The following is a 40414-nucleotide window of genomic DNA, read 5'->3' on the forward strand; positions in this document are numbered from 1 at the left end:
CCGGTGGACCCACGCCGACCTGCGACCGCGGAGGCTGCGGAGAGTGCGGGGTGCCTGGCGGAGCAGCCGTTCAGTGGCTGGGACCGCGCCCGCCGCCACGTCCCTTGTCTTCCCGCCCGGGGTCGTCGAACTCGACCCGCTCCTTGCGGACGTCGGCCGAGACTTCCTTCTGCTCGGTCACCTTCTCCGTCTCCATCCGCACGCGCTCCACGGGGACGGCCTCCTTACGGACGACCGCCTCCTCGGCGTGCAGGATGACCTCGGCCTCGGCGTTCCCCATCGGGGAGCGGCCGATGGTGCGGTCGCCCGGCTTGATGGGCTCGCGCACGATACGGACCTCTTCGTGGGTGACCGGCACAGTGGTCGTGACGTTCTCGGTCACCACGACCTTCCGGAGCCGTGCCCGGCCGGACTCGTGCTCCTCGGTGCCGACCCGGAGCCGCTCCTCCGAGCGCACCATTTCGTCCTCGCCGCGACCGGTGGCGGGAGTGGGCGCGGCCTTGGCGGTGTCGGGCCGGCCGGTGGTGCCCGCCGGGGCCGTGGCGTCGGTCCTGCCCTGGGCACCATTGCCGCTCGTCGTGTCACGGCCCATCGTGCTGTCCTTGGCGGCCTTGCCGGGCGCCGGGCTCATGCCCGGTGCCCCGCTGCGCCCGGAGGGGCGGGTGAGGCCGTAGTGGTCGTACAGTTCCTGCTCCTGGCCGACGTCGAGGTGCTCGTCGGCGTCCATGCGGGGGGCGTCCTTGACCAGTTCCTTGGCGTGCGGGACCTGGAGGCCGTTCGCGTCGCGGGTGGCGCCCGCCAGCGGCACGAAGGACTCCTTCATCCCGAACATGCCGGTCTTGACTGTCACCCACTCGGCGCGGCCCGTCTCGTTGTCCAGGTACGCCTGCTCGACAGTGCCTATCTTCTCCCCGGCTGCGTCGTAGGCGGTCAGACCCGTGAGTTCACCCACGTGGTGGAAGACATCGTCGGCTGCCATCAGTGATCACTCCTTGGCGGCGAGCCGGCGGGGTCCGGTATCCCCGCGCGTCGGCGGACTCGCGTATCTCCATGCGGCACCTGCTGACGGCGGGCGGCAACCAGGGGAAACGCCCCTTTGACCCGTCCGGGGGACAAAGGGGCGCCGCACGCGCACTGCTGGGCTCCAGGCAAATCGGTGGCCGGATTCAGCCATTCGGGTGACCCCTCGTACGGAGCGCTGGCCCGTCCTCACGCGTTGTGCATGTACGACGACGGAAAGGAGCCTCCCACGATGCCGGCTGAGCCGATCACACCGACGACACCGATACCCGTACCGACAGTGGCAACGACCGTGGCAGCGACCGTGGCAGCGACAGCGCCGGACCGGTCAGCCGTCGGCCGCCGCCGTCCACACGGCGGTGTCAGGGGCGATCAGGTCCCCCGCCAGGCTGTCGCTGGCGAGCAGCACGGCGCCGTCCGGCAGTGGCAGGGACGTGTCGGAGAGGTTGATCCGGCATTCGAACCGGCCCTTGCGGAAGGCCAGTTCGCCGTCGCGGGCGGGCAGCCAGCCGAACGACTCGTCGCCGCGGAAGCGGGTGCGTACGGACAGAGCCGTGCGGTACAGCTCCAGGAAGGAGTCGGGCCGCCCCGCCTGGACGTCCACCGCGTGATCGCCCCAGCCGTCCGGCTGCGGGAGCCAGCTGCCGCCCGGCCCGAAGCCGTGACTGCTGCCGGAGCGGGTCCACGGCAGTGGAATGCGGCAGCCGTCGCGGCCCTTGGTGGTGCGTCCGGTCCGCTCCCACATGGGGTCGCGCAGCGCGTCGAGGGGCAGGTCGGAGACTTCGGGAAGGCCGAGTTCCTCACCCTGGTAGAGGTAGGCGCTGCCGGGCAGGGCGAGGGTCAGGAGCGCCGCGGCCCTGGCCCGCCGGTGCCCGAGGGCGTCGTCCGGCGCGGGGTCGGTGCCGCCGCCGGAGAGCCAGGCGCGGTAGTCGATGCCCTGGGGAAGGGCGTAGCGGGTCCGGTGGCGTACGACGTCGTGGTTGGAGAGCACCCAGGTGGGCAGGGTGCCGACCGCGCGGGCCCCGGTGAGGGAGGTGTCGATGACCTTCCGGAACTCCTCGGCGTCCCAGGGACAGCGCAGATGGAAGAAGTTGAACGCCTGGTGGAGCTCGTCGGGCCGGGTGTAGAGAGGCAGCCGGGCCGCGCTGACCCCCGCCTCGGCCACGGTGATCCGGGGAGGCGCGTAGGAGTCGATGATCTTGCGCCAGGTCCGGTATATGTCATGGACCTCGTCGCGGTCCCAGAAGGGGTGGTCCTCACCCTCGGGCGGGGAGTTGAGGGAGGCGGAGTCGCGTCCGCCGGTGTCCCGCAGGGGTTCCACGAGGTCCTTGCGCAGGCCGTGGGCCACGTCGATACGGAAGCCGTCGGCCCCGAGGTCGAGCCAGAAGCGCAGGATCCCCTCGAAGTCGGCGAGGACGTCCGAGTTCTCCCAGTTCAGATCGGGCTGCTCGGCGGAGAAGATGTGCATGTACCACTGGCCGTCCGGGACCCGTGTCCAGGCGCCGCCGCCGAATTTCGACTTCCAGTCGGCGGGCGGCAGGCTGCCGTCCGGGCCCCGCCCCTCGCGGAAGATGAAGCGGTCCCTGGCCGGTGAGCCGGGCGGTGAGGCGAGTGCTTCCACGAACCAGGGGTGCTGGTCGGAGCAGTGGTTGGGCACGACGTCGACGATGATCTTGAGGCCCAGGCCGTGGGCGCGCCGCACGAGGCCGCGGAAGTCGTCGAGGGTGCCGTGGCGGGGGTCGACGCCCCGGTAGTCGGAGACGTCGTAGCCGGCGTCGGTCCAGGGCGAGGGGTAGAAGGGCGTGAGCCACAGGGCGTCGACGCCGAGGCCGGCGAGGTGGTCGAGCCGGTCCGTGATCCCGCGCAGATCGCCGATCCCGTCGCCGTCCGCGTCGGCGAAGCTCGGGACGTACACCTGGTAGACGACGGCCTCGCGCCACCAGTCGGGGGCGGGCCGTGCCAGCTGGCCGCGGGTGGTGTCGAGGGTGTTCGGGATCACGGGTGCCTCTCGTACTGAACTTCGGACCGGTCGTGCGTGTTACGTGGGTGTTTCGCGCGACGCTTGGTGCGACACACGAAGGACACCCTTTCACCGCCCGGCCCGGGCTGAAGGTCACCCGTTCAGATGGTTATGGAAGGGATGTCTGAGGGACACACAGGGAGGTCCGAGGCGGGTGGGGGTACGGGGCGCGAGGTACGGGGCGCGCGGCGCGGGCGGTGAAAGCCGATCGCGCGGGTAGCGGATGACAGACGAAGTCGTCTCGCACCGGAGGAGAAAACCCATGACGTCCTCACTGATCGAAGCCGTCGACATCAAGGCACCCGTGGCCGTGAGCTGGTCGCTGTGGCAGGACGTCGAGCGCTGGCCTTCCTTCCTCAGCCACGTCAAGCACGTGGAACGCATCGACGACTCCCTGTTCGCCTGGCAGGTCTCCCTGCCGGGCGCGGACAAGAGCTTCGTGGCGGAGCTCACGGAGGTCGTCCCCGAGGACCGCATCGCCTGGCGGACCTCGGAGGGGGTGCACCACGCCGGGGTGGTCACCTTCCACCGGCTCAGCGACACGGAGAGCCGGGTGACGCTCCAGATCGAGTACGACCCGCAGGGCTTCGTGGAGCGTCTGGGCGCGCTCACCAATCTGGACTCGACGCTGGCCAACTACGACCTCGGTGAATTCCAGCGGATGGCCGAGCACGAGGCGGCGCTGCTCGACCCGTCGCCACACCGCCGCTGACCGCTCGGGCGGCGGCCGTCGGGTGTCCGGGCCCCGGCGGTCGCGCCGACGTCCGGGCGGCGGCGAACTCGCGCTGGACGACGCACCGTTCGCCCGACGCGGCGGCTGCGGGACGCCGGTGGCCGCCGAGGACGTTCGCCGCGCCTCCGCGCGTCGACCGGTCGAACCGCCGGGTCAGTCCGCCACGGGGGCCGGCGCCTGGTCCGGGGTGGTGGCGGCGGCCTGTCCCGCGTGGGTGTAGAAGACGGACTTGTTCTGCTTGCTGCGGTGGGCCTCGGACTTGGCGACGAGCTGCTCCAGCGCGTTCCGCACCACATTGACGTTGGAGTTGCGCCGCGGGTGGTCCGCGATCAGCTCGGCGGAGATCTCCGCGGCCGAGCGCGGCTCGCCGTGCGCGGCCAGCAGCGTGCCGAGCAAGTGGGCGAGGCTGGGCTGCCTCTCGGCCGCTCCGGCCTTCACGGAGGTCTTCGCGGGCACCTTCGCGGGCGTCTTCGCGGGAGCCTTCGCCCCTGACTTGGCCCCCGACTTGGCAGGGGCCTTCTCGGCGGCCTTGCCCGGCGTCCGCGTCCCGCCGGACCCGGCCGCTGCCTTCGCGGAGCGCTTCGCCGTCCGCGCCCCGGGCACCTTCGCGCTCCGCGCGGCGTCGGGCCCGGCCCCGTTGGCGAACACCCGCTGCACGCCGAGGAGCAGAGCGTGGTCCCGCTCCAGGGTCGCCAATTGGGCCTGGAACGCGTCGATCTCGGCGCGGAGACGTTTCTGCTCCGCCTCGTTGCGCTCCAGATCACCGGCGACCTGGACCTCGTACTGCGACTGGACGCTCGTGAACTCGGTGACGGCACTGCCGGACATGAATGGCTCGCTTCCTATGGATGGCATCTGCGTGGCATCCCCCGGTTGTTCGCGATGGTACTTCCGCCGGCGGGCCCGTCCCACAGCCGACCATCAGGTAACACCTTGCTGAACCATGCGTGGTTGCTGGGTGGGCCCGGGGGGCAAGTGCACCTTGAGCGGCGATCTCGTCGCGACAGTCGAACGAGAGTGAGGGCCGGGATGGGTGACATGTGGGTATTCGCGGTCGAGTCGGGCCATGTGCCGGGTATGGACCTCACCGGATACAGCGTCCATGCGACCGACGGAACGGTGGGCAGCGTGGACAGACAGTCCGAGGGCTCACCGTTCGAGCACCTGGTGGTGGACACCGGGATGTGGGTCTTCGGAAAGAGTCTTGTCATTCCCGCCGGGCTGGTCACTTCGATCGATCCGGCCGGGCGGGTGATTCGGGTCGGCTGTACGAAGTCGACCGTCAAGGGCGCTCCGGTGTTCGAGCGCGATCACGACACGCGCGACCCGGCCTACCTGGGCGGCCTGAGCACTTATTACACCTCTTTGGTTACCACTTCCTGATACCCCGTTACGCACCAGCGCCCCCGGCAGGACGCTGCCGGGGGCGCTGGTGGACACGTGGTGTCCCTGGGACGAGGTGTCCTAGGCGGGGACGATGTTCTCCGCCTGGGGGCCCTTCTGACCCTGCGTGACGTCGAACGTCACCTTCTGGCCCTCCTGGAGCTCACGGAAGCCCTGGGTGGCGATGTTGGAGTAGTGGGCGAAGACGTCGGGGCCTCCACCGTCCTGCTCAATGAAACCGAAGCCTTTTTCCGAGTTGAACCACTTGACGGTACCGCTGGCCATGTGTCCTCCAAAGGACTCATAACGGTCCCCGCACCGTGCGGGAACCGGAGGTGATCGCCCTGGTCCTCAGAGACGTTGAACAGCCGAATCGCCCGCGACTGTGATCACGGGCGACAAAGTACTTCGGAACCACGACAGCTAGAACTGACGCTACACGTCTCCTCGCTTCCAGACCACAGAAACGATCAAGCGTGACGCCCGACAACACCCGCACAGTGCAGTGATCGCGCGCCGCGCGCCGCGTTATGTCCCCCGGGAGAGGGAAGCGTCCACGAATGTCCCCTGCCCGCGTCGCGTGTCGGAACTGTCGGTAGGCTGCGTGGTGATGTTCACCCCACAGGGCCCCACCCTTCGCGAACTGACCGTGCAGGCGCTCTCGTCGACCGAGCGCGGCTACGACCTGCTCGCCCCGAAGTTCGATCTGACCCCTTTCCGCACCCCGGACAGCGTCCTGGACGCCGTGGCCGACGCTCTCGGAGCGCTCGGGCCCTTCCGTGCGGGACTCGACATCTGCTGCGGCACCGGGGCCGGCGTGGACGTGCTGCGGGAGGTGTGCGTCGAGCGGGTCACCGGGGTCGACTTCAGCGCCGGCATGCTCGCCACCGCCAGGGCCGCCCAGCTGCCCAAGGAGAGGGCGCACGAGGCCGGTTCCGACGGGGACCGTACGGGCGGGGACCGTACGGGCGGGGACCGTACGGGCGGGCCCGTCGTCGACTTCGTACGGGCCGACGCCCGCGCCCTTCCCTTCCGCGCCGCCTTCGACGTGGCCGTGAGCTTCGGCGCGTTCGGCCACTTCCTGCCCTCCGAGCGGCCAGCACTCTTCACCAGGGTCCGTGAAGTCCTGCGGCCCGGCGGTGCTTTCGTCTTCCCGGTGCCCGCGCCGCCGCGCGTCGGCTCGCGGCTGTACTGGACGCTCTGGGGCTTCGACGCGGCGATGCGGGCGCGCAACGCCGTGTGGCGGCCGCCCTTCGTCATGTACTACCGCACCTTCGGGCTCACCAGCGTGGTGGACGAGTTGACCCGTACGGGCTTCGAGGTGGATCTTGTCGCGCTCGACGGGCTGGGACGGCTGCCGGACGGAAGTCCGCGCTGTCGCATGGTGGTCGCGCGCCGGCCGTGAGGCGCCGGGCGGCGGCGTCCGGTGGAGGCCGGTGGAGGCCGGCGGAGGCCCGGCGCCGGTCAGGCCGTCCGTCCGGGTGCATCCGTACGGTGCCAGGCCCAGCCCAGCATGACGACGGACGCGAGCGCGGCGAAGGCGCACCAGGTCGAGACGAACTCCAGTCGCCAGATCACCGCGCAGACCACGGCTCCGACCGTGACCAGGACGCCGAGCAGCCGCACCGTCCGGTCGCCGGAGAGCAGCAGCGCCCCGATGGTCGCGAGGAGATAGCCGACCACGACGATCTCCGGCTGCGGCAGGTGGACGGCGTATCCGATGGTGTGGCCGCGGATCTCGGCCGTGACGTCCCGGGTGGCGAGGTAGTACGAGAGCGCGCCGGCGGTGACGACACCGGCGGCGACCGGCACGACGAGCCGGCGGCGGGACCCGGGCGGTGAGGCCAGCAGGACGGCCAGGGGGATCCAGAGCGCCAGCAGGGGCATCGCGATGACGGCCCAGGCCGTGGTGGCGGGCCCCTCACCGCCGCCCGCGTCCCAGACGAGGGCCTCGACGATCTGGTGGGCGCCGAGGAGCACGGGCAGCGCGGCGAGCGGCACATCGTGGACACGGCGTACGCGAGCGACGCAGACCACTCCGATCGCGCTGATACAGATACCGGCGGTGAGGTCGGCGGTCGCGCTCCAGCACATCGCGTCATCCAGGGACCGAAAGGGACGGTGATGATGTGATCACCGCATAGCGATCCTGATCGTACGATTTCGAGGAGCGTCCGAGCGGGTGACACGACGGCGGCTCGCGCTTCGGGGTTCGGGGGTTCGGGGTTCGGCGTGACAGGTGAGGTCGACAGACGCACGGAGGGCCGACGGCAGTCCGTCGGCCCTCCGTGGTGAAGAGGTGAAGCTGTCGCCGTTGTCAGATCCGGCCTCCGGTCAGCCGGGAGAGGGGTCCCCTCGGCTTGGCCGTCCGGCGCCCGAGGGCGAAGGCGCCCCCGGCCAGGCCGACGACACCGGCGGCGGCTCCCGCCGACACGGCCTTCCGGTGCTTGACGACGGTCCACGCGGTGGTGGCCCTGGTGGCCGCCTTGCCCGCCGTCGACACGACGGCCTGCCGGCCGCTCGCCCAGCCGGCGGTGGCGGCACGCTTTGTCGCCTCGCCGGCCGATCGCACACCCGCTTCGGCGGACTTCTCGGCCGCCCGCGCGGAGGATTTGGCCTTCGAGGCCGCGAGCGCCGAGTTCGTCCTGGCACGGTCCACGGCGTCTCCGGTGGTCCGGAGCCCCTTGGAGGTGGCCGACTCGATGCTCGAACCGACCTTCGCCGCCGTGCCGTTCGCGTTCCTGTTCGCTGCGCTGTCCTCATTCATGAGGTTCGTGTTGCCGCTCGACGTGCCCTGAAACACGGGGCCTCGGCCCGGCCCCGGGGTGTCAGGGCGAGACCCGCCTCAGATGGATCGCCGTACTGGCCCAGTCGCCCGCCGGCAGCTCCAGGGGCAGTCCGTGCTCCGTCAGTACGGTGGCGTGGTGCGACACCCCGGTCGCCACGTCCCGGTAGACCGCCGCCGGGTCGAGTGCGGCGAGGCGGACGGGCAGCTCGGGCCTTCCCCGGCGCGGCGCCCGCTGCCAGGCGAGCACCAGGGTCTCCGCCCGGTCGGGCGACGTGTACTGCACGACCGTGGGCCCGTCGTCCACGGGCGCCCGCAGCCGGTGCTGGACACCGTGCTGCACCAGATGACGGACCTGCTTGTACGCGCCCACGAACCCGGCCGCCTCGGCGAGTTCCTCGTCCGACCAGTGGGTGAGGTCACCGCCGACGGCCAGTATCCCGGCCGTCGCGACATGGAAGCGGAAGGCCAACGGCACGGTCCGCGCGGTGAGTTCGTTGGGCACGTCGGTCACCCAGGCGGCCATGGTCGACGCCGGGTAGAGCTGGCTGTAGCCGTGCTGGATGCCGATCCGGTCGGCCGCGTCGGTGTTGTCGGACGGCCACGCCTGATCCGTACGGGACAGGATGCCGAGGTCGACGCGCCCGCCGCCGCCGCTGCACGCCTCGATGCGCAGCCGGGGGTGGTCGGCGCGCAGCCGGTCGACGACGCGGTAGAGGTTGTGCACGTACGCGCTCCACAGCCGGTCGTCACCGTCGGGGCCGTCTCCGGGGCCGACCTCGCTGAAGGACCGGTTCATGTCCCACTTGAGGAAGTCGATGCCGTTGTCGGCGACGAGCGCGGTGAGCCACCCGTACGCCCAGTCGGCGACGTCGTCCCGGGCGAAGTTGAGGACGAGCTGGTTGCGCAGTTCGGTGCGCGTGCGGTGCGGGAAGTGCAGGATCCAGTCGGGGTGCGCGCGGTAGAGGTCGCTGTCGGCGTTGACCATCTCCGGTTCGACCCAGAGGCCGAAGAGCATGCCGAGCCGGTGCACCTCGTCGGCCAGTGGTGCGAGGCCCTTCGGGAAGCGGTCGGGTGACGGCGTCCAGTCGCCCAGTCCGGCCCGGTCGCTGCGCCGGGCGCCGAACCAGCCGTCGTCCATCACGTACAGCTCGGCCCCCAGTTCGGCGGCCCGCGCCGCGAGGGTCAGCTGACGGTTCTCGTCTATGTCGAAGCCGGTGGCTTCCCAGGAGTTGTAGAGCACGGGGCGGATCTCGTCGGGGTGCGGCAGGACGTGCGCGCGGATGTACGTGTGCCAGGCCCGGCTCGCCGCGCCGAAGCCGCCCTCGGTGTACAGCCCGGCGAAGCGGGGTGTGGTGTGTGTCCGGCCGGGGCCCAGGCGCAGGGTCGTGGAGTCGTGCCCCGCGCCGCCGGTGAAGCCGGCTCGGCCGTCGGAGGTGCGCTGGGCGGTGATGCGCCAGCTGCCGCTCCAGGCGAGCGCGGCGCTCCACACCTGGCCGTGGTCCTCGCTCGCGGTGCCGTCGTCCAGCATGACCCACGGGTTGAGGTGGTGGCTGGATATGCCTCGTCTGCTGGTCAGTACGGTCTCGCCGAACGGCAGTGTCTCGCGTCGGAGTTGGGTCTCGGCGGCCCACTGTCCCGTGACATGGCCGAGCCGGTAGTCGGCGCGCGGCGGCAGGGTCCAGGCCGCCGAGTCGGCGCGCAGCACGACGATGTCGGTGTCGGTGCCGGTGTTGCGCAGGGTCGTCCAGCGTTCGACCACGTCGCTGTCGTCGTACACGCGGTAGTGCAGACCGATGCCGAGCGGGTAGTGCCGGTCGCGGAAGTCGAGGTCCAACTCGGTGGCCCCGTCGGGGGTTTCGCGGATGTGGTGGCCGACGGGCTCCCATTCGACGGCGCGGGTGCCGTCGGCGAACCGGACCTGGAGCGAGGGCACGCCGTAGCGGGCGCCGCCGTCGACGGGCAGTTCCTCGCCGACCGGCGGACGGCCCTCGAAGCTGCTGATCTCACGGTCCGCCGGGTGGGCCCGCGCGGCGACCTCCGCCGCCTCGTCGAGGGTCAGCCTGCCGCCCCACGCCACATGACAGGGCGCTCCGCTGCTGTCGATCCGCACCGCGTAGGAGGTGTTCGGGGTGTTGATCAGCCACAGGGCGGCGTCCGGTGCGCAGGAGATCTGGGGCATGGAGATCCTTACGTTCAGGGGCAGCACTGTGACGGCAGGTAGCCAATCCCGACCTTTGATCCGCTGTCAAGTGCCGTGCTTCAATAAACTTTTCCCTGGAGAGGAGATGATCAACTTCTACTTCGCAGGGTTCCTGCTTTTTTTATTGACAGAGGAAATTAACTCACCTACGTTTCCGGCCATGTCAACGACCGACCAGGTGGAGGCGTTTCCGGCGGCCACCCCCGCCGCCTCCTTGGTCTTCACCACCGTGCTCTCCCAGGGCCCGCTGTCCCGTGTGGAGCTGTCCCGGCGCACCGGCCTCTCGTCGGCCGCCGTGACCAAGGCCGTACGCCCGCTGATGGCGGCCGGCTACTTCGTCGAGGCCGCCGACGACAGCGCGCCGCCGGCCGTCGGACGGCCCGCCAACCCGGTCCGGGTGGACGGCGGCAGGGCCCTGTTCATCGGTGTGAAGGTGACGGCCGACGAGGTGATCGCGGTCCTCGCGGACCTGTGCTGCCGGATCCGGCTGGCCCGCCACGTACCGCTCACCGATCGTGAGCCGGGTGCCGTGATCGCCGTGATCGCCGAGCTGACGGCCGAGTTGCGGACGGAGGCCGAGGGCTTCGGGGTCCAGGTGCAGGGTCTCGCGGTCGCCGTGTCCGGTGATGTGGACCGGGCGGCCGGAGCCGTCCGCTACTCGCCGTTCCTCGACTGGCGGGACATCGCCCTCGCCGAACTCACGGCGGCGGCGACCGGGCTGCCGACCACGGTGGACAACGACGTGCGGGCGCTGACGGTCGCCGAGCAGTGGTTCGGCGCCGGGGTGGGACTCTCCAACTTCGCCCTGGTCACCGTCGGCGCCGGTATCGGCTGCGGACTCGTCGTCAACGGGAGCGTGGTCTCCGGGGCGCACGGGGTGGCCGGGGAGATCGGGCATCTGTCCATCGACCCGCGAGGGCCGCTGTGCCACTGCGGCAACCTCGGCTGTGTCGAGGCGATCGCCTCGGACTCGGCCATCGTGCGCCGTATCCAGCGCGACACGGGCGAGCCGCTGGCCGGACCGGCACAGGCGCTCGAACTGGCCCACGGTGGCAGCCCGGTGGCCCGTGAGGCGTACGCGGACGCGGGCGCGGCGATCGGCCGGGCGATCGGCACCGTGGTGAATCTGCTCGGCCCCGAGCGCGTGATCATCTCGGGCGAAGGACTCGCGGCGTACGACCTGTTCGCCGCCCAGATCAAGGAAGCGTTCTCCGCGACCGCTTTCAGTACCGCCGATCAGTGCGACGTGGTCACACGTCCGCTGCCGTTCGAGGAGTGGGCGCGCGGGGCCGCGGCCACCGCGATTCAGACCTTCATCGGGTCCGACACCTTCCAGGAGAAGCGATGACTCAGCAGAGCCGCATACCCGCAGCCGGTGGTCCGAGACGACGCAGCGTCGTCAACGGACTGATGGGAGTGGGAGCGGTCGCTCTCGCCGGGCCCACCCTGGCGGCGTGCGGCGGCGGCCCTCCCGCCGCCGACCCGAAGACCGTGACGTTCGGTTCCAACGGCGCCGACGCCACGCCCAAGAAGGCGTACGCGGCGGTGACCAAGGCCTTCACCCAGGAATCCGAGCTGAAGGTCAAGACCAACACGGTCGACCACGACACCTTCCAGAAGAGCATCTCCAGCTATCTGCAGGGCACCCCCGACGACACGTTCACCTGGTTCGCCGGCTACCGGATGCAGTACTTCGCGGAGAAGAAGCTGGCCAGTCCGGTCGACGAGGTGTGGGAGACCATCGGCTCCGGGTTCAGCGAGGCCGCGAAGCAGCTCTCCAAGGGCGCGGACGGCAAGTACTACTTCGTACCGCTGTACAACTACCCGTGGGCCGTCTTCTACCGCAAGAGCGTCTTCCAGGAGCGCGGCTACACGGCGCCGACCACATGGGCGCAGTTCGTCGCCCTGGCGAAGAAGATGAAGAAGGACGGGCTCTCGCCCATCGCGTCCGGTTACGGCGGCGGCGACAGCTGGTCCATCCTCGGTGCCTTCGACTATCTGAATCTGCGCGCCAACGGCTACGACTTCCACATGGAGTTGATGCGCGGCGATGTCGCGTGGAGCGACCGGCGCATGAGCACCGTGCTCGACCTGTGGCGTGAACTCGCCCCGTACTACCAGTCGGGCGCCGGCGGGCGCTCGTGGCAGGACGCGGCCCAGTCGCTGCTCGACAAGAAGTCCGGCATGGCCGTCATCGGCCTCTTCCTCGGCCAGCAGATCACCGACACGGCGCTGCGCGAGGACATCGACTTCTTCCCGTTCCCCGAGATCGACCCGGCGCACGGCATGGACACGGTCGAGGCGCCGACCGACGGATTCATGCTCAGCCGCAAGCCCAAGAACGCCGAAGGCGCCCGGAAGTTCCTCGAATTCCTGGGCAGCCCCGAGGCGGAGGGCATCTACATGGGCGTCGACCCGAGCAACGTCGCCGTCCACAGCAAGGCCGACACCAGCAAGTACAACGCGCTGCAGAAGAAGTCGGCCGAGCTGATCGGCGCCGCCAAGCACATCACCCAGTTCGGCGACCGGGACAGCGACCCGGGGTTCATCTCCACCGTCGTGCTGCCCGGTCTGACGCAGTGGCTCGGCCACCCGGACGACGGGGCGGCCACGCTGAAGAAGATCGAGTCGCAGCGCTCGCGCTTCTTCTCCGGCTGAGCCGGTCCCGACGCCGGAGACCCGCTCCCGCGAAGCCCGAGACCCGTCACACCCGAGCCGCCGCCCCGTCGACCCGCCTGAGGGACGCCCACCCCTATGACTTCCACACTCGAAGCACCGGAGGAACCGGTCACGCCGGCCCCGCCCGCCGTACCGGCCCGCCGGCGCAGGCCGCGCCGGCTCGGCCTGCGCGACCGGCTGTTCCTCGGCGTCATCGTCGGTATACCCCTGCTGGCCCTGCTGGTCTTCGTCTGGCTGCCCGCGCTCGCCTCGTTCGCGCTCTCCTTCACCAGTTGGGACGGCATCTCGCTGTCCGACATCGACTGGATCGGCTGGGACAACTACCGCGAGATCTTCACCAATTACCCGCCGTTCTGGCCGGCGGTCCAGCACAACGTCATCTGGCTGCTGTTCACCGCGCTGCTGCCCACGCCGTTCGGGATCTTCCTCGCGTACCAGCTCGACCGGAAGATCCGCTTCACCCGGATCTACCAGACCGCGATCTTCCTGCCCATGGTGCTGTCCCTCGCGGTGGTCGGGCTGATCTGGGAGATCATCTACAACCCGGACAACGGTCTGCTGAACGGCATCATCGGTGCCGCGTCGCCCGGTACCCACATCGACTGGCTCGGCGATCCCGACCTCAATCTGTGGGCCGTGCTCGTCGCGTCCGCGTGGCGGCACACCGGCTACATCATGATCCTCTATCTGGCCGGGCTCAAAGGCTTCGACCCCGCGCTCAAGGAGGCCGCCGCGCTCGACGGCGCCAACGGCCGGCAGACGTTCCTGCGCGTGGTCTTCCCCGCGCTGAAGCCGGTCAACATCGTCATCCTCGTCGTCACGGCGATGGAGTCGCTGCGCGCCTTCGACATCGTGTACGTCCTCGGCGGCGGCATCGGCAGCAAGCCCGGCATGGAGCTGCTCTCGCTCCTGATCACCGACAACATCGTCGGCGAGACCAGCCACATCGGCTACGGCTCGGCCATCGCGGTGATCATGCTGCTGGTCTCGCTGACCGCCATCTGCACCTTCCTCGTACAGAACTTCCGCAAGGACAAGGAGGAGGCGTGACCGCGACAGCCACACCTCCGGCCGCCCGGCGACGGGCCCCGCAGGACACACCTCCCGGCAAGCGCTCACGCCCACGCCGCCAGATCGGCCGTCATCTCTTCCTGGCCGGTATCTCCCTGCTGTGGCTGGTCCCGCTGCTGTGGGCGATGTACACCTCGCTGCGGCCGTACGAGGACACGGCCCAGAACGGGTATCTGTCCTGGCCCCGCAGTCTGAGCCTGGACAACTTCACCGACGCCTGGGCGCAGTCGGGTCTCGCGCACTTCTTCTGGAACTCGGTGCTCGTCACCGTGCCCGCCGTGCTCGGCACCCTGTTCTTCTCGGCCGCGGTCGCCTTCTACGTGTCGCGCTTCGACTTCCGCTGGAACATCGCACTGCTGATGCTGTTCACCGCGGGCAATCTGCTCCCCGCCCAGGTGCTCATCACCCCGCTGTACCGGCTGTATCTCCAGTGGAACCTGCCCGGTTGGATGAGCGACTCGTTCCTGCTCTACAACTCCTACTGGGGCATCATCGTCATCCATATCGCCTACCAGTGCGGCTTCTGCACCTTCGTGCTGAGCAACTACATGAAGACGATCCCCAAGGAGATCACCGAGGCCGCGCTCGTGGACGGCGCGCCCGTGTGGCGGCAGTTCTTCCAGATCGTGCTGCCGCTGTGCCGGCCGGCGTTCGCCGCGCTCGCGACACTGGAGTCGATCTGGATCTACAACGACTTCTTCTGGCCGCTCGTGCTGATCGAGACCGGTGACAAGCGTCCCGTCACCTCCGCGCTCGCCAGCCTGGAGGGGCAGTACTTCACCAATCCCAACCTCATCGCGGCCGGTGCGCTGATGACCGCGATTCCCACGCTGATCGTGTACTTCGCGCTCCAGCGCCAGTTCATCAGCGGTCTGACGATCGGCGCGGGCAAGTAGCCCGTACCCGCTCCCGGCGCGGGCGAGCAGCCCGTGTCCGGCCCGTACCACCCCCGCACCTCCCCTTCAGAGAAAGCAGGAGGCTCCCTCCCATGCGCCCACCCGCTCGCAACGTCGCGAGAACCCTGCGCGCCGCGCTCGTCCTCGCCGTCACCGCCGGCCTGGCGGTCGCCGTACCGACCACCGCCCAGGCCCAACTCCCCGACCGGGTAACCGATCAGTCGATCGATCAGGCAGCCGCACCGGCGACCTCGGCGCGGAGCGCCGTCGCCGAGAAGCCGTACATGGGCTGGAGCAGCTGGAGCCTCCAGACCACGTCGTACCCGGGGGTGAACCCCAACGGCAGCTACAGCTATCTCACCGAAGCCAATGTGAACAAGCAGACGGACGCGCTGGCCTCCAAGCTCAAGAAGTACGGCTACGAGTACGTCAACATCGACGCCGGCTGGTGGCGCGGCTGGGACTGGACCCCGGAGTTCGACGAGTACGGGCGGCAGAAGACCAACACGGAGCGCTTCCCCAGCGGCATGAAGGCGGTCGCCGACCGGATTCACGGCAAGGGTCTCAAGGCCGGTATCTACCTTCCCGTGGGCCTGGAGAAGGAGGGGTACGGCGAGGGCAAGCTGAAGATCTGGAACACCGACGACTGCACCACCGGCGACATCGTCCACAGCGATCTGCGGACGACGAACGGCTGGGACAGCTCGTACAAGATCGACTTCTCGAAGCCGTGCGCGCAGAAGTACGTCGACTCGCAGGCCCAGCTCATCGCCGACTGGGGCTACGACTTCCTGAAGCTCGACGGTGTGGGCCCCGGCTCCTTCAAGAGCGGCGACAACTACGACAACCGCACGGACGTCGCCGCCTGGCAGAAGGCCATCAAGAACACCGGGCGGGCCATCCACCTGGAGATCTCGTGGTCGCTCGACATCAACTACGCCAAGGACTGGCAGGCCACGTCCAACGGCTGGCGCGTCGACACGGACGTCGAGTGCTACTGCAACACCCTGGTGTCGTGGGAGAACTCGGTCGAGGACCGGTGGCGTGACACGCCCGGCTGGACCCGCTACGCCGGGCCCGGCGGCTGGAACGACCTGGACGCGATCAATGTCGGCAACGCCGCGATGAGCGGTCTGACCAAGGCCGAGCGGCAGAGCTACATGACGCTGTGGGCGGTCGCCAAGTCGCCGCTGTACAGCGGCGACGACCTCACCAAGATCGACGACTACGGCCTGTCGCTGATGACCAACCGTGACGTGCTGAAGATCAACCAGCAGCCGGGGAAGCCCGCCAAGCCCGTCACCTCGGTCGGCGACGAGCAGGTCTGGGCGTCCGAGAACCCCGACGGCGGCTACACCGTGGCCCTGTTCAACCAGGGTGACTCGGCATCGCCGGTGACCGCCGACTGGGCGGCCCTCGGCTTCACCGGCCAGGCGTCGGTACGCGACGTGTGGAACCGCGAGAGCCTCGGCCGGCACAAGGACGGCATCACCCAGGCCGTACCGGCGCACGGCTCGCGGCTGTTCACCGTCACCCCGCAGGGGCCGGACCTGCGGACGACCGCGTACGAGGCGGAGTCCCCGGACAACGTCCTGACCGGCTCGGCGTCCGTCGCCGACTGCGACGAGTGCTCGGGCACGAAGAAGGTCGGCAACCTCTACGTCGGCGGCAAGGTCCAGTTCACGGACGTCGTCGTCGAGAAGGCCGGCCGCTATCTGGTCAAGGTCGCCTACAACTCGGGCGACCCGCGATCGATCGGTGTCTCGGCCAATGGCAAGACGCCGGTCCCGACGGCCTTCCCGGCCACCGGCGGCTGGCAGGCGGTCGACTCGATCAGCGTGCCGGTCACGCTGAAGGCGGGCAGCAACACCATCGCCTTCGACAGCGGCGACGGCTACTCGCCTGACATCGACAAGATCGACGTACCGCGCGTCTGATCCCGGCGCCTCACGAGTACGGCCGGGGGCGTGCCCTCACCGGCGCGCCCCCGGCCTGTCTCTCCCCGTACCTCCTGTTCCGCAGGTCCGCAGGAATGGAGTTGTCCCGTGAACGATCAGCACCCGCACCCCCCTGCCCCGTCCGAGACCGGCCCGACCCGGCGTCGCGCGCTCACGCTCGCCGCCGGCGCCGCCACACTCACCGCGCTCGGCGCACTGCCCGCCTTCGCCGCCTCCGCGCCGCCGAAGCGCCCGGCCGTCTCCCCCATGCTCGCCGAGGGCGAGGGGTCGACCACCCGGATGTGGTACCGCGCACCGGCCGGGAGGACGACGATGCTCGAACGGGCCCTGCCGGTCGGCAACGGCCGGCTCGGCGCGCTCGTCGGCAACGACCCCGGGCAGGAACTCCTCTTCGTCTCCGACGCCACGATGTGGACCGGCGGAATCAACGACAAGCTGGAGGCGGACGGCCAATTCCCCTACGGCCGGGCCGACTTCGGCAGCTTCACCCAGCTTGCTCATGTGACGGTCGACATCCCGGACCACGATCTCGGCTCGGTCAACGACTTCCGCCGCGAACTCGACATCGACCAGGGCCTGGTCACCTCCCGCTATGTCCGGTCGGGCGTCAGCTACGAGCGCCGCGTCTTCGCCAGCCACCCGGACGACGCGATCGTCGTCCACTTCACCCAGCGCGGCGGCGGCCACTACACGGGCACGATCTCCCTCGACGGCACCCATGACGAGAAGACATCGGCGGACGCGAAGAAGGACAGCCTGTTCTTCGGCGCGGAGTTCGCCAACGGACTGCGGTACGGCGCGGCCGTCACCGCGCACAGCCGGAGCGGTTCGGTCACCACGAGCGGCTCGCGGATCGTCTTCACCCGGTGCGCCGACCTGACCGTCGTCATCAGCGGTGGATCGAACTACGCCCCCGACCACACCACCGGCTACCGCGCCCCCGGCCTCGATCCGGTCGCCCTCGCCCGGACCAAGGTCCAGGACGCCGTACGCCACTCCCCCACCACACTGCTGCACACCCATGTCGCCGACTACCGGGACCAGTTCGACGGGATGAGCATCTCGCTGGGGCCCTCCACGGGCGAGCAGCGCGCGCTCGACACCTGGGAGCGGCTGAAGCACCGTACGCAGCAGGACGTGCCCGATCCCGAACTTGAGGCGCTGTACCTCCAGTTCGGCCGCTATCTGATGATCAGCAGCTCGCGGGACGGTCTGCCGGTCGCCCTCCAGGGTCCGTGGCTGGACGGCAACGACCCCGACTGGATGGGCGACTACCACACCGACATCAACATCCAGATGAACTACTGGATGGCCGACCGCACCGCGCTCTCGCGCAACTTCGACGCGTTCACCGACTACTGCCTCGCGCAGCTGCCGGTCTGGTCGGAGCTGACCCAGGCGCACTTCAACGATCCGCGCAACCGGTTCCGCAACTCCTCCGGAAAGATCGCCGGCTGGACCGTGGCGTACTCGACGAACATCTACGGCGGACTCGGCTGGTGGTGGCACCCGCCGGGCAACGCCTGGCTGTGCAACACGCTGTGGGAGCACTACCAGTACACGCAGGACCGGGAGTTCGTGAAGAAGATCTACGCGATGCTCAAGGGCGCCTGCGAGTTCTGGGAGGCCCGGCTGGTGACCATGACGGTCACGGACGCTTCGAGCGGTGAGAAGCGCGAAGTCCTCGTCGCGGACAACGACTGGTCGCCGGAGCACGGCCCGCAGGACGCGAAGGGCATCACCTACGCGCAGGAGGTGGTCCGCGACCTGTTCATCAACTTCCGCGAGGCAGCCGAACTCCTCGGCAGGGACGCCGCGTTCGCCAAGACCGTGGCCGGGCTGCAGGAACGGCTGTACCTGCCCGAGGTCAGCCCGAAGACCGGCTGGCTCCAGGAGTGGATGTCGCCCGACAACCTCGGCGAGACGACGCACCGTCATCTCTCGCCGCTGATCAGCCTGTTCCCCGGCGACCGGATCCGCCCAGGCGACTCACCCGCGGAACTGGTGAAGGGCGCCACCGAACTCCTCACCGCCCGCGGGATGGAGAGCTTCGGCTGGGCCAACTCGTGGCGCGCCCTGTGCTGGGCGCGGCTGAAGCACGCGGACAACGCGTACGAGCTGGTCGTCAACAATCTGCGGCCGTCCGTCGACGGCAGCAACGGCACCGCGATGAACCTCTTCGACATCTACGAGGTCGAGAAGGGCCGCGGGATCTTCCAGATCGAGTCCAACTTCGGTACTCCCGCCGCGATGATCGAGATGCTGCTCTACTCGCGGCCCGGCCATATCGAGCTGCTTCCGGCGCTGCCCGCCGCCTGGGCCCGGTCCGGTTCGGTCACCGGCATCGGCGCGCGCGGCGGTTTCGTCGTCGATCTGAGCTGGCGTGACGGGAAGGTCCGCGAGGCGAAGATCCGCAGTGTCGGCGGGCGCAGGACGAAGGTCACGGCCGGCGGCGTCTCGCACGACGTGGACGTGCGCTCCGGGAGAACCGTCACGCTGCGGAACTTCGGATGAGCGGGGCCGTACGCCGCGGACTGGTCTGTGTCCTGGCCCTCGCCGCGACCTTCCTCGTGCCCGCGTACGCTCCGCCCGCCACGGCCGACACGGGCGGCACGGGCGCGTCGGCCGCCACGGCCGCCGCCTCGGCCGTTCCTCCCCCGCCCGCGAAGTCCGTCGTCACCTGGGCGTCGAGCGCGGACCGGATGGGCGAGGCGGCCGGCGACCGGAGTTACCGGCTGGTCGTACGGACGAGCGTGGGCGGCACGGACCTGCGTGTCCGGGTCTCCAACGCGTTCGGGGACCGGCCCCTGGTCATCGGCAGCGCGTACGCCGGGCTCCGCGAGAGCGGCGCCCGGCTGCGCCCCGGCAGCAACAGGAAGCTCGCCTTCGACGGGTCCGCGTCCGTCACCCTGGCGCCGGGCGAGATCCGCTACAGCGACCCGCTGCCCGGCAGGATCGCGCCGATGAGCGATCTGGCCGTCAGTCTGTACGTTCGCGACACTGGCGGGCCCGCCACCGGGCACGGGATGGCTCTCGCGACGTCGTACGCCACCAGCGGGAACCACGCCGCGGAGGAGCGGGACAGCGCGTACACGGAGCGGCTGGGGTCGTGGTTCTACCTCGACGCGGTCACCGTGGACGCGGACCGCGGCGCCGGCGCCGTCGTGACGCTCGGGGACTCCATCACGGACGGCTGGCAGTCCAGTACGGACAAGAACCTGCGCTGGCCGGACTTTCTGGCCCGCCGGCTGCACGCTTCCTCCGGCAGCACCGTGAAGGGCGTGGCGAACGCGGGGATCTCGGGCAACCAGGTCCTGGCGGACGGCGCGGCGCAGAGCGCGCTCAAGCGGCTCGACCGCGACGTGCTGTCGCTGCCGGGTGTGCGGACGGTCGTGCTGTTCGAGGGCGTCAACGACATCAAGTCCCATTCCGGGGTCACGGCGGCGTCCCTGACGGCGGGTTACCGCGAGATCATCGACCGGTCGCACGCGGCCGGACTGTGTGTCGTCGGTGCCACCGTCATGCCGTTCAAGGGCTGGTCGGAGTGGGACGCCGAGGGTGAGGCCGTACGCACCGAGGTGAACGAGTGGATCCGCACCGGCGGGGCGGTCGACGCGGTCGTGGACTTCGACAAGGTCGTGCGCAGCCCGTACGACGCCGAGCGGATCCTGCCCACGTTCGACAACGGCGACCATCTGCATCCCAACGACAAGGGCATGCAGGCGATGGCCGACGCGGTCGCTCTGAAGTCCCTGGAATGCGACCGCTGACGGCCACTCAGTCGGTGAGGTCGTTCGCGAGGAGGTCCATCAGGAGTCCGTCGTGCCAGGTCCCGTCGGGACCGCGCTCGTAGTCCCGCATGATCCCGACGGGCCGGAAGCCGGCCTTGCCGTAGCACCTGATCGCCGCGGCGTTGTCGGCGGCCGGATCGATCACGACACGGTGGTGACCGAGGTCCTCGATGAGGTGCCTGGCCAGGGTCCGTACGGCGTCGGTCCCCACTCCGCGGCCGTGCGCCGCGGGGTCGACGTAGATGTCGATGTTCGCGTGCCGGTAGTCGGGGTCCTCCTCGGCGCCCCACTGGACGGCGCCGACGGTGGCGCCGTCCACCTCGATCACCAGTGAGGTGAGACCGGGTTCGTCGAGATCCTCGGTCACGGCCGCGAGCAGGTCGTCACCACCGCGCCACGTCGCGTAGACCTCGGGCGTGGCGCGAATGGTGGCGAGTGCGGGGATGTCGTCGGGGACGGCAGGGCGCAGGAGCACGAGAGCGCCCTTCAGTGTCTTCTCCATGGGAGCACGCTAATAGATCAGTGGTTCGAACTTCGCGGATCCAGGTAGTGACGTTCGGTTCAGAACGCGCCCAGGTCCGACGACACCCAACGCTGGGGCCGCATCCGGAAGACGACCTGCTCGCCGTGGTCGCCGCTCGCCATGGCGACGTAGCCGTCGACCTTGTCGGCGGGCAGATAGCGGGACGCCAGCTCCACGATGTGGTCCCGGGTGCCGGGGATCCGCTCCGTCACCGGGCCCTCGACGGAGACGTACCGCACCGTGGGGGCCGTCCGCTCGACCAGCAGCGTGAACCGGCCCGCCGCCTCGATCAGCTTGTCCTTGCGGGAGTCTGCGCCCGTCAGGATCCAGATGTCGCCGCCCGGCGCGTACTGGTACCAGACGGGGACGACGAGCGGCGCCCGGTCCGCCGAGCCGGAGTCGATGGCGATGGCCGCGACGTGCGGCTCGGCGAGAAACTGCTGGCGTTCTTCAACGTTCAGGGCCATGGGATGTCTCCTTCGCACCAAGTACGGGGGGTCTGTCCCACCCATGCCTACCAGCGGTGGTGGACTTCCGCACGGATCCGGCGGTCGTACAGCTCGCGCACGGCGTCCAGCGTGGTCTCCGAGAGCGGTGCGAGAGAGGCCGCGGCGGCGTTGGCCCGTGCCTGCTCGACGGAGCGGGCGCCCGGGATGACGGTGCTGACGCCGGGCTGCTGGATGATCCAGCGCAGCGCGGTCTGGGCCGGTGTGGCGCCTTCGGGGGCAAGGCCGGAGAACTCGGCGGCGGCCGCGAGCCCCGTGGCGTAGTCGATGCCGGAGAACGTCTCGCCCTGGTCGAACGCCTCGCCGTGCCGGTTGTAGCTGCGGTGGTCGTCGGCGGCGAAGACCGTGTCCTTCGTGTACTTGCCGGACAGCAGACCGGAGGCGAGCGGGACGCGCGCGACGATGCCGACCCCCGCCTCCCGGGCGGCGGGCAGCACCTCTTCGAGCGGCTTGAGCCGGAAGGGGTTGAGGATTATCTGTACGGAGGCGACGCCGGGCCTGGCGATGGCGGTCAGCGCCTCGGCGCACGTCTCGACGCTCACCGCGTAGGCCGCTGTCCGCTTCTCGGCGACCAGGGTGTCGAGCGCGTCGAAGACGGCGTCGGAGGAGTAGACGGCGGGCGGCGGGCAGTGCAGCTGGACCAGGTCCAGCGTGTCCACGCCGAGGTTGGCGCGTGAACGGTCGTTCCAGGCGCGGAAGTTGTCCAGGCTGTAGTTTTCGGGGCGCTGCTCGGCCCGGCGCCCCATCTTCGTCGCGACGAACACGTCGGCGTCCGGGCGGTTCTTCAGGAACCTGCCGATGAGCTGTTCGCTGCGGCCGTCGCCGTACACGTCCGCCGTGTCGAAGAACGTCACACCCGCTTCGAGCGCCGCGTCGAGGACGGCGAAGGCGTCGGCCTCGACGACATCACCCCAGTCGGCCCCCAGCTGCCATGTGCCCAGTCCGACGACGGACGCCTCTCGGCCCGTCCTGCCCAGTACGCGCTTCTCCATACGGGTGATGCTACGTCCGCCCGCCCGGCCCGATTCGGCGGGGCGGCCGGGGCCGCGCGGGCGAGGTCGGACATCCCCGCCAGGTGGTGCGGGGCGGGGCGCGGTCGCTACGGCGCCGTGCCCACCGAGAACACCGCGCCCGACGGGTCCGTGACCGCGGCCATCCGCGCGTACGGGGTGTCCTCGGGCTCGGTGGCCGAGCCGCCGGACTCCGTGGCGCGCGCGGCCACGGCATCGGCGTCGGCCACGGCGAACAGCGTGCCCCAGGCGGACGTGGCTACGTCGGTGCTGCCGATGATCCCGCCGATCTCGTGCCCGTCGGGACGGCGCAGGAAGGTGAAGTCGAGGTCCGGGACCTCGTCGTTGCCGTCCAGCGTGAAGCCGAACAGCGCCGTGTAGAAGGCGCGGGCCGGCTCGGGGTCGGGGGTGATCAGGTCGTTGCGGACCAGTGAGTCGGGCTCGTTCACGATCTCGCTGCCGAGCCGGGCGCGGCCCTGCCACAGACCGAACCGGGCGCCGACCGCGTCGAGGGCGACGGCCGTACGGGCGTGGTCTGCCAGGTCCGCCGGCACCTCGATCAGCCGGCCGCCCGCCTCGGTGACGCGCCGGGCGGTGTCGTCGCAGTCGTCGGTGGCGAAGTACATGGTCCACACGGCGGTGCTCCGGTCCGGGTCCGGGACGATCCCGGCGACGGGCCGGCCGCGCAGCAGACAGATCGTGCCGCCGGCGTCGCCGGTCGGGTACGGCTCGTACTCCCAGCCGAACAGCGCCTGGTAGAAGGGGAGCGCGCCCTCGCGGTCGGGGGTCCTCAGCTCGATCCAGGTGGGGGTGCCTTCGGGCTGGCTGCCGCTGAGAACGCTCATGGTGGGCTCCTTCGTGGGGCGTCGTGGCGAAGGCCCCAACGTAGGTGGCGTCTAGGACAGAAGATGTCCTAGAAACACCTGTGGATGAGCGGCGTCCACACGATCGGGCGCTCCATCATTCGGTCATGACACGCTCATCGGGGCGCCGCCCCCTCGGCCGGACGGTTCTCGCCGTCGTCGCCACCGTCGGTGCCGCGTGCACCCTCACCGGCTGCGTACCGGCCCCGCACGACACGGAGTCCGACGACGGGCGTACGGCCCGGACCGTGCGGCCCGCCCGGACCGCCGTGCTGCTGGGCGACACCGTGCTCGTCAACCATCCCGACGGTCACGACGAGGCGATGCTGGCCCTGGCCGTGACGGCCGTCGTCGACGAGGCGTCCAGGGTCGCGGGCGGTCGCGCCGGCACCGACGCCAAGGGCGGCGCGGATGCGGGTCCGGGTGTGGAGCGAGGCGCGCGTGCCGCCGCCGGCCGGAAGTGGGTCGCCGTTCTCGCCGAGGTGAGCAACGCGGGGGCGCGGCCGTACGGGCACGACGTGGCGCACAGCTTCACCGCCGTGGACACCCTCGGCCGGCGGCATGTACCGCTGCCCGCGTCCACCGATCTCACGGTGGGCCCCGTCATGACCTGGCCCGTGCCGCTCACCGCCGGCCGGTCGGCGCGTGGCTGGCTGGTCTTCGACCTGCCGGCGGAGGCGGTCCTGACCACGCTGGAGTTCGGCCGCACCCGGACGTCGGCGGCCTCGGCGGACTGGGCCCTGTGAGCGGAGCCGTACGGCGGCACGCCGCCGCGCCCCCAACCGGCTACTCGGCCGTCAGCCCTTCGAAGTACCCCTTCTGCGCCGGGTAGTAGTCCTCGAACACGGGCTGCGGAGTGCCGTCCAGAGAGGCGCGGAGCTTGTCCAGGTAGTACTCCCAGCCCGCGCCGATCTCGCCGAGGCCCGCTTCGGTGTCGCGGTGCTGGATGAACCGGAGTTCCGTACCGCCCGCTTCGGCCGCCGCCGCGGACGTCCCCGACAGCTTCAGTTCCAGATTCCAGCTGCCCTCCTCGTCGACCGTCGAGACGACGAGCCGGTGCGGCGTCTCGCACGCCTCGACACGCAACTCGATCCACGGCTCCTGCTCCTCGAAGACCATCCGCACACGCGCCGTGCCGCCGGGGCACCGTCCCCCTCCCACGGGCCGAACCACAGGGCGGTGCGCGCCGACTCGGTGACGGCCGCCCACACCTCTTCGACCGGGAGGGCGAATCCGCGGGTGAGGACGAGGTCGACTCCTTCGGGTGTACGCGACAGCCTGCCGGTCGGGGCCGGGATCGGGGCCATGGGGATCTCCTCCTGTGGACGGCCGGGCGGCCGGACCGCCGGACAGGTTCCGGTCTACCACCCGGCACTGACAGTGACCGCGCGCCCGCCCCGCCACACCCCACCTCGCCAGGGGAACGGAAGCACGAACGGGACGACCGGAACATCACGGGAACATTCGACGAGGACGAGCCGTTGTGATCAGTGTGGGTGTGGACGGAACAGTGTCCCCGGGCCCCATCAAGAAATGCCCACAGGGAAGATCGTTCGGCTGAAGCCCTGTGGAGCCCATCGCCGCGAGGCGACCGCCGCCCGCACCCCGCCTCAACGGCCCCGACCGGTCTCCCCCGTCCGGTCGGGGCTCCTTTGCTGTCCAGGGCCGGAGCCGATGTCTACTGTTCAGGCATGACAGCCGAGGGGGACACGCAGCGGCCGGGCGCTTTCGCCGCCGCGACCGGCGACGGCCCGGCGTCCTCCGTACCGCCGGAGGTGCGTGCCGCCGAGGTCCGGGTCGCCTTCGGCGGTCTGACGCAGATACGCCGTCTCACCAACACCACCGCTCCCGATCCCGCCGCCGTTCCGGCCGACTGGGAGCGCAACCAACCCGTCCGTGCCGTCGCCCTTGCCCTGGAGGCCGCGGGAGTCCCGCCCTCGGCGGTCGACGGCGAGGGGCGGCGTACGGCCACGGGGTTCCGTGTCGCCGCGGGCGAACGCCCGGGGACGGTACGGGTGGAGTGGCTCGGCCCGCACGGCAGCGGCGCGGCGCAGGAGGAGGAGCGCCGACTCACCGCGTGCGCCGCCGTCCTGACTCCCCTGGGCTGGGAGGCTCTGCTCTACCGCGGCGCCCGTCGCCGGCGCTTCCTGGAAGTGGAACCGGCGCGCTGAGCCGGATCTCCGGGCTGCCCCCGGACTCGCCTCGCACTGTCTTCGTCATCTTGCGCGGCGTGAGGCCGAGCGCGCCCAAGCGCGCCCAAGCGGTTACGCGCAGTTCACGGGACGGAAATCCGACGCACTCCCCACGCCATACGTAATCCGACGGTAAATTGTTCAACGCTCGACCCTGTTTCATTCGAAGCCGCAGGTCAGACACCGATCCGGAAATCGAATACTGTCATCTGGAAGACGCGCTTAACACCTGCCTCCCGGCTCCTTACCGTGGTCCGCACATTGACTCACAAGGCGACACGGGAGCCGGAATGCCAAGTAATGCTCTTTCCCGTCGTGCAATTCTGCAACGCGGCGCGGTGGCGGGCGGTGCCCTCTCACTGGGACCGCTGCTGGGCGGCGCGACCGAGGCTCTGGCGCAGTCCCCCGGGGGGACGGCGGCAGCGGCCGACAAGGCCAAGAAGGACGTCTACGGACGGATCGGCGTTCGGCCGCTGATCAACGGGCGTGGCACGTACACCATCATCAGCGGTTCGCTGATGCTGCCCGAGGTGCGGGAAGCGATAGACGCGGCGGCAAGACAGTTCGTGCATCTGGACGAACTCGCCGAGGCGGTCGGCAAGCGGCTGGCGAAGATCACCAAGGCGGAGCACGGACTGATCGCCTCCGGTTGTCATGCTGCGCTCACGCACGCCACCACCGCGTGCGTCGCGGGCGGAAACCCCGACCTGCATGTGCGGCTGCCGGATCTGACGGGCTTCCGGAAGACCGAGGTGATCATCCCGGCCCACTCGCGCAACGTGTACGAGAACGCGGTCAGCGCGGTCGGGGTGAAGGTCGTCGAGGTCTCGACGCCCGACGAGCTGAAGAACGCCATCGGCCCGCAGACCGCGCTGATCTACATCATGGCGGGCCCGAGGGTCGACGAGAGCGAACTCCCCACGGACGTCGTCGCCGGCATCGCCGGGCCCAAGGGCGTGCCGGTGCTGGTCGACGCCGCCGCCGAGATCCTGACCATCCCCAACGTGCACCTGGAGCGCGGCGCCGACCTCGTCGCGTACAGCGGAGGCAAGGCCATCCGCGGCCCGCAGTCGGCCGGCCTGCTGCTCGGCCGGGAGGATCTCGTACGCGCCGCGTGGGTCAGCAGCGCGCCCCACCACGGCATCGGCCGCGGCTACAAGGTCGGCAAGGAAGAGGCCATGGGGATGCTGGCCGCGGTCGAGATGTGGGTCCAGCGCGACCACGACGCCGAGTTCGCGCGCTGGGAGTCCTGGCTGAAGACCATCTCCCGCCGGGTCTCCGCGATCGGCAGTGTGAAGACGGAGGTCACCCAACCGGACAGCCTGTCGAACCGCACCCCGTCGCTGACGATCACCTGGAACGAGAAGAAGCTCGGCGTGTCGGGCCAGACCGTGGCCGACACGCTGTACGAGGCGAAGCAGCGCATCGCGATCAACGCGGCCGGCGGCGACGACCCTGAGCGGTCGGGTGTGTCGGTCACGCCGTACATGCTCCAGCCCGGCGAGGAGAAGATCATCGCCGACGCGCTGGTCCGGATACTCACCGATCCGCCCGCGCCGCCCGCTCCCCCGCGTCCGCCTTCGGTCGACGTGACCGGGAAGTGGACGCTCGAAATCGAGTACCTGGCGGGCAGTTCGACCGCGCACCGGCTGGAACTCGCGCAGGACGGCGCCGAGATCACCGGCACCCACACCGGTGAGTACGTGTCCAGGAAGGCCACCGGAGCGGTCAGCGGCAAGACGGTGACCGTGCGCAGCACGCTCAGCGAATCGTCCGGTGACGCACTCGACTTCACGTTCACCGGGACGCTTCTGGGCGACTCGATGGGCGGCGAACTCAACATGGGCGAGTACCTGAAGGCCACCTGGAAGGCCGAGCGCGGCGGCTGAGCCCCGCGCTCGCGCCCCGGCCCGACCGGGTCCCCCTCCTCCTCGTAACTCCCCCAACTCTCCCCGACCCAGCAGCGATCCCATTGACGCCTCGTGCCCACGCGTACGCGCGCGGGCACGGACGAAGGAGAACACGTGACGAACCGCAGGGACTTCATCCGCAAGGCTCCGGTCGTGGCGGCCGTGGCCGCGACCCCGGCGCTGGCCGTCAAGGCCGCCGAGGACCGCAAGCGTCCCAAGCCCGAGAAGGAGATCCACTACCCGGGCGGCGGCGAGCCGCCGGAGAACCCGCTGTTCAGCCCGGTCGTCAGCTACGGCGACCTGGTCTTCATCTCGGGCATCGGCGCGCACTTCGAGGGCGACATCACCGCGCACACCGAGCATGTGCTCAACGAGGTGGAGAAGTACCTCGAAGCGGCCGGATCGTCCATGGACCGGGTGCTCAAGGTCAACGTCTACCTCAACTCCCTGGACGACTACGACGGGATGAACGCCGTCTTCCTCGGCCGCTTCGGCCCCGAGCCGGGCGTACGCACCACGATCGCCGCGCAGGCCGGTATCCCCGGGGACTCGCTCGTCGAGATCGACTGCATCGCGGTGCGATGAGCCCCGCGACCGCTCGCACCACAACCACCGCTCGACACTCGCGTCACCGGACGAAATTGGGGTTGGCATGTCACTGAGAACACGGGCCCCCTGGGTCGTGCTCCCCGCGGTTCTCACCCTCGTGGTGGGAGCGTCGGCCGCCGGCGGCGCCACCGGCGGGTCCTCGGACGACCCGGCAGGAGCGGACGCGTCGGCGTCCGCGGTCACGTACGACCTTCTGCTGCGAAGGGGCCATGTCATCGACCCCAAGAACAACCGCGACAAGGTCATGGACATCGCCGTGAAGAACGGCAGGATAGCCGCCGTCGGATCGAAGATCGACCCGTCGCGCGCCAAGCAGACGGTCGACGTCAAGGGCAAGTACTTGTCCCCCGGCTTCATCGACATGCACACGCATCTGTTCCGGGGTGAGCAGGACGCCTACGCGGACGGTGTGCTCGGTCTGCCGCCGGACGGATTCACCTTCCGGGCCGGGGTCACCACGGCGCTCGACACCGGCTCGTCCGGCGCCGAGAACTTCGAGCTGTTCAAGAAGAACATCATCGACACGTCCAAGACCCGGGTGCTGGCGCTGCTCAACATCGTCGGCAAGGGCATGGCCGGCGGTGACAAGGAGCAGGACCTCGGCAACATGGATGCCCAGGTGACCGCCGAGGTCGCCAAGAAGTACCCCGAGATCGTCAGGGGCATCAAGACGGCGCACTACGAAGGCCCGTCCTGGGCGCCGGTGGAGCGTTCCGTGGAGGCCGGCGAGATCGCGGGCGTCCCGGCGATGATCGACTTCGGATCGGCCGAGGAGCGGTCCATCGAGGAGCTGCTCACCGAGAAGCTGCGGCCGGGCGACATCTACTCGCACGTCTACTCCGGTCTGCGTGGCGAGCTGGGCGAGGACGGCAAGCTCAACCCGGCGCTCCGGGCGGGCCGCGACCGCGGCGTCCTCTTCGACGTCGGCCACGGCGGCGGGAGCTTCGACTGGAACGTCGCGATGGAGGGGAAGAAGGAGGGCTTCTGGCCCGACACCATCTCCACGGACCTGCATGTGACCAGCATGAACGGGGGAATGAAGGACATGTCCAACGTCATGTCCAAGTTCCTCGCGATGGGTCAGCCTCTCAAGGACGTCATCGAGGAGTCGACCTGGAAGCCCGCGCAGGCACTGGGCCGCAAGGACCTCGGCAATCTGTCCGTCGGATCGCCGGCCGACATCGCGGTCTTCGAGCTGGAGAAGGGCAAGTTCGGTTACCCGGACAGCTTCGGCCTCCGGGTCGACGGCAAGGAGAAGCTGGTCACGGAGCTGACCGTACGCGCGGGTGAGGTCGTGTGGGACCTCAACGGCAGGACGGCGAAGCCGTGGAAGCCGGGCGCGGTGGGCGACAGGACCCACACGGAGCACGCCGCCCCGTAGCCGGATCGCCCTCGGCGAACAGTCAGAGCCGCTCCCGGCCGCGAAGGTCGGGAGCGGCTCTGCTCCGCGCGCGCCAGGATCGGTTCTCAGTGGACCTGGTGATTCCCCGCCCACACCGCGGGAGTTCGGCCCGACCACGGACTTGCCTGTTCGAGTTGGCCGGCGAGGCGGAAGAGGCGGCCTTCCAGCCCGTAACCCGCGGCGAACTGCATACCGATCGGGAGTCCCGTCCCGGCGTCGGTCGTCACGGGTACGGACATGGCGGGCGTGCCCGCCACGTTGAACGCCACAGTGAACGGCGAGCGGTCGAATACGCGGGATATCCAGCCGAGGCCGTCCAGCGCCTCCGCGCCCTCGGCATAGGTGCCCAGGGGCACGGGAAGCTCCGGCAAGGTCGGGGTGAGCAGCAGGTCGTGAGTGCCGAAGTACCGTGCCAGGCTCCGGGCGACCCGGTTGCGCAGGGCGAGAGCGTCGACGAACTGGGCGCCGCCGACCCGCTGCCCGTAGTGGTAGCCGGCCAGGGTCACGGGCTCCAGGGTCGAGGAGTCGACGGGCCGGTTGAAGGCAGCGGCCAGCCCGTCGACCGAGGCGGTGAGATTCGCCGTCCACAGACGGGCGTTGGCCAGGACGAACTCCTCCCAGTCGGCCCCGAGGCCGACCTCGGCCTCCGCCACCCGGTGGCCGAGTGATTCGAGCAGACGCACGGTACGGGAGAGCGCGTCGGCCACCGGTGCGGTGGTGCGGCGCCCGCCCCACGCCTGGGTGAGGACACCGATCCGCAACGGGCCCGGGTGGCGGGTGACTTCCTCCGCGTACGGCCGGGACGGCTCCTGGGCGAAGTAGGGGTCACCCGGCTCCGGGCCGCGGATCAGGTCGAGCAGCGCCGCGCTGTCGCGTACGGTGCGGCTGACGCTGCCGTGCACGGCCAGGCCGTTGTACAGCTCGTCGAAGTCGGGGCCCATGGAGACCCGGCCGCGGGTGGGCTTCAGCCCGAAGAGGCCGTTGTACGCGGCGGGAATCCGGAGCGAGCCGGCGGCGTCGGTGGCGTGTGCGATCGGCACCACCCCGGCGGCGACGGCCGCGGCCGAGCCGCCGCTGGATCCGCCCGCGCTCCGCTCCAGGTTCCACGGGTTGCGCGTCGCGCCGTACAGCACGGGTTCCGTGGTGACGCTGTACGCCATCTCCGGTGTCGCGGTACGCCCGAAGGTCACGAGCCCGGCGCGGCGGAAGCGCCGCATCAGGGCGGAGTCGGCGCGGGCGACGTGGCCGGCCGCGAGGCGGCTGCCCAGCTCCATGCGGCGCCCGGCCATGGCGACTCCGATGTCCTTGATCAGGAAGGGGACCCCGGCCAGCGGTGTGCCGCCGGGTACGGGTCCGTCGATGGGCCCGTCGTCGGCCGGCCAGGTCTCGACGACGGCGTTGATCCGTGGATTGACCGCCCGCGTGGCCTCGCGTGCGGCTGTTTCCAGTTCGGCGGGGGTCACCTCACCCCGGGCCACCAGCTCCGCGAGTCCGACCGCGTCGAAGCTCACGTACTCGGCAATTCTCACTGTCACTCCCACCGGCTGGAACGATACTCTTGAGTATCTGACGATACCGAACGGTATCGCATGGCACTGACTGGTACCGTGGCGGGAAGCGAGAGGAGCAGTCATGGCATCGACCGCCGGAAGACCGACCGCCGGAAGGCCGGGCAGGGTGGCGAAGCTGCCGCCCCGTGAGCGCATCCTCGACGCGGCGGAGGAGCTGTTCCAGAGCGAGGGAATCCGGCGGGTGGGCGTCCAGGCCATCGCCGAGAAGGCCGAGACCACCAAGATGGCGATCTACCGGCATTTCGAGACCAAGGACGCGCTGGTCGCGGAGTGGCTGCGGATCGTCGCGGCCGAGTACCAGGCGGCCTTCGACCGGGTCGAGGCCGAACACCCCGGCCGGCCCCGGGAGCAGATCCTGGGCCTGGCCCGCTTCATCGCCGACGGACTGCCGGCGATCTCGTACCGGGGCTGCCCGTTCATCAACTCCCTCGCCGAACTGCCCGACCGCGCCCATCCCGCACGGCAGGTGATCGAGAAGCACAAGGCCCGCCAGACCGCCAGACTGCTCGGCATGTGCGTCGAGGCCGGGCTGCCCGACCCCGGGCAGACCACGGCCGAGATCACCTTCGTACTCGAAGGCGCGCAGGTCAGCACGCAGAACGGCAGCATCGATCAGGCGGGTGACCGACTGATGAGGATCGTCGAGGGCATCCTGGACCGGCACCGCTCCCCCGTCGGCGTGTCCCGGACGACCGACGGCTGACCGCCCCGACGTGGGTTGCCGGTCGGGCAGCAGCCTGACCGCCCCGACGCCGATCGCCGGACGGGCAGAAGCCCGTCCGGCGACCTCACGTTCAAGCCCTAGCCCCGGGAAGCACCCGCCCGGTGTACGGCCTTCGCGTCCGGGATCGGGCCCACCGCGCCGTGGCCCGTCGTCGTGAGCGCCGCCGCGATCACCGCGTAGCGCGCCGCCTCCAGCGGGGAGTCCCCGTCGAGCAGGCGGGCCGCGAAGGCGCCGTCGAAGGTGTCGCCCGCGCCGGTCGCGTCCGTGGGTACGACACGGTGGGCCGGCACATGGGTGGTGCGGCCCTCCGTGCCGAGCAGCACGCCGTCGGCGCCCATCTTGAGCGCGACGATCGTGGGCCCTCGCGCGGCGAACTCCGCGAGTACGTCGGCCGGTTCGTGTACGCCGGTGAGCAACCGGCCCTCGTCCAGGTTGGGCAGGACAACGTCCGCCAGTTCGGCGCTGCGCATGACGACGGCGCGGGCGCGCGCCACCGGCCACAGGGCGGGCCGGTGGTTGGGGTCGTACGAGACGAGCGTGGAGTGCGCGCGGGCGGTCTCCATGGCGTGGAAGGCCGCGTCGCAGGCGGAGGCGCTGATCGCCTGGGTGATGCCGCTGATGTGCAGCAGCCGGGCGGCGGCGATCGCCCGCTCCGGTATGTCGGCCGGCGTCAGGCGGCTCGCCGGTGACCCGGCGCGGCGGTAGGTGAAGGCGTGCTTCCCGTCGCCGTGCCGGGTGATGAAGTAGATGCCGGTCGCGCCGCCGGGTTCGGTGACGACGTGGGTGGTGTCGACTCCCTCCCGGCGCCACAGTTCGGCCAGCGCCCGGCCGAAGGCGTCGTCGCCGACGCGGGTGAGATAGCCGGTGCTCGCGCCCGAACGGCGGGCGGCGATCGCCATGTTGGAGGTGTCGCCGCCGAAGCCGATGTGGAAGGCGGTGGAACTCTCCAATGTTCCCTCGGCGGCGGCGTTGAATTCGAGCAGGGGCTCCCCCAGGGAGAGCACCGAGGGGTCGGTGGCCGTCATCGCGTCAGATCCGGTTGTACTTGGCGAGGCCGTCCCGCAGCGACCCCGAGGACAGGATCAGCGCGGTCTGTTCCTTCTCGCGGTTCTCGATGTCCTGCGCGGTGGCGAGGACTTCGTCGACGAGCCCTCGCGGTACGCGGACGACGCCGTCGCGGTCGGCGACGATCAGATCTCCCGGGCGCACGGTCACCCCGCCGAGGACGACGGGCTCGTTGAGCGAGACGGTGCGGTAGCGCCCCAGCGTGGTGGCGGGCACGGCGTGGCGGGCGTACACCGGGAAGTCGGGGAAGTCCCGGCGGATCTCGGTGACATCGCGCACCCCGCCGTCCAGGACGCAGCCGGCCAGCTTCCTCGCCACGGCGCCCGCCGTCATCAGCCCGCCCCACACGGCCACGTCGGCGGCGCCCGCGTCGATGCACACGACGCTGCCGGCCGGTGACTCGTCTATCGCGGCCAGGGCGTGCACCGGCGGTTCCAGCTCCGGGTCGGGCACCTCACGGACCGTCACCGCCGGTCCGGCCAGAGTCTTCGCGCCCGGTACGACCTGGTGGACCGCTCCTTCGAGATAGCCGCGGACGCCGTGCTGTTCGACGGCGTCCGCGACCGACGCGGTGGCAAGGGACCGGTAGGCCTCAAGGGTCGCCTCGGAGTAGCTGGTCATAGGGGTTCTCCAGTCTTTGTCCCGGCTTCCGGGATACGGGTTCCGGGGGAACAGGTGCGGGGCGGGGGTGTCTTGGCGGTCAGGCCGGGCGGTCCGGGGCTCAGGCCGGGCTCCTGGGCGCGGTGGGCGCGCCCTTGACGGCCTTCTCCGGCTCGGTGCCGAGCGGCACGACGTGCTTCATGACGACGCCGTACACGAGGGCGCCGAGCAGTGACACCCCGGCGGCCACGGCGAGGGGGACGAAGTACGAGCCGCCGAAGGCGTCGAGGAGTACGCCCACCACGACGGGGCTGAGCGCACCGGCGGCGTTGGAGGCGAAGCCCTGGATACCGGCGAGCGAACCGACGTTGGCCGGGGTGGGCGCGACATCGGCGGGCAGTGCCCACAGGCTCGACGCGGCGAAGCAGAGCGACGCCTGGGAGACGGCGAGCAGGCCGAGCGCGACGTAGGCGCTCTCGACGACTCCGGCGAGCACGATCACCGAGGAGAGGATCAGCCCGACGACGATGGGGAATTTGCGCGCGTAGGTGACGGTGTGGCCCTGGTTGATCAGCCGGGTCTGCACCCAGCCGCCGGCCCACTGGGCGGGCATCGACACCAGCGCCGGGATCATGCCGAAGAAGCCGAGCTTGAGCAGGTCGAAGTCCCGCTCGTCGACCAGGTAGGACGGGAACCAGGTGATGAAGAAGTACAGGACGAAGGACAGGCAGAAGAAGCCCAGGACCATGCCCCACACCGTGCGGTAGCGGAACAGCTCCCTCCAGGGCATGGCGGGCACCGTCGAACTCGCCTCGTTGGCGCCGCCCGCCCGGATGTAGGCGCGCTCCTCGGCGCCCAGCTTCGGGTGCTCGTCGGGGTCCCGGTAGAACTTCAGCCAGAAGCCGGTGAAGCAGAGCCCGACGATTCCGGCGGCCACGAACGAGCCGCGCCAGCCGAGCCAGGCGATCACCACGGTGGTGACGGGCAGCGCGAAGGCGGTGCCCGCCCGGCCGCCGCTGTCGAAGATCGAGGCGGCCATGCCGCGCTCGCGGACCGGGAACCAGCGCGCCACGATCTGTGAACTCGACGGATACGCGGGCGACTCGACGGCTCCGAGCACCAGACGTACGAGGAACAGCACCAGGAATCCGGTGACCGCACCGACCAGCATGGTCGCGATCGACCAGGCGGCGACGGCGAAGGCCATCATCCGGCGCGGGCCGTAGCGGTCGACCAGCCAGCCGGCGCCGGGCAGGAACGCCGCGTACGTCCAGAAGAAGGCGCCGAGCAGCAGTCCGGTCGCGGTCTTGGAGAGGTCGAGGTCCTTGGTGATGTAGGGCAGTGCCACACCGAGGTTGGCGCGGTCCATGTAGTTGATGGTGACGGCCCCGAAGGCCAGCCAGATCATGGTCCATCTGACACGTCCCGCCGGGGTCGGCGGGACTGGTGGGGTTGCGGTCATGAATGCTCCTCGAACGTGCGTCGTCCTTGCACGTGAGCAGTGGCAGGAGTCATCGGTCGCCGGGTCCGGAGGTGGGGGCTCCTGGTGGATCCCGGTAGTGGCGTGAGCGTATGAGCCCGTTGTCCCCGGCGTGAAGGGCGAGTTGCACATACGGGTATTCGGAAAACGGATTGCGGCTCATTCGCTTCGTCGGACGGACCTTGTTGCCCGCTGTCGGCTCGCGTACAGCAAGGGGCATGCTGCGACCAGAAGTTCGTCTCGAATGGTTTGTCTCATTCCTCGGAGTCATCGACACGGGGAGTTTCAGTGCCGCCGCCGAGGCCGTTCACCGCTCCCAGCCGCGGGTGAGCATGCATGTGGCGGCGCTGGAGCGGGAGGCCGGTGTGCCGCTCTTCGACCGGAGCAGGCGGCCGGTGCGGCTGACGGAGGCCGGCGAGGTGCTCGCCGGTCACGCCCGCGCGATTCTGTACCGGCTGGGGACCGCCGAGGAGGCGATGGCCACCCGTCGGGATTCGGCCAGGGGTGTCGTGACGCTGGGGAGCTATCCGAGTGCGAGCGCCGCGTTCGTACCCGGTCTGCTGGAACATCTCGCGGTGAGCCGCCCGGCGATCAAGGTGGTGCTCGTCGAGCGGTCGACGCTGGAGCTGGACTCGGCGCTCTCGCACGGCGAGATAGACATCTACCTGCGGCCCATGGCTCCGCCGGTCGGTGACACGGTGCGGCTGCGGGCGCTGTGGCAGGAGTCCCTGGCGGTCGTTCTGCCGCTGGGGCACCCGCTGGACGAGTTGCCGGACCCGCTTCCGGTGGCGGCCGTCGCGGCGTATCCGCTGATCACCATCGGGCGGTTGGGCTCGCCGGACGTGCCCGGTTTCGAGACGTACAAGGTCTTCCGCGAGCACGGTTTCGAGCCGGAGGCCGTACAGGCGACGAACCAGCCGCAGACGCTCGTCTCGCTCGTCCGCAGCCGGCTCGGGGTGGGCGTGACCAACCATCTCGCGGTGTCCACGGCGGACACCCGGGACGTGTCGGTACGGCGTCTGGACGCCCCGTGCGGGCGCCGGGTGGCGGTGCACTGGGATGCGAACAGGCCGCTGATTCCGGCGGCGCGTACGCTGTTGCGGGAAATCCTCGAAGCGCCCATTCCGCCCGGAACTCGGCGGCTGTCTTAATCCGCAGGGGCCTCGTCGGGTAATTCGGATTCCGGCGGCAAGGCATTCGGAAAACGAATGACTGGCGTACGACGACCGGCCGCAGAAGGGCCGGTGAGGTAACGGCCGGTGGAGCAACGACCGTTCGGATAACGGCCGGTCGGGGATTTCATCGGCCGGCTCTCGCGGTCCGTACGCTGTCGGCGTCCTCGCCCCACGGCCACTGCGGCATGGGCAGTTTCCCGATGACCTCGCGCACGGCCTCGACGGCGGGTGAGACGACCGGTCCGGCGCGCCACCAGGCGGCGACGGCGCGCTCGCACTGCGGATCGGCGATGGGGACGAGCGCCACGCCCTCGGTGTTGGCGGTCGTCATGGCGAGGCTGTTGGTGACGCCGACACCAAGTCCGTGGCGGACCAGGGAGATCAGGGTCTGGGGCTGGTTCGTCCGGGCCGCGATGACCGGGTTGAGACCGGCGTTGGCGAAGGCGAGGTTCGTCTCGTACTGGCGGGCCTGGCCCTCGCCGCTCTCGCCGATGCTGATCACCGGGAGCATCGCGGTCTGCGCGAGACGTACGGAGCCGGTGCGCGCGAGCGGATGGTCGGCGCGGAAGACGGCGACGAGGGGTTCGCGCCAGAGCACCCGGCTGGCGACCAGGTCGGAGTTGATGAGGGGGTGCAGCGGGCGTATCGCGAGGTCGAGGTCGCCGCTGACGAGATCGGTGCCGAGCGCGACGCTCGGTCCCTCGCGCAGCACGAGCCGCACCTGGGGGTGGGTGACCCGCAGGGCGCGTACGGCGAGCGGGTAGAGGTACGAGGCCGCGCTGGGGTACGCCCCGAGCCTGACCTGTCCGGAAATCGTTCCCCCGGTGAGATCGGCCAGGACGTTGAGCCGGCGCAGGATCTCCTCGGCGTGCGGCAGCAGCCCGCGGCCCTCGGGTGTGAGGACCGCGGGCTGCACGGAGCGGTCGAGCAGTCGGGTGCCCAGCAGCCGTTCCAGCTCGGCGACATGACTGCTGACCCTGGGTTGTGAGCGGTAGAGGGCCTTCGCCGCGGCGGAGAATCCGCCGTGGTGGGCCACGGCCACGAAGCTGGCGATCCAGTCGATCCGGTAGTGGTAGACGCTCCCGATGTCCATGAGTCCCCGTCCCTTGTGCCTAGGTCTTCACCTAGGTCAGGGAGCCTACAGCGCAGGTCACGGGGGCTATGGAGGGTTTCTTCAGCGAATGAACCGATTCACGTAGTCGGCGCCGAGACCATTTTCCGTGTAGTGGGCACGACACATGTCGATCTTCGTGAAGGTGTCCTCGTAGCCGATCTGGACGCCGTTGTCGTCCACGTAGGCCATCGCTCCGGTGATGTTGAAGAACGTGATCATCTCGTCGCAGTCCGCCGGGACGGCGAGGGTGTGGATCTCGCCCGGGGGCTCGTAGACGAAGTGTCCGGCCTCGGCGACCCAGTCGTGCTCGTAGTAGTGCCACTTGCCCTTGATGACGTAGCCGAAGACGACTCCGGGGTGGCGATGGCGTGAAACGATCCCCGCCGCCGTGACCTTCAGCAGATTGCACCACTGGCCGGTGACGGTGTTGAACATCAGTGGTCGGAACCAGACGTTGGGGGCCTGCGGCACCCAGATCCGGTCGTCGTCGGGGAGGGCGGCGACGGCGATCTCCTCCGGGACCATGGTGGACAGCGGGATGACGGGGCCTTGCTGATCGGTCATGGTGCTCCTCCTGGGATACGGGGTTCAGGGGGATTCGGGAGTTCGGGGACTCACGAGCAGCCGGGGACAGGGGGGTCCGGCACTCGGACGTGCGGGCGCCCGACAGTTCAGGCGGCGAGATAGCCGCCGTCCACCGGGAGTACGGCTCCGGTGACGAAGCGCGCGTCCCGGCCGCAGAGGAACGTCACGGCGCCGGCCACGTCGGCCGGTTCGCCCCAACGCCCCATCGGGGTGCGCTCGATGATCCGCCGCGCCGCCTCGTCGTTGGTCTGCAGGTCGGCCGTCAGAGCCGTACGGATCCAGCCCGGCGCGACGGCGTTGACGCGGATGCCGTCCTCGGCCCAGGCCACGGCGAGCGCCTTGGTGAGCTGCGTGATGCCGCCCTTGCTCGCCGTGTAGGCGGGGACCCTGGGGCCGCCGAAGAAGCTCAGCATGGAGGCGACGTTGACGATGCAGCCGCCCGAGCGGCGCAGCAGGTCGTGCGAGGCGACGCAGGCGCGCATGGTGCCCGTGAGGTTGACGTCGACGACGCGGGCGAAGACCTCGGGTTCGTACTCGTGGCCACGGGCGATGACGCCGGCCGCGTTGACGAGGACGTCGAGCCTTTCGACACCGCCGAGGAAGTCTTCGAGGTCCCGGGCGCGGGTCAGGTCGATCTCGACGCGGCGGACCGAGTCGGGCAGTCGTCCGGCGGCGCCGGCGGCATCGAGCCCGGCGGCGATCACCCGGGCGCCGGCGGCGGCGAATCGCTCGGCGACGGCGGCGCCGATGCCACTGGTGCCACCGGTGACGACGACTGTGCGCCGGTCCTCGCCTCCCGCGTCGTGCTCCCCGTCGTCGACGGGCTCCGCAAGGTGCTCCTCGCTCACTGCCATCCCCTCCGCACGGAATCACGACGCTTCGGGTCCGATTCCAACAGCCCCGGCGGTGCGGGGCCTTCGATCATGCGGGAGGAGGATGACCCCCATTCGATTACGGCGGTGCGCGTGCGCGGCCAGGACCCGGCCCCGCACGCGCACCGCCCCGGACACCGTGGGTGGGAACGGTGTCCGGGGCGGTGGCGGCAGGAGCTGCCGGGTCAGCCTCGGTACTGCGCCAGTACGCGGGTGAAGTCCCAGTCGCCCTGGCCCACGCCGGAGCAGGTGTCCGCCCCGCCGCCGGTGCAGGGCCGGTCGCGGTTGACCGACCAGAAGGTCAGCCGGGCGAGGTGGCGCTGCTGCGCGTAGGCGAGGATGGTCCGGAAGTCGGCGACGGTGATGGTCTCGCCGACGTCCGTGACGCCGTTCATCGACGAGATACCGGTCTTGCGGTACGCCTCGTCGTCGCCGTAGCCGTAGGCGTTCTTGACAGCGGTCTTCAGACCCTCGGCCGCACGGACCGACAGCGTGCCCATGTTCTGGCCGTTGCCACCGAAGTTGAACGGCATGATCGTCCAGCTGTCGATCGTGAGGCCGGAGGAGGCCGCGCGGTTGATCAGGCTGGTGTCGGGGCCGTTCTGGCCGGTGCCGAAGGTGATGTAGAGCTTGATGCCGGGGTTGTTGGCCCGGATCGTCTTGAGCGCGTCCACCGTGCGCTGCTGGACGGTGGGGCTGTCGTAGGCGGCGGCCTCGATGTCGATGTCGATGGCCTTCAGGCCGTAGGCGTTGATGACCTTCTGGTACGCGGCGGCCAGCTCACCCGCGCTGCCGCAGGAGCTCTCCAGCTTGTTGCCGCTCCAGCCGCCGAAGGACGGGATGACGTCGCCGCCGCCCGCGCGGACGGTGTTGATGGTCTGCTGGTCCACGCCGCCGGTCAGCGGCCGGCCGCCGTCCCACTGCGGGTTGCAATAGCCGTTGCTGAGTACGAAGGCGAGGGTGAACCACTTCACGCCGGTCGCGTTCTGGACGGTGGCGGGGTTGGGCGGGCTTCCCCAGCCGTTGTAGATGTACGGCGCGACGGCCATGGGCGCGCCGCCCGGGTCGGGGTTCCCGCCGCCGGAGGGCGCGGTCCACTTCTGGTTCGCGGAGCCGGTGCAGGTCCACAGCTGGAGCTTGGTGCCGTTGGCGGAGCTGTTGCCGGTGGCGTCCAGGCACTTGTTCGCCTGGGTGTTGACGATGTCGCGGGCCGCCGAGACGGTCCACTTCTGGTTGGCGGCTCCGGAGCAGGACCAGAGCTGGAGGACGGCACCGTTCGCCGTGCCGTTGTCCTTCACGTCGAGGCACTTGCCCAGCGCGCGGATCGTGCCGTCCGAGGCGACGTCCCACTGCTGCGCGGCGCTGCCGTTGCAGTCGTACAGCTGAACGGCCGCGCCGTTGGCGGAGCTCGCGCCCGCCACGTCCACGCACTTGCCACCGAGGCCGGTGATGGTGCCGACGGCCGCGACGGCGGCGGTCGCGGGCGTCACGCTCATGGTCGAGGCGACGGCCACCAGGGGCATGGCCAGCAGTGCCAGCGGTCTGAGGTGCTTCCAGGGCTTGAACATGGCGGTCATGCGAGGTCACCGTCCACTTCTGAGGGGGCCCGCCGGGAACGCCCGGTGGGCCGGATCGTCCTCGGGTGCCGGACGGGCCGGGACCTGTCCGGCCCGG

Annotated in this window: 37 protein-coding genes; 17 read left to right on the forward strand and 20 right to left on the reverse strand. The window is 70.2% G+C overall.

The window, feature by feature from the left end:
• Positions 1-70 precede the first annotated feature (70 nt).
• The gene (locus tag ACFUN8_RS22250) at positions 71-979 is read right to left on the reverse strand and encodes a DUF2382 domain-containing protein (RefSeq protein WP_383640300.1); all 909 of its coding nucleotides are present in this window, start codon (positions 977-979) and stop codon (positions 71-73) included.
• A 369-nt stretch (positions 980-1348) separates the two neighbouring features.
• Complete coding sequence (locus ACFUN8_RS22255) at positions 1349-3019, reverse strand: glycoside hydrolase family 13 protein (protein ID WP_383640303.1); 1671 nt, start codon at positions 3017-3019, stop codon at positions 1349-1351.
• Between the two features lie 283 nt (positions 3020-3302).
• Between ACFUN8_RS22255 and ACFUN8_RS22260 the strand changes: the two genes are divergently transcribed.
• Positions 3303-3752: an SRPBCC family protein gene (locus ACFUN8_RS22260; RefSeq protein ID WP_383640307.1), complete on the forward strand. Its 450-nt coding sequence runs from the start codon at positions 3303-3305 to the stop codon at positions 3750-3752.
• A 174-nt stretch (positions 3753-3926) separates the two neighbouring features.
• Here ACFUN8_RS22260 and ACFUN8_RS22265 read toward each other — a convergent pair whose 3' ends face one another.
• The gene (locus tag ACFUN8_RS22265; RefSeq protein WP_383640310.1) at positions 3927-4601 is read right to left on the reverse strand and encodes a hypothetical protein; all 675 of its coding nucleotides are present in this window, start codon (positions 4599-4601) and stop codon (positions 3927-3929) included.
• A 201-nt stretch (positions 4602-4802) separates the two neighbouring features.
• Here ACFUN8_RS22265 and ACFUN8_RS22270 point away from each other — a divergent pair, with 201 nt between their 5' ends.
• Positions 4803-5156: a PRC-barrel domain containing protein gene (locus ACFUN8_RS22270; protein ID WP_382571224.1), complete on the forward strand. Its 354-nt coding sequence runs from the start codon at positions 4803-4805 to the stop codon at positions 5154-5156.
• 81 nt (positions 5157-5237) lie between these two features.
• Here the strand turns inward: ACFUN8_RS22270 and ACFUN8_RS22275 are convergent, their stop codons facing one another.
• On the reverse strand, positions 5238-5441 hold the full coding sequence (locus ACFUN8_RS22275) for a cold-shock protein (RefSeq protein WP_107014974.1): 204 nt from the start codon (positions 5439-5441) through the stop codon (positions 5238-5240).
• A 325-nt stretch (positions 5442-5766) separates the two neighbouring features.
• On the opposite strand from ACFUN8_RS22275, the gene ACFUN8_RS22280 reads away from it, so the two are divergent.
• Entirely contained in the window at positions 5767-6561 is a 795-nt protein-coding gene (locus ACFUN8_RS22280; RefSeq protein WP_383640314.1) for a class I SAM-dependent methyltransferase, read from the forward strand.
• A 59-nt stretch (positions 6562-6620) separates the two neighbouring features.
• Here the strand turns inward: ACFUN8_RS22280 and ACFUN8_RS22285 are convergent, their stop codons facing one another.
• From ACFUN8_RS22285 to ACFUN8_RS22295, 3 genes are all read right to left on the reverse strand, one after another.
• Positions 6621-7250 (reverse strand): DUF6629 family protein, encoded by a 630-nt coding sequence (locus ACFUN8_RS22285; protein ID WP_383640317.1) that lies wholly within the window; start codon positions 7248-7250, stop codon positions 6621-6623.
• Positions 7251-7473: 223 nt separating this feature from the next.
• A complete protein-coding gene (locus ACFUN8_RS22290; RefSeq protein WP_383640320.1) occupies positions 7474-7923 on the reverse strand; it encodes a hypothetical protein in 450 nt (149 codons plus the stop codon).
• A gap of 61 nt (positions 7924-7984) precedes the next feature.
• Positions 7985-10123, reverse strand: a complete 2139-nt coding sequence (locus ACFUN8_RS22295) for an alpha-galactosidase (protein ID WP_383640323.1) — start codon at positions 10121-10123, stop codon at positions 7985-7987.
• Between the two features lie 181 nt (positions 10124-10304).
• Between ACFUN8_RS22295 and ACFUN8_RS22300 the strand changes: the two genes are divergently transcribed.
• From ACFUN8_RS22300 to ACFUN8_RS22330, 7 genes are all read left to right on the forward strand, one after another.
• Positions 10305-11492, forward strand: coding sequence for an ROK family protein (locus ACFUN8_RS22300; protein ID WP_383640327.1), 1188 nt, complete (start codon positions 10305-10307; stop codon positions 11490-11492).
• Positions 11489-12802: an ABC transporter substrate-binding protein gene (locus ACFUN8_RS22305; RefSeq protein WP_383640330.1), complete on the forward strand. Its 1314-nt coding sequence runs from the start codon at positions 11489-11491 to the stop codon at positions 12800-12802. Before ACFUN8_RS22300 ends, ACFUN8_RS22305 begins: the two co-directional genes overlap by 4 nt.
• Before the next feature lie 96 nt (positions 12803-12898).
• Positions 12899-13873 (forward strand): carbohydrate ABC transporter permease, encoded by a 975-nt coding sequence (locus tag ACFUN8_RS22310; RefSeq protein ID WP_383640333.1) that lies wholly within the window; start codon positions 12899-12901, stop codon positions 13871-13873.
• Complete coding sequence (locus tag ACFUN8_RS22315) at positions 13870-14790, forward strand: carbohydrate ABC transporter permease (protein ID WP_383640336.1); 921 nt, start codon at positions 13870-13872, stop codon at positions 14788-14790. The genes ACFUN8_RS22310 and ACFUN8_RS22315 overlap by 4 nt, the downstream gene beginning before the upstream one ends.
• 92 nt (positions 14791-14882) lie before the next feature.
• The gene (locus ACFUN8_RS22320) at positions 14883-16727 is read left to right on the forward strand and encodes an alpha-galactosidase D (protein WP_383640339.1); all 1845 of its coding nucleotides are present in this window, start codon (positions 14883-14885) and stop codon (positions 16725-16727) included.
• 108 nt (positions 16728-16835) lie between these two features.
• Positions 16836-19262: a glycoside hydrolase N-terminal domain-containing protein gene (locus ACFUN8_RS22325; protein WP_383640342.1), complete on the forward strand. Its 2427-nt coding sequence runs from the start codon at positions 16836-16838 to the stop codon at positions 19260-19262.
• The gene (locus ACFUN8_RS22330) at positions 19259-20518 is read left to right on the forward strand and encodes an SGNH/GDSL hydrolase family protein (protein WP_383640345.1); all 1260 of its coding nucleotides are present in this window, start codon (positions 19259-19261) and stop codon (positions 20516-20518) included. Before ACFUN8_RS22325 ends, ACFUN8_RS22330 begins: the two co-directional genes overlap by 4 nt.
• A gap of 7 nt (positions 20519-20525) precedes the next feature.
• Here ACFUN8_RS22330 and ACFUN8_RS22335 read toward each other — a convergent pair whose 3' ends face one another.
• The 4 genes from ACFUN8_RS22335 to ACFUN8_RS22350 form a co-directional block, all read right to left on the reverse strand.
• Complete coding sequence (locus ACFUN8_RS22335) at positions 20526-21041, reverse strand: GNAT family N-acetyltransferase (protein ID WP_383640348.1); 516 nt, start codon at positions 21039-21041, stop codon at positions 20526-20528.
• A 59-nt stretch (positions 21042-21100) separates the two neighbouring features.
• Positions 21101-21529, reverse strand: coding sequence for a pyridoxamine 5'-phosphate oxidase family protein (locus tag ACFUN8_RS22340; RefSeq protein ID WP_383640351.1), 429 nt, complete (start codon positions 21527-21529; stop codon positions 21101-21103).
• Positions 21530-21576: 47 nt separating this feature from the next.
• Positions 21577-22560, reverse strand: coding sequence for an aldo/keto reductase (locus tag ACFUN8_RS22345; protein WP_383640354.1), 984 nt, complete (start codon positions 22558-22560; stop codon positions 21577-21579).
• Between the two features lie 107 nt (positions 22561-22667).
• Positions 22668-23423 carry a VOC family protein gene (locus ACFUN8_RS22350; RefSeq protein ID WP_383640357.1) on the reverse strand — a complete coding sequence of 252 codons (756 nt, stop codon included), beginning with the start codon at positions 23421-23423 and terminating at the stop codon, positions 22668-22670.
• 125 nt (positions 23424-23548) lie between these two features.
• Here ACFUN8_RS22350 and ACFUN8_RS22355 point away from each other — a divergent pair, with 125 nt between their 5' ends.
• Complete coding sequence (locus ACFUN8_RS22355; protein WP_383640360.1) at positions 23549-24187, forward strand: hypothetical protein; 639 nt, start codon at positions 23549-23551, stop codon at positions 24185-24187.
• Positions 24188-24227: 40 nt separating this feature from the next.
• Here the strand turns inward: ACFUN8_RS22355 and ACFUN8_RS22360 are convergent, their stop codons facing one another.
• Positions 24228-24602, reverse strand: a complete 375-nt coding sequence (locus ACFUN8_RS22360) for an SRPBCC domain-containing protein (RefSeq protein WP_383640363.1) — start codon at positions 24600-24602, stop codon at positions 24228-24230.
• A 530-nt stretch (positions 24603-25132) separates the two neighbouring features.
• Between ACFUN8_RS22360 and ACFUN8_RS22365 the strand changes: the two genes are divergently transcribed.
• The 4 genes from ACFUN8_RS22365 to ACFUN8_RS22380 all read left to right on the forward strand — a co-directional run bounded on the left by ACFUN8_RS22365 (position 25133) and on the right by ACFUN8_RS22380 (position 29533).
• Positions 25133-25612: a hypothetical protein gene (locus ACFUN8_RS22365; protein ID WP_383640366.1), complete on the forward strand. Its 480-nt coding sequence runs from the start codon at positions 25133-25135 to the stop codon at positions 25610-25612.
• 359 nt (positions 25613-25971) lie between these two features.
• Positions 25972-27522 (forward strand): aminotransferase class V-fold PLP-dependent enzyme, encoded by a 1551-nt coding sequence (locus tag ACFUN8_RS22370; protein ID WP_383640369.1) that lies wholly within the window; start codon positions 25972-25974, stop codon positions 27520-27522.
• A gap of 135 nt (positions 27523-27657) precedes the next feature.
• A complete protein-coding gene (locus tag ACFUN8_RS22375; RefSeq protein WP_383640372.1) occupies positions 27658-28128 on the forward strand; it encodes a RidA family protein in 471 nt (156 codons plus the stop codon).
• 67 nt (positions 28129-28195) lie between these two features.
• A complete protein-coding gene (locus ACFUN8_RS22380; protein ID WP_383640375.1) occupies positions 28196-29533 on the forward strand; it encodes an amidohydrolase/deacetylase family metallohydrolase in 1338 nt (445 codons plus the stop codon).
• An 86-nt stretch (positions 29534-29619) separates the two neighbouring features.
• On the opposite strand, the gene ACFUN8_RS22385 is transcribed toward ACFUN8_RS22380, so the two are convergent.
• Entirely contained in the window at positions 29620-31083 is a 1464-nt protein-coding gene (locus tag ACFUN8_RS22385; RefSeq protein ID WP_383640378.1) for an amidase, read from the reverse strand.
• 103 nt (positions 31084-31186) lie between these two features.
• On the opposite strand from ACFUN8_RS22385, the gene ACFUN8_RS22390 reads away from it, so the two are divergent.
• The gene (locus tag ACFUN8_RS22390; protein WP_383640381.1) at positions 31187-31828 is read left to right on the forward strand and encodes a TetR/AcrR family transcriptional regulator; all 642 of its coding nucleotides are present in this window, start codon (positions 31187-31189) and stop codon (positions 31826-31828) included.
• Between the two features lie 98 nt (positions 31829-31926).
• Here ACFUN8_RS22390 and ACFUN8_RS22395 read toward each other — a convergent pair whose 3' ends face one another.
• From ACFUN8_RS22395 to ACFUN8_RS22405, 3 genes are all read right to left on the reverse strand, one after another.
• Positions 31927-32874 carry a sugar kinase gene (locus tag ACFUN8_RS22395; RefSeq protein WP_383640384.1) on the reverse strand — a complete coding sequence of 316 codons (948 nt, stop codon included), beginning with the start codon at positions 32872-32874 and terminating at the stop codon, positions 31927-31929.
• A 4-nt stretch (positions 32875-32878) separates the two neighbouring features.
• Positions 32879-33535: an RraA family protein gene (locus ACFUN8_RS22400; RefSeq protein ID WP_383640386.1), complete on the reverse strand. Its 657-nt coding sequence runs from the start codon at positions 33533-33535 to the stop codon at positions 32879-32881.
• 100 nt (positions 33536-33635) lie between these two features.
• The gene (locus ACFUN8_RS22405) at positions 33636-34976 is read right to left on the reverse strand and encodes an MFS transporter (RefSeq protein WP_383640389.1); all 1341 of its coding nucleotides are present in this window, start codon (positions 34974-34976) and stop codon (positions 33636-33638) included.
• Positions 34977-35212: 236 nt separating this feature from the next.
• On the opposite strand from ACFUN8_RS22405, the gene ACFUN8_RS22410 reads away from it, so the two are divergent.
• On the forward strand, positions 35213-36145 hold the full coding sequence (locus ACFUN8_RS22410; protein WP_383640392.1) for a LysR family transcriptional regulator: 933 nt from the start codon (positions 35213-35215) through the stop codon (positions 36143-36145).
• Between the two features lie 148 nt (positions 36146-36293).
• Here ACFUN8_RS22410 and ACFUN8_RS22415 read toward each other — a convergent pair whose 3' ends face one another.
• From ACFUN8_RS22415 to ACFUN8_RS22430, 4 genes are all read right to left on the reverse strand, one after another.
• Positions 36294-37262, reverse strand: coding sequence for a LysR family transcriptional regulator (locus ACFUN8_RS22415; RefSeq protein WP_383640395.1), 969 nt, complete (start codon positions 37260-37262; stop codon positions 36294-36296).
• An 81-nt stretch (positions 37263-37343) separates the two neighbouring features.
• On the reverse strand, positions 37344-37847 hold the full coding sequence (locus tag ACFUN8_RS22420; protein ID WP_383640398.1) for a 2,4'-dihydroxyacetophenone dioxygenase family protein: 504 nt from the start codon (positions 37845-37847) through the stop codon (positions 37344-37346).
• Between the two features lie 107 nt (positions 37848-37954).
• Positions 37955-38716, reverse strand: a complete 762-nt coding sequence (locus ACFUN8_RS22425) for an SDR family NAD(P)-dependent oxidoreductase (protein ID WP_383640401.1) — start codon at positions 38714-38716, stop codon at positions 37955-37957.
• A 209-nt stretch (positions 38717-38925) separates the two neighbouring features.
• Complete coding sequence (locus ACFUN8_RS22430; protein WP_383640404.1) at positions 38926-40263, reverse strand: ricin-type beta-trefoil lectin domain protein; 1338 nt, start codon at positions 40261-40263, stop codon at positions 38926-38928.
• Positions 40264-40414: the final 151 nt, after the last annotated feature.

Origin of the sequence: Streptomyces sp. NPDC057307 (assembly GCF_042667665.1) — a bacterium.
Taxonomy (GTDB): domain Bacteria; phylum Actinomycetota; class Actinomycetes; order Streptomycetales; family Streptomycetaceae; genus Streptomyces.

What these genes read in the sequence shown, in the direction of transcription:
- ACFUN8_RS22420 (WP_383640398.1), bottom strand. Translation starts at nt 37,847, where the DNA reads ATGACCGATCAGCAAGGCCCCGTCATCCCGCTGTCCACCATGGTCCCG.
- ACFUN8_RS22355 (WP_383640360.1), top strand. Translation starts at nt 23,549, where the DNA reads ATGACACGCTCATCGGGGCGCCGCCCCCTCGGCCGGACGGTTCTCGCC.
- ACFUN8_RS22390 (WP_383640381.1), top strand. Translation starts at nt 31,187, where the DNA reads ATGGCATCGACCGCCGGAAGACCGACCGCCGGAAGGCCGGGCAGGGTG.
- ACFUN8_RS22400 (WP_383640386.1), bottom strand. Translation starts at nt 33,535, where the DNA reads ATGACCAGCTACTCCGAGGCGACCCTTGAGGCCTACCGGTCCCTTGCC.
- ACFUN8_RS22280 (WP_383640314.1), top strand. Translation starts at nt 5,767, where the DNA reads ATGTTCACCCCACAGGGCCCCACCCTTCGCGAACTGACCGTGCAGGCG.
- ACFUN8_RS22410 (WP_383640392.1), top strand. Translation starts at nt 35,213, where the DNA reads ATGCTGCGACCAGAAGTTCGTCTCGAATGGTTTGTCTCATTCCTCGGA.
- ACFUN8_RS22345 (WP_383640354.1), bottom strand. Translation starts at nt 22,560, where the DNA reads ATGGAGAAGCGCGTACTGGGCAGGACGGGCCGAGAGGCGTCCGTCGTC.
- ACFUN8_RS22395 (WP_383640384.1), bottom strand. Translation starts at nt 32,874, where the DNA reads ATGACGGCCACCGACCCCTCGGTGCTCTCCCTGGGGGAGCCCCTGCTC.
- ACFUN8_RS22365 (WP_383640366.1), top strand. Translation starts at nt 25,133, where the DNA reads ATGACAGCCGAGGGGGACACGCAGCGGCCGGGCGCTTTCGCCGCCGCG.
- ACFUN8_RS22290 (WP_383640320.1), bottom strand. Translation starts at nt 7,923, where the DNA reads ATGAATGAGGACAGCGCAGCGAACAGGAACGCGAACGGCACGGCGGCG.
- ACFUN8_RS22380 (WP_383640375.1), top strand. Translation starts at nt 28,196, where the DNA reads ATGTCACTGAGAACACGGGCCCCCTGGGTCGTGCTCCCCGCGGTTCTC.
- ACFUN8_RS22335 (WP_383640348.1), bottom strand. Translation starts at nt 21,041, where the DNA reads ATGGAGAAGACACTGAAGGGCGCTCTCGTGCTCCTGCGCCCTGCCGTC.
- ACFUN8_RS22265 (WP_383640310.1), bottom strand. Translation starts at nt 4,601, where the DNA reads ATGTCCGGCAGTGCCGTCACCGAGTTCACGAGCGTCCAGTCGCAGTAC.
- ACFUN8_RS22340 (WP_383640351.1), bottom strand. Translation starts at nt 21,529, where the DNA reads ATGGCCCTGAACGTTGAAGAACGCCAGCAGTTTCTCGCCGAGCCGCAC.
- ACFUN8_RS22405 (WP_383640389.1), bottom strand. Translation starts at nt 34,976, where the DNA reads ATGACCGCAACCCCACCAGTCCCGCCGACCCCGGCGGGACGTGTCAGA.
- ACFUN8_RS22350 (WP_383640357.1), bottom strand. Translation starts at nt 23,423, where the DNA reads ATGAGCGTTCTCAGCGGCAGCCAGCCCGAAGGCACCCCCACCTGGATC.
- ACFUN8_RS22285 (WP_383640317.1), bottom strand. Translation starts at nt 7,250, where the DNA reads ATGTGCTGGAGCGCGACCGCCGACCTCACCGCCGGTATCTGTATCAGC.
- ACFUN8_RS22295 (WP_383640323.1), bottom strand. Translation starts at nt 10,123, where the DNA reads ATGCCCCAGATCTCCTGCGCACCGGACGCCGCCCTGTGGCTGATCAAC.
- ACFUN8_RS22250 (WP_383640300.1), bottom strand. Translation starts at nt 979, where the DNA reads ATGGCAGCCGACGATGTCTTCCACCACGTGGGTGAACTCACGGGTCTG.
- ACFUN8_RS22310 (WP_383640333.1), top strand. Translation starts at nt 12,899, where the DNA reads ATGACTTCCACACTCGAAGCACCGGAGGAACCGGTCACGCCGGCCCCG.
- ACFUN8_RS22270 (WP_382571224.1), top strand. Translation starts at nt 4,803, where the DNA reads ATGGGTGACATGTGGGTATTCGCGGTCGAGTCGGGCCATGTGCCGGGT.
- ACFUN8_RS22330 (WP_383640345.1), top strand. Translation starts at nt 19,259, where the DNA reads ATGAGCGGGGCCGTACGCCGCGGACTGGTCTGTGTCCTGGCCCTCGCC.
- ACFUN8_RS22430 (WP_383640404.1), bottom strand. Translation starts at nt 40,263, where the DNA reads ATGCCCCTGGTGGCCGTCGCCTCGACCATGAGCGTGACGCCCGCGACC.
- ACFUN8_RS22305 (WP_383640330.1), top strand. Translation starts at nt 11,489, where the DNA reads ATGACTCAGCAGAGCCGCATACCCGCAGCCGGTGGTCCGAGACGACGC.
- ACFUN8_RS22300 (WP_383640327.1), top strand. Translation starts at nt 10,305, where the DNA reads ATGTCAACGACCGACCAGGTGGAGGCGTTTCCGGCGGCCACCCCCGCC.
- ACFUN8_RS22320 (WP_383640339.1), top strand. Translation starts at nt 14,883, where the DNA reads ATGCGCCCACCCGCTCGCAACGTCGCGAGAACCCTGCGCGCCGCGCTC.
- ACFUN8_RS22275 (WP_107014974.1), bottom strand. Translation starts at nt 5,441, where the DNA reads ATGGCCAGCGGTACCGTCAAGTGGTTCAACTCGGAAAAAGGCTTCGGT.
- ACFUN8_RS22260 (WP_383640307.1), top strand. Translation starts at nt 3,303, where the DNA reads ATGACGTCCTCACTGATCGAAGCCGTCGACATCAAGGCACCCGTGGCC.
- ACFUN8_RS22415 (WP_383640395.1), bottom strand. Translation starts at nt 37,262, where the DNA reads ATGGACATCGGGAGCGTCTACCACTACCGGATCGACTGGATCGCCAGC.